This window comes from Enterococcus pingfangensis (assembly GCF_005405205.1).
GTDB lineage: Bacteria > Bacillota > Bacilli > Lactobacillales > Enterococcaceae > Enterococcus_A > Enterococcus_A pingfangensis.
This window is the reverse complement of the sequence record NZ_BJDP01000008.1, coordinates 1-57671: the sequence shown is the minus strand read 5'-3', so window position 1 is coordinate 57671 and position 57671 is coordinate 1. Positions and strand designations below refer to the sequence as shown.

Here is a 57671-nt window from a genome sequence, read left to right as displayed (position 1 = left end):
ATGGTGTCCTTTTTTTTACAGGCATGGTGTGGTCTCATTTCCCTTCACGTTCACAGGATAAAAAGCATTTTCATTCTAACACATTCCTGTAAAAAAGATAACTTTCGCTGGACACTTCAATCTTTTCTCATTTATAGCTGATCATTCGTTAAAAAGCTATATTTAGTTGTTTTCTAAAATTTTTTCTGACCGTTATGACATTTAACACGAATTATCTATCTGTTAAACAAAAAAACATCTGCTTTAGCTAAACAAAAAAGAGGAAAGTTTTAAAATTTTCTTATGAAAACTTCATGTACGTTTTCAACTATTTCTTTTTTTCAATAGTTGACGGATCATCCGCAAATCACGCGCGTCGATGGTCGAACGAATTTGCAGCGATTCGCCATAATGCGTGGGAAGATTCGATAAAGTTAAATCTGCGGCTTCTTCTGAGTGGACGAACTCGATCTGATAATCATTGCCTAAACCAGCGATCAATAAATCTTTTTGCATCGCTTCGAATGCTTTCCCCAAATCCGACAAGATAAATACTTTGATGGTTGGGCGATAAGACAAATAAGACACGATCGTATTAGCCATCAATAACGAACAAAGTTCTGTCACTTTCGGGTTATGCGTGCCGATCTCAGCAAATAATTTTTTACTAAAAGCTGAAAAATTTTCCATATAACCAGGCGCACTTTTTTTCAAGCGCTCTTCATCCACGATTGGAAAAAGTCCGGTCAATGTATAGACTTCATTCAAATAATGATTGAACAAAAATAATTGGTTGAGCTGATCGCTGATACTTTTTTTATCCTCGATCGAAACGTTGAAAGTTTCTTCAAACAATTCAAGCCATACTGTACTTTGTTTCGCCAAAATATTTTGGATATTTTCCGGAAGGATCACTAAAGACCTCTCCTTCCCCAAATCAAAAAAGAGCGGCAACAGCTGCAAGAAGAACAGCAACATCCCCCAATCATCTTTCTGCCAATGACTGAATAAAGACGGTGCTTCAAAAGCTGGTTTCAGACTGCCTTCATAACTCGGTTCGATCTTGGTCCGACATTGAAAAACAAACAACAGCACTCCTAATTGGCTTCGTTGAACATTCGTAAATTCAAAATCAAAAAGTGTACTCAACTGTTCAATTGGATAAAACATTTGTCTTTCGATTTCCCATGGCAGCTCTTTGACTCCCCGATAGATCGTCCAAAGATATTGATAAAAAAGGTACCGAATTTGATGTTCCGGTCCAATCACTCGAATTATGGTTCCTTTTGTTAAATATAAACCCAAAGGCGCCAGTTTTTTTTCTAACTTACGGATATTTCGGCGCAAAGTCGATGTACTGACAAAATGCTCATCACAAAAAGTTCGGATATCGATCTCTCCTTGAAGCAGCAGCTCTTCGAAAAAAGAGGTGAGAATACTTTGGCAGATCACCTCACTGAATAAACGTTGCATAGGAAAATCTGCTTTTCGATTAAAGCGCGCGCCATAATTTCGATGTTTTTCTAAAGATACATCTGAAAAGTCTTTAATCAGCTCCTGCAAATGATCCAAATATTTTTGAACAGTATTTACATTCAATCCGCTAGCCCGCGCTAATTCTATTCCGCTGCACCAATCGTCTTTTTGCTCCAACAACATTAGAAGTTGCAGCTGTCCATATATTTCTTTAGTAAGCACCAAAACCCTCCATTGCTTTTAATTATTAGTTTAACCTGACTGAAAAAGTGACAGGCTCTTTTCTTTTTCCGCGTTATACTCCTACGTAGCTTATTTAGGAGGAGAAAAAATGAAAAAAATCTTTTATTGTCTAGCAGCTCTTTTGTTTCTTTTTCCGCTAACGACGCTTGCTGCTGCAAACAAATCCGTATCACCATCAATCAATATCAATAATATTAATGTCTCATTGGACGGCGAAAACGTCAACTCAGGGGTCGTTAAGGTCACACCTGGTCAGCAACTACAAATGCACATCGCCTTTACTTATTCGGATGGAGAAATTACAAATTACCTGGCGACAAAACTTAAACTGATTGATGAATCTGGCGGTAATAATATTCAAGCACCTGCCAATCATTTTCAAAAAGTTACGAATACTCAAGCTGCCGAAGATGTGACTGTCTCCGTTGCACCGACAGTCAAAATCGGAGCCGTTATCCCAGTGAAATTTACGATTATCGGACCGGAAATCAATAGTGTCAGCAGCCAAACTGTTACTTTTATCATCAATGAACCTGCAACGAGCACGACTGACACAAGTTCGTCAACTGATTCTAGTTCGTCAAACGAGTCTAGTTCATCAAACGAGTCTAGTTCATCAAACGAGTCTAGTTCATCAAACGAGTCTAGTTCATCAAACGAGTCTAGTTCATCGACCAATAAAAGTTCTGCAACGAAGGAAAGTTCCACAACTGACTCGAGCTTATTGCCAAAATCAAACTCTACTGGCTCTAACCTACCCGCTCGGTCGGCAAACTCTGGTGCTAAAACAACTCGATCTTTAAAACAAGCCTTTAAACTTTTGCCAAAAACAGGAATGAAAAGCTCCTCACTTGCTTGGCTAGGGCTTGGTATAACAAATGTCGTTGTTGCGGTTTATCTATTGCGTAAAAAATAATCGTGAAACTATTTATCTGTTTTCTGAAAAATATGGTAAAATAGTCAGCGAAAAGAGTTGATTTACAGATGAATAATAGTTTTCATGAAAATCGTTCTGTTGGTCTGTTGCTGACTTTTATCGGCGGAATGATTGATAGCTTCACATATATTCGTTACGAAGCCTTTGCTTCTGCTCAGACTGGGAATTTGATTTTAGCGATCATTCAGGCTTACGAACGTGAATGGAACATGGTTGGAAAAAAATTGCTTTCCACCCTATTCTTTTTCATTGGGATCCTTTTAGCAAAATTTATGATTGATTACTTCAAAAGAAAAGAGCTGCATTTTTGGCGCTTGTTCCTGCTTTACTTTGAAGCAGCGATCTTTTTTATCATCAGTTTACAATTTTTGCAGCCGCATCCTGCCATCATCACGATCATGATCGCTTTTACCGCCGCGATCCAGTGGGTGTCCTTTGACAAAATCAATGGACTGGCTTACACGAATCTATTTACGACTGGAAATCTAAAAGGGGTTGCGACCAATCTCTATGATTATTTGAGTACGAAAGATCGGGCGGCCAAAACTCGCTTTATCCATTTTCTATTAGTCGTGATTGCTTTTATCGCCGGCGCGATCGTCTCAGTTTTTGCTTATCGGCTGTTAGGAAGCAATGCGGTTTTACTTATCGCAGGTCTATTTCTCTATTTAGCACTTTCCGAAACCTTTTTAGTTTGGCAGTTTCAACGCAATACGAATATTTTACAAAAAAAATAACTCTTCAGCAGCTGCTGAAGAGTTTTTTGCTGGTCAATGATACGAGAAACGCAACAAGGAGAGCATACTTAAAAAGAAAATACCGATTATCAGACCGATGACGATCAAACTTCTATCCAATTTTGTTTCCGGAACCAATAAGGATAGTCCTTGATAAACACCAATTCCTAAGATTCCGCCAACCGAATTCATTAAAAGATCAGTCACATCCGTCACCCCGATCCCCAAAATAAATTGCAGGAGCTCAATCACCAAGGAAAACGAGAAGATAAAAGCAACCTTCTTTATCAGCGAAAAATTTTTAGCTGAGATTCCCAGCAGAACGCCCAACGGTACAAAAATGAGTCCGTTCAAAATGATTTCATTAAGCACGAGCCTGCCGTTCACGACTTTTGACCCTTGAAACGGCAGCAGATTGACGGAGCGGACAGCTTGGTCTAACCGTACAGCGATATCGGAAAAAGAGAGTGAAAATTTGAATAATAAAATCCAGATCAATAGTAATAGGTAGCTGATCAGCAGCGCGCTGCTTAGTTTTTTATTGATCATTCCGCCACCTCCTCTAAAAAAATTTCAATTACTGAATAAATGTGACTGCAATGTCTCCATTACTTGTTTTGACCGTTAATTCTTTTGCCCCACTAGTTTGATTTGTTAAACTATTTGATGCGTTGCTTGTTTTAGCCTGCGTTGAAAAATCGGCTTGATCCCCAACTATCGTGCCAGTTACTTTGGCATTGCTTGTTGCCAGTAAAACAGATTCAGCAGGTTTTACATTCGTCAAGTTGATCTTGCCATTAGATGTTTGAAAGTCCCCTTCAACAAAGTCTAAGTCTTCTAAATTTATTTTTCCATTGCTCGTTTCAAAGTCGCCTTCGTTGAACGCTAGTTTCGCAAGGTCGATTTCGCCGTTGCTTGTTTCGGCGTCGACCGTCTCTGCATCGACATTAGTGATACGCAGTTTGCTGTTGTTCGTTTCTAAATCTAACTGATCCAAAGCAAGATCTTCAACCAAAATTCTGCTATTAGATGTTTCGACTTGAAGCTCGCTTAATTCAGCTTTTGGTACCTCGACAGTCACTTTGGATTCACGTCTGCCAAAATCAAAAAAGTTAAAGTTGAAACCAAATACTTTTTTTCGTTCCATGTCTAATGTATTCCCTGTTTGTTTGATTTTATATTTAATATCTCGACTTTTATTGTATTTTATCCGGGTCTGATCGCCAGACACACCAATGATCTCAATCGGCATATCCCGATCTTCTACGATCAACTGTTTTACAGACTTTTCTGTAGTGAATATTTTATTGCTTACACGCTGCGAAGACAAACTGATCATCCCCACTAACGCTGCACCAATCAAAACCAAACCAGCAACTATTTTTTTCATTTTTCACCTCAACTGTTTTTTTCTTAATTATAAAGAAATTTTCCACTGTTTCTATCAGACAAAAGACTGATTTTTCTTACTTGTTTCGATGGAAACCGGCTTTGATCTCAATAAACTCTTGAAATAATCGAAAAAGTTGAAAAAGCATGGCGCGTTCTTCAAACGCTTGACGATCTTCTGGTAATTTTTTTTGCTGGTAGCGCTGATCAAGCGCAGCGATTTTAGTCAAGATCGCTGAACCATCGTTATCTTCGGCTAACGTTTGGGCAGTAAACTCAAACAGTTCTTGCAATTCTTTCACATCATCTGGCGACGCATTTAATTGATTCAAGATTTGCAGCATATTTGCTATAACATTCAGCTGCAAACGGCGCATCGCGAAGTATTCAAAATAATAACTATTTCCTGAAAAGAATCGATTCTCCTCAAATTCTTGCGCGCGAACTTGCGCTGTTTTTATGAACTCTCGCAAAGCCAAACACTCGCTGACCAGCTGCTTTTCTTTATCCAATTGATTCAAATTATTAGACATCGCACCCAACATTTTCCGTAAAGAAACTTCAACGACTGCCTGATCTTCTTGAATTTTTTTCTCCGTGTTGGGCATGTAAAGATTGACTGCCAGTGCACAGCCGACACCGATGATCATCAATAAATATTCATTGATAATCAAACGCACAGACATTTCGCCTGCCACCAGATAATGTGTGATCAGGACTGAGCTGACCGCGATTCCTTCTGCTAAATCAAAACGAATGGAAAGCGGGATAAATAATAATAAATACAAGCCAAAAACTAATGGATGAAACCCTAACAGAGAAAAACAAATAGCCGCGATACTCGTCGCCAGTGTCAGCGAAAAAAAACGGTTGATCGCAGTCTTAGCAGTCGATCGTTTCGTATTTGTTACGGTCAATAGAGCAATGATCGCCGCTGAAGCAGCCGATTCTAGATTAAAACTGCTGGCGATCAGTAAAGCGATTGGTGCGGCGGCGGCTGTTTTAATTGTGCGTAATCCGATCTTCATTGGTTTCCTCCTTCATTGTTCTAAAAATAAAGTGCTGTTTCTCCCGTAAGTTAAGTGAAGTCTTTTCTTATAAGAATCGTTTCTACTTTAGCAAAATAAACCCAGCAAATCTATTTAGAAGCTTGCATTACCGCTTTGGAAAATAGTCGCAACTTCTTGGATTATCTTGTATAGTAATTACGATGTAAGAAAAGGAGTGAAAAGATGGAAAGTTGGCTTTTCTTAGGGATCATTTTATTGATTGCATTGCTCGCGAAAAATCAAAGTCTCTTGATCGCAACGGCCGCGATTTTGCTTTTGAAATTGATTCCTTATTCAGATAAATTTTTATCGGTCTTAAATAAACAAGGGATCAATTGGGGGGTTACTTTGATCTCAGCAACGATCTTAGTTCCGATCGCAACAGGTGATATCGTTTTGAAAGATCTCTTAAACACGTTGAAATCTCCCCTCGGCTGGGTAGCGACGATCTGCGGCGTACTAGTTGCCATCTTATCTGCCAAAGGTGTCGGTTTGATCAATCAATCGCCGGAAGTTACGGTAGCATTAGTTTTTGGTACGATCATGGGCGTGGTCTTTTTAAAAGGCGTGGCTGCCGGACCCGTGATTGCCGCTGGTATCACTTATTCTATCATGCAAGTCATCCAACTCGTGACTGCCAAATAAAACAAACCTCTAATTCTTTTTGATCAAAGAGCATTAGAGGTTTGTTTGTATCTTATAAAAATCTTTTGTAAGATAGAAATGAGCCGAGAATTCTTGGTTATCTTTGGCACGGATTTAGCTTACCTTAGGAGGTGGAATCAATGCGTGAACAATCTAAAGCCGCTCGTTTGCGGCAAATCGTAAAAATCCTCAACCACTACCATGTTGTAAAAAATATTACGCAGCAAAAAGATCCTGTAGCAGTCCGAAAAGCGTTTGAAGAATTGGGACCAACCTTTATCAAAGTAGGACAAATGATGTCGGTTCGGACGGATATTTTCACGTTGGCTTTTACAAAAGAGCTGCGAAACTTGCAAGACGATGTAAAAACGGATTCTTTTGAATCGGTCAAAGCACTCGTTGAAAAAGAGCTGGAACTACCGTTGACCGAAATTTTTGAATCTTTCGAAGAACAGCCCTTCGCTTCTGCCTCGATCGCCCAGGCACATCACGCACGATTAAAGAATGGGCAACCCGTCGTCGCTAAGGTCCAGCATCCGGGAATCGCGGCTGAGATTGATTTGGATCTTTCTCTATTTGAAAAAGCGTTACCGATCGCTAACTGGGTACCCGAAAGCAAAGTGATCGACCTGAAAAATATTTTGAAAGAGATCCGCGAGTCTTTACAAAACGAATTGGATTTTCAAAAAGAATTACTATTAGCGGAAGAATTTTATCGTTTGAACAACGGTTGGAAAGAAATTCGCGTACCTAAAATGGAAGCTGCCTACTCTACAAAAAAAGTCATTATCATGGAGCTGATGCCGGGAACGAACTTGAAAGAATTGATCAGCGCACCAGATGATACGATTGCCCAAGGGAAGACGACTTATAAAGAACTGAAAAAAACAGTCAGTGAGTTGCTGATTGAACACTTCATGAAAGAAGTCTTCGAAGATGGCTTTTTCCATGCCGATCCTCATCCGGGCAATATTTTATTGCACTTGCTGTCAGAAAATGAGCAGCAAGCGCCGCAAATAAAGACCCGCGAACATCAAGGACAGTTTGGCGAGATTCCATATAAGATCACCTATGCTAAAACTGAAACGCTGCGCCCTTTTCGCTTGAATTTTATTGATTTTGGCATGATGGGCACGCTCAATCGCGAGATGCAAGTCAAAATGAGTAATGTGATTATTGCGATCTACAGCAAGGACAATCAACGCATCACCAATGCCGTTCATGCGATCTGCAAACAGGTCGGTCCTTTTGATGAAGAAAAATTTACTGATGAACTGGATGATTTTTTAAATCGCTATTTGAATCTGCCGGTAAAAGAAATCGATTTGCAAAAAGTTTTTTCGCAAGTTATCCTCATCTGTCACGATAATAATTTACAGATCGATGACTCTGCCACGATGCTGATCAAAGCTTTCGGTACATTAGAAGGCGTCATCGAAGATCTGAACCCAGATCTGTCTTTATTCGAAGTTATTGCACCTTTTGCGCAAAAATATTTTATTCAACAATTGAATCTAAATGAAGAATTGCGAGAAACTGGTTTAGATTATTTATCTACTTTAAAGGCGCTGCCAAAAATCCCTAGTCATGCGCTGAATGTTTTGGATACTTTTGCTAAAGGAAAAGGCAAACTGAATCTTGAATTAAAAAATCAGCGAAATCTTTTAGAGCGAGCAGAAGCAATGGTCAATCGTTTAGTGATCGGCTTGATTCTTTCCGCTTTAGTCATCGGCTCATCGATTTTGGTCCAGACCTCGCCAGAAGGGGATACTTTGATTTCTGACTTAGGAATCTTCGGTTATTCGATTGCTGCGCTTTCGATTCTCTTCTTGATCATCGAAAGCCTCTACCGCCGTTACCGCAAATGGAAAGATCGTTGATAAAGGCTGTGGCAGATTGCTGTCACTGCCTTTTTACTATAAATAATCAGTTTTAGGCGACGGGAAATACGATCGAGTGAGCAGATTCATTTACATCAGCCAAAGAATATTTTATCATTTTTATGAAAAGTATTTTATTTTTTTGGAAAAAGGAGGCGGGGAAATGAATAGATTCCTCAAAATCATCTTAGTCATTTTTTCCCTTGTTCTGCTCTCCATTTTTCTATCTGTCGCAGCCATTTATTATTTCATCGCCGAAAATCCGGTGAATATCAGCTCATCGCAACATGTCTTAACGAATAATTATGTTCAACTGTATTTATTTTGGGTAAGCGTAATTTTAGCTGCGTTAACGGTGATCACTATCTTTATGCTTTTATTTTATCCAAAACGGATCATCAAATTTACCTTAAAAGAAGAACGCGGACAAGCAACGTTAGACAAGCAGGCAAAAATAACTGGCAAGTTTGCGGCAAATCCAACGAGTCGCACAAAAAATACTTTAGCTGAGCAAAACAAACGCAGTGACGACTCAGAAACCGAACAACGAATCCAATAAGTCTTCCCCACTGACTAGTCTTTTGCTAGTCGGTTTTCTAAAGAAACAGCCAAGAGCGCTCTTGGCTGTTTCTTTGTCTTACAACGAATCTTCTGAATGGTTTAAACCCAATAGTCTATTTTAAAGCAGCGGCTTCACAGCATTTTTCTTGTCTATTTTTGCCAAAATGGTACAATCAAATTCCCAAAATATAGAAACAAGCAGAACCTGTTTCAAAAAAATCTCAACTCAAGGAGAACTAAATGACTTTCAAAATTTCAGCAACGCTCCCTACAGTTCCAGCAAAAGACTTTGCAGCAACGGTTCAGTTTTTCAAAAATCTTGGTTTCGTCAATCAGTATAAAGATCAAGAGCGCTCCGGCGGGTATGCAGTCATGCAATACCATGAATTAGTGTTCCATTTATTTGCCTATAAAAAATTAGAGATCCCTACACCAACAAATATCGTATTAGTGATTGTAGAAAATGTTGACGACTTATACGCGACTTTGCAAAAAAATTTCCAAGAAAGTACGGGAAAAAAATTAAGCCGCTCTGGTTTGCCGAAAATGAGCTTACCGCGTGATCTTAATTCAGATCGTCGTTTCACTCTGACAGATCCCAACGGCAATTATTTTATTTTTGCGCAAAGCCATGAGAAAAAGATAGCGGCTGAAATGACCCGGCTGGAAAAATTATATAAAGAAAGCAATACGTTGGCTTATTCTCACGAAAGTCCCCGCGAAGCGATCCAGATGATGACGCGAGCATTAGCCAAAAGTGACCTGGCTAAAGAAAGCGACTGGGTCATTTTCCAAGCGTATGTTCTGCTTGCCGATATGTACGCTTTAGCAGAAGACGAGCCGCAATTCCGCGACTACTTACAACAAGCGACAAAACAATTAGAAAAACTGCCGGCTGTTGATCAAACCAGCGATAGTTACCAGTATTATCAAAAACTGCTAAATAAAAAAGAATCCTAAGTTTGTTAAATTAAAAAAATTAACACTTACACAATTCTCTATTCTGCTATTTGGAATCAGCCGTTTTTCTGCAAGCTGTTCCTAGCTCTTTTAGTACAAACAGCGCTAAAAAGCCGACAGCGTTAGACTTAAAATCTAACGCTGTCGGCTTTTTATTTTTTAAACGTCTTGATAGGCTAAATAATCCCCATGAGTTTCAGCTGCCTTTGTCCCTTTAAGAATAGCTTGCCGAACGGCTTCAACGGCTAAAATCGATACTGCCTCAAAGCTCGTTTCAATTTGATTAGCGCCTAAAACAAATAAAGTATCGCCATCATACGTTGTGTGAGCTGGACGAATGGCTCGCGCGATCCCATTGTGACTGAGGTCTGCCAATTTATTCATCTTGGCTTTAGAAAACGTCGCATTCGTCATGACACAGCCGATTACCGTATTGCCGTCAAACAATGCTTGCTCATTTTGATAATGTTCTAGAAAAAGTGCTTCAGAAAAACCAATTTTCTGCTCGCCAGGTTTACGAGCGCCAGCAATGATCTTACCTAGCTCTTCATCATAGACATCCCCCACCGCATTGACTGCGACTACCGCAGTGACCCACAGTTTTCCATGACGCATCGTATGCAGACCAATCCCACCTTTCATAGCATTCTTTTCACCATTAATCGTGCCAACACTGCAACCGGTTCCTGCACCGTAATTTCCTAATTGAAATGTTTGATTGTTAAAAGCTTGCTCACAAGCTTTGCGTCCTGCTTGAAAATCTGGTCGAACATCAAAACGACCGATCCGAAGATCAAAAAGACTCGCACCGACAACGTTTGGGATAAAGGTGATTCCCATATCTCGCCCAATTTTATGCTCTTCTAAAAAATCTACGACGCCTACATTGGCTGCTAAGCCAAACGCACTGCCGCCAGATAAAGTCACTCCGTGGACAAATTTTCGATTGTTTTCTGATTTTAGAGCATCGGTATCTCGTGTATTCGGTGAGCCGCCTCGAACCGAGACACCGCCAGTTACACCATCTTCACATAAAATCACGGTACAGCCGGTCATCGCTTCCGCATCAGTATATTGTCCGATCCGAAAAAATTCTTGGTATTCTTCCATATTATTTCCTCCGACTATTTTTCGTTACTCATTTGCTTTAAATTAGTTTAACTTTTTAGACTCTTTTTTTAAATAGAAAAGTCGGCTTTTTTTATCTTATACAGCAAATGATTGATCAGCGAATCGTTCCATTTCAGCCTAAAAAAGAATTGTAGCCTAATTCTGTCTCAAAACTTGGCTACAATTCTTTTTATAAACGATTAATCACTTCATCGACGTTTTTGATCGTTACAGAGATCGTTCCATCCGGATTATTGATAAATTCGATCAGTTCAGGATTGCGATAAACATCAAGCGGTACGATCAATTCGATTCCGTTAGATAACTTCAATTTTTGTTTGCCGTATTTTTTCTCAGTGATCTCGCGAACTTCCCGTAAAAGCGGTGCTTGATCGACGTACCCTTTTTCCACGACTTCTTCTTGAAAAGCGATTTGAGCCGATACATTATCTTTGAAAACTTTTTGGGCCACGATTTTGGCATCAATCTGACCGCTTTCTTCCACCACATCATAAACGGCCTCTTTCACATCAGCGATCACATCATGTTTTGGACTTTCAAATTTTGCGCCGATTTTTTCCGCTACTTTCTTGATGACCCGCACATTTTCTTCCAATGAAGGAGCTGGGCGGCTTTCAATCACTTGCGTTGAAAAATACAAACGTTTCTCACCAGAAAAAGGATATTTTTTTTCAATCAATTCATAACTTAGGTTACCTAAATTAACGACGATCCCTTCGTCGGCTTTTTGTGTTTTGTTTGAAAGCAGTGCACGATGAAGGATCAATTCATTTTTTAAGCCCGCTTCATCAGAATCAACGATATGGGTGTAGCCTTCATGATAATTGACTTTCAAAAAAGCTAGATAGAGTTGCGTATCTTCTTCGTACAACACGACAAACGCATCCGCACTAGGCGCCTCTTCACTTTCTTTATACGCTTCATACCAGCGGGCCACGATTTTCTCACTAGCTGGTAAAAAATCATGTTCTGCTTGTCGGCTTAATAAAGCAAAATGTGAATCTTCCGCTAATGTTCCCGTCTTTGTTTGGGCTGAAGATAATTTTTGAACTTTTTTCGTTACATAGTCGCGAATGTATTCTTTCGTCAAATCTAGTTCACTTTGACTATAGATTGGATCGCCGGACTCCCGATCAACGATGTGAAGGGCGGCTTTTTTTAAATAGATATCCATCTGTTCCCTGCTTTCTATTAATTCATTGGATCTTTAAACATTGCGCCCGCTAAACTTAGCTTTAGTCAGACAGTCTCATCTTATCCTAACTGCTTCTCGCTTGAATAAAATCAGCAGCCTAACTATCATACACAGGAAACAGGAAATTTAGCAACTATTGTTTTAACAACAGTTCGCCATCTTTCATTTGATAAATATGATCGCTCCACTGCGTCATCCGTTCATCGTGAGTGACCATGACGATCGCTTTCTTGCGCTCATGAGCTTCTTTAGCCAAAAGTTTTACTACATCATACGCATGATCAGAATCAAGGCTGGCTGTCGGTTCATCTGCCAAAATCAATTGCGGATCGTTGAACAGCGAACGCGCGATGGCGACTCGCTGTCTTTCACCGCCGGATAAGGCTTTGGGATATTGTTCTCGCAACTCCCAAATGTCTAACGATTTCAGTAATTCTTCGATCTTTTCCGGATTTTTTTCTCCCTCAATTTTTTCTACTAATTGAAATTGTTCCTGAACTTTTAGAAACGGAATTAAATTGGAACTTTGTAAAATAAAACCGATCTCTTTGAACCGCGCCTTTGAGCGTTCTTTCTCATTCATCTGGCTGAAATCTGATCCATTGATGACGATTTTCCCTTCAGTCGGCGTTTGCAAACCGCCGGCGATCGTTAAAAACGTACTCTTACCTGAACCTGAAGGCCCGATCACACTTACAAATTCGCCTTTTTCAACAGTAAAATCAATCTTTTTTAATGCCGTGACTTCTGTATGTCCTTGACCAAATTTTTTTACGATTTTTTCCATCAGCAAGACATTACTCATCTTATTCTCCTCCAATCGCCGTTACTGGATCTACTTTTGTGACAGTCCGCATCGAGAATAACCCGCCGATCATCGCGACAACTACTAAAATCACACTATAAAGTGCCCAGTCAGTTGCATGGACCGCAAAAGGCATCGCGCTTGGCAAAACTAAACTAGTGAGTACACTTAATCCAACAGCGACGGCAACCCCGATTATTCCTACGAGAAATGCCTGCGCCAAGACTGAGCGCACTAAATAACTAGTCGCTACTCCTTGCGCTTTCATCACACCGAAAATTGACGTTTTTTGCAGCGTGATCACATGCATAAAAATTCCAATGATCGCGGTCACAACAACAAACAAGAAATAGATCATTGTATTTAATGTCAATTTTTCTGGAGTGTATCCGGGAATATTTTCAATAAACGTTTCTGGAGTTATTTTCTCTAACTTTGTCTGACCCTGCTCAATTTTTGTTTGGCCTTTTGTTACGATCATATTGATGGGATCATTTCCGCCAGCGTGCGACCCGTATTTCAACGTATTGAATACAGTCGGATCTAAATAAATCACCGGCGCAATCATGTATGTCGTTTCTTTGATCACTCCGACGATCTTCAATGTTTGGTCATTGACTTTTATCGACTGATTCAAGCGATAGCCTTCTGCTAATAAATTTTCAGATACGATCGTTTCATCTTTGTTTTGATACAAGCGGCCTTTGATGATTTTTGGAACGATAAAAGCATCATTAGCAGTACCAAAAATCGACACATTGGTTTTTTCACCGCCGCTTTTTTTCTCAATGGCAGTCGCATAGACTCCCACTCCGGCTTTTTCTTTGGCCGTTACACGACTCGTATCGCTTTGTTGTAACTGCGAAGCATTGACTACTTTGTTGCTATCTTCTGACAAAATAATTGCAGTCGCGTTCCAATCATCGATTGCCTTGCGATTGCCGTCAGCCAACCCGCTGGCTAGCCCTGACAACATAAAAACTACATACGCAACTAGGATCATGATCCCTACGATCAACCCATATCTCAATTTCGCATAGCGAATTTCTTTCCAAGCTAAAAACATCTACTCACCCTTTCTGAAACTAGCGTACACTTATAGTGACAAAATGTCACCGGTTATGCTCATGTGTTATAATAGAAAAAAAGTCCTGATTCGAGGTACCCGATGCCTAAAAAAACTTTTCAAAATTTACCAGAAACACGCCAAGCTGAGATTCGTGATTTATTGCTGAAGATTTTTTATGAAAAACCTGTCAGTCAAGTAAAAGTCAGCGAGATCGTAGACGCCTTACAGATGTCGCGGGGAATTTTTTATAAATATTTTGAAGATTTAAATGACGCTTATGATTATTTGATCCACTTTTATGCTGGACAGATTCATGGGGAAATCATCAAGTACATGACTAAGCAAGATGGTGATTTCTTTCAAGGAATCGAAGCCTTCTTATTGCTTTATGTCGATTTGGATCAAGAGGCTCCGCGCTACCGGCAATTAGTATTATTATCGCAAAATAGTCATCTTTTTTCCTATCGTTCAGCAACTGAACACGGCATCGCTGCTTGGACAAAAATTTTGGCAAAAAATCAGTTTATTATGCCTACCTTGGATGAACAAATCAGTTTTTTATATTTCTCCATGAAATTAGTCATCGATTCGTTAACAGACATGTTAGCGAATCATTGGGGCGAAGCAGAGTTGTTGCAAGATTTCCATTTCAAGACACACTGGCTGCTTGCAGGCATCAGAAAAGGGTTGTGACCAGACGTCACAACCCTTTTTCCGAATAACCGGTGAGCAATAGCTTCGTCGAAAATAAGCCGAAACCTCGCAAAAATTTGAGAAGCAATTTTCGGAAATTCCGGCTTATTTTTTGAAACGACCTGCTTTTGCCACAATCTTCTTCCACGATCAGTAGTACTGATGATTTTTTTCTTGTGCTTGTTGCTTCAACAGCTCCATAAACTCCGCTTTTGACATTTGTTTGACAGTGTCGCTGCCGTGTTTGCGAACAGCAAAGCTTCCATCTGCCAACTCTTTGTCGCCGATTACTAAAATATACGGGATTTTCCGCAATTCTGCTTCGCGAATCTTTTTGCCTAATTTTTCATTGCGCAAATCTTTTTCGACCCGAATCCCAGCGGCGTGGAATTCTTGGAACAATTTTTCTACGCCATTTTCATGTGTTTGGGCAACACTGAGCAGTGCCACTTGTTTTGGTGCCAGCCAAAATGGAAAAGCTCCCGCATAATGCTCGATTAAAATACCTAGGAAACGATCCAATGAACCAAAAACTGCCCGATGGATCATTACTGGCTGCGCCTCCTGATTCTTCTCATCAATATACGTTAAATCAAATTTCCCCGGCATTTGAAAATCTAATTGAACAGTCGCACATTGATGGCTGCGATTCAGCGCGTCCTTAATATAAATATCGATTTTTGGTCCATAAAACGTGCCGTCGCCTTCATTGATATTGTATTTATAACCAAGATCCGTCAATACTTTTCCTAATGACGCTTCGGCTTCGTCCCACAACTCGATCTCACCCATAAAATCATCCGGCCGAGTCGACAGCTCGACGGCATATTCAAAACCAAAAATCTTATAAACTTCATCAATAATTTTTAAAGCTAACGCGATTTCTTGTTCGATTTGGTCTCTTCGCACAAAGATATGTGCATCATCTTGACAAAATGTCCGAACTCTAAGCAAGCCATTCAATGCTCCGCTGAATTCGTGGCGATGGACTTGACCAAACTCAGCCATTCGCATGGGTAGGTCCCGATACGACCGCTTGCGGTCTTTGAAGATCAAACAATGTCCCGGACAGTTCATCGGTTTTAATGCGTAGTCTTCATCTGCGACTTTTGTGAAGTACATATTATTTTTATAATGATCCCAGTGACCAGAACGTTCCCATAAACGCTGATTCAAAATCAATGGTGTTTTAACTTCTTTATAATCATATTTTGCTTGCAGTTCCCGTAAAAATTTTTGCAATTCATTGCGAATGATCAGTCCGTTTTCCAAGTAAAAAGGCATTCCCGGTGCTTCTTCAGAAAACATAAATAGATCCAGTTCTTTGCCAAGCTTCTGATGACTGCGTTTTTCTGATTCCTCTAAATAATCCAAATGATCCAAGAGCTGCGCTTTTTCCGCAAAAACGACCCCGGTCACCCGTTGCAACATTTCATTATCCGGATTTCCCTGCCAGTAAGCGCCGGAAACTTTCAATAATGAAAAATATTTAGCAGTTGCTAATTCCAAGGCGGCTGGTTCAAGGAAAAATTCCGTCACATCACCGAAAGAGTAAACGAAAACGAGTCGGTTTTCTTCTAATTCCGATAAGGCAAAGAGTTTCAACTCATTGTCTTTAAAGATCTCTTTTGCTTCTGACACAGTCAGCGTCAAACTTTCGATCTTCGCGTCGGCTTTGATCTTTTTCTTGATATGGTGTTCCAGATCTTTCAAAACTAGCGCACTCAATGGTTGGTTTACGCGCAAGTCGACCCAAATGGTTTGATCTTCACGCTGCGGTTTGGCGAACAACGCTTCTGGATGTTGCGCTTTGATCGCTTCTTCCAGCAGCAGACTGACCAATTGACAGATTGCTGTCGCCCCTTCAGGAGAAGCACAATCATAAAAAGCGATCTCTGAATTTTTTTTGACTGGAGTTGATAAGTCAACAAGCTCGCCATCAATACTGCCGACAACTGCATCTTCTTGCAATTGATTTTTTATTTCAAACAAGGTGGTATTTTCGCTCACCTTTTGTTTGCTTCCATCTGGTAAAACAATTTCGATTTCTTTTGACATTCAACTCAACTCCGATCCGCTTTCTCACTAAAAAATTTATTGTTGCGTACCTTTTATTAATTTTAACAAAAGGTCTGGAGGGTTTCCAATAAAAAAAAGTCCCTATAAAATAGGGACGTGAATAAACGTGTTACCACCCAAGTTCCCAAAAAGCTTTATCCTTTTTGGCTCATAAGATACATAACGAGTATCGACCGGACCGTTTACGGCCGCTCAAAGGGAGTAATCTATTTTTCTCAATCAGAAGCTTCCAGCCAAGGCTTCTTTCTCTTGTGATGGCGAATAAAATCAGATTGTATCCTTCTCATTGCATTCAACTATTGATTAAAGCATAGACTGGCCTAAAATGTTTGTCAACGCTTTTTTGACGCTTATTCATTTGATTTTAAGGCATCGATCATATTGATGTGGCGCAAGCGGAAATGAGTTGCGACCATTACGATTCCTGAGAACAAAATCGTCAGCCCGCCTGAAAGCAGATAGGCACCCGGTCGAATAACTAATGGGAAAGTGATTGTTTCCATCGAAGCCTGATCCAAAATAAATTTCGTCAAAATGATTCCTAAGCCATACCCGAACAAAATACCCAACAGTGTAAAGACAAAATTCTCACGGAAAATATAGGCAGTGACCTCTCGATCATAAAAGCCTAGAACTTTGATCGTAGACAACTCGCGCAGTCTTTCGGAGACATTGATATTCGTTAAATTATACAGCACGATGAATGCCAACAGTCCCGACAAGACCACAAAGATCCACACGATCCCGTCAAGATTCTCCATTGAATGTTCTTGTGTTTTGATTTGGGTAGACATAAACGACGTATTCAGTACTTGATTGCTGCTTAACAGTTTTTGGGATAGTCTCTGCTCTTCGTTCTTCGTCATTTTTTTGCTTTTTAGTAAATAACTATTCATTACGAACTCTTTCCCGCGAGTTTGTTGATAGTAATCTTTTGACAAGTAAAGAAAATTTCCTAAATAGTTATCAGTGATTTTAGCGATTTTGACTTTAAAGGTTTGCTGGTCTTCATCATAGACCGTTAAGCTGTCCCCTTCGGTCAAATCAAATAATTCGGCCATTTTTTGCGTAATTACCGCTCCATTATTCGGCAGTTCAAATGATTTTTCTGCTTGTTTTAAATGCAGATAGTTGCCAAATTTTTGCCGATTTTCCGGCACCATCATCGTCAGCTTTTGATTAGCTTGACCTTTTTGTTTTAACTCGACCGTTTGATTCAGTGCGGCTAATTGGCTGGTGATTTTTTTATTCTGCGAAAAGAGCGACTCTACTTTTTTCTGATCCGGTTGATCTTTTAAAGTGACCGTTGCGTCGTAATCAATGATCGGTCCAAATTGCTTGTCGCCGACAGAACCGATCGAATCTTTCAAACCAACACCTGCTACCATCAAAGCCGCGCAACCGGCGATCCCGATCACCGCCATGATCATGCGCGACTTATAACGAAATAGATTTCGATAGCTGACCTTTGAATTAAAACTCATCCGCGACCAGATCGGCGTGATTCGTTCTAAAAAGATTCGTTTCCCAGGTTTTGGTGCTTTAGGCTGCAGCAATACTGCTGGCTTTTCATGCAGTTCCCGCAATAAAACAAGTAATGCCGCACCTAAACTAGCAAATAAAAAGGCGATTGCCGCTTGGATAATCGGCCGTATTAAGTAAAACGCCTCGACTCCCGGTAAATTATATCGATCGCTGGAAAGTTCAAAGATCAAGCGCGGCAATGTATGCGTCCCAATCAAACTTCCTAAAACGATTCCGATCGTCGCGGCCGATAAAGCGTAAATGATATATTTGATTGAAATTTCAAAGCGTGAATAGCCTAATGCTTTCAATGTCCCAATCTCCCGCCGATTTTCTTCAACCATCCGCGTCATCGTCGTAAATGTGATGAGTGCCGCGATAAAAAAGAAAAAGACTGGAAAGACATTGGCAATCGCCGCAATTCGCTCAGAAAGATCGCCGTATTCCTGAAAACCAGAATTATCTGCTCGCTGATTATATGAATAGCTTGGCGTTTTCAATTCACTGAATTCTTTTTCACTTGCGTTGAGCTTTTCTTGCGCAGCCAGCAGCTGTTCACGATTACTCGTAAGTTCTTTTTGCTGTGCTTCTAATTCTGCTTGAGCTTGCGTCAATTGAGGATTTCCCGCTGGAACCGCACTCGCTTGCTGTTTCAGTTGCGTGTTTGCTTGATCCAATTCTTTTTGAGCTGCCGTTAATTTTGCCAAATCATCTGTCACTTCAGCTTTTTTTGGTAACAATTCTTTTTCCGCATCGGCTTTGATTTCTGCTAGCCGTTCTTTCGGCCGATCCGCAAATAATTTTTCGGTCTGCTCGATATTTTTATCCATCGCTGTTTCATATGCTTTGCCATAGGTCTCTTTGTTTTTAACATTTGCAAAGCGAACATAGATCACCGATTTTACTTCATTGGAAAAATTGCTTTCTGGCAAATAAGCAAAAAAATCAACACTGCCATTTCCAATAGTCGAAAGTCCGCGTTCTTCCGTGTTGATATACAGCGGAGATTGAACAAAGCCTACGATCTTAAAATTTTGGCGCTCCAATTGATCTGGCTGCTTGATTTTGAATGTCTGATTCAATCGATAGCCTTCACTCAGCGCCTTTTCATCCAGAACAATCTCATTTTCTTTTTTAGGTAGGCGGCCTTTTTTGACGATCAATTGATTTTGCTGATTCTTTTCAGCATATGAATACAGTTTGATGACTTGATTTTTTTCATCGTCGGCATAAAAAAATTGATAGCCGCTCTCAACTTGTGCATCGGGGATTTTCGCTGCTGCCACTTCATCTTCTGCCGTCAGACCGCCAGTCGAAATGATCTGCAAATTAGACAGCTCCTGTTTATCCACGTATCGACTCGCTGAATGGTTCAAGATCGGACCAGTAGCTTTGATCCCAACATACAGTAAAGTTCCCAATAAAATAATTAGAACGATCGCAATAAACCGTCCCTTTGAATAAAAAATTTCGCGTAAACTCGCCTTTAAATACGTCTTATTTTTCATTTGTCCGCTCCTGTTTTTTTGTCCATTTCATTCTAACACAAAATTTTTTGATAGCTGGCTTGAATATTTCTGACTAAATAAAAAAATGGTGCAAAAGAAAAATCTTCGCCCCATTTTTTTAATGATCTAACCAGCCCGCTTAGTGATTAAACGGACAAACTCGACGCTTTCAACTAGCTTAATTTTTAAAGGAATGAATTGGTGCCGGGATTCGTCCGCCGCGAGCGACAAAATCTGCAGAACCCGCTGAATTGACCGCCATGACCGGTGCCCTTCCTAATAAGCCACCAAATTCAACCATCTCGCCAATTTTTTTATCTTTGGCAGGAATAATTCGGACAGCCGTTGTTTTGTGATTGATCACCCCGATAGCCGCTTCATCAGCGATCATCGCAGCGATACTGCTTGCCGGTGTTGCACCAGGAATCGCGATCATGTCTAGTCCTACTGAACAGATTGCAGTCATCGCTTCTAGTTTTTCGATCGTCAACGAACCATTGTTGACTGCATCGATCATCCCCGCATCTTCTGAGACCGGAATAAAAGCACCGGATAGTCCGCCTACATGATTGCAGGCCATCACGCCGCCTTTTTTGACTGCATCATTTAGCAATGCCAAAGCTGCCGTCGTACCATGAGTTCCGACACTTTCCAGACCCATTTCTTCCAAAACGTGCGCCACTGAATCCCCCACTGCCGGTGTCGGCGCTAACGATAAATCGACGATACCAAACGGCACATCTAAACGTTCCGATGCGATTTTACCGACCATTTGACCCATTCGTGTGATTTTAAAAGCTGTTTTTTTCACTACTTCGGCTACTACGTCAAAAGGTTCACCTTTCACTTTTTCCAATGCACGTTTCACTACACCCGGTCCACTGACACCGACGTTGATGACACAATCTGCTTCACCTACACCATGAAAAGCCCCCGCCATGAATGGGTTGTCTTCGACTGCATTTGCGAAAACGACTAGTTTAGCACAACCTAAATCAGAAGCTTCGGCGGTTTTCTTTACGATTTCCCCCATATGAGCGACGGCATCCATATTGATTCCTGCTCTTGTTGAACCGATATTCACCGAGGCACAGACAAAATCTGTCTCCGCCAAAGCTTGCGGAATCGAGTCGATCAAAATTTTATCGCCGTGTTGATAGCCTTTTTCGACTAAAGCCGAGAATCCGCCCAAAAAATTTACTCCGACGGCTTTGGCCGCTCTGTCTAACGTTTTAGCAAATTTCACATAATCAGTATCTGGAGTTGCCGCAGCAATGATACCGATCGGTGTGACAGAAATTCGCTTATTAATAATTGGGATCCCATATTCCGCTTCGATCGCCTCGCCTACTTTGACAAGATCGCGAGCTTTAGTCGTAATTTTTTGATAGATTCTTTCACATGCGCGATCGCTGTCGCTGTCGATACAATCTAACAAAGAGATCCCCATCGTAATCGTTCGAATATCCAAATTTTCCTCTTCGATCATTCGAATCGTTTCCAGTATTTGATTCGTTTCCACAAGCAGACCTCCCTATAATTTATGCATCGCGTCAAAAATTTCTTGGTTTTGAATGCTGATCTTGACACCCAACGTTTTTCCTAATTCATGAAACTGTGCTTTTGCCGCTTCAAAGTCAACTGTCGCAGCAGACAAGTCGACTGACATCATCATCGTAAAGTATTCACCCATGATCGTTTGCGAAACATCAAGAATATTGATGTTTTGTTCCGCTAGATTTTGACTGACACCGGCGACAATCCCGACCTTATCTTTTCCAATAACCGTTACTACTCCCCGCATTTGCATATCTCCCTTCAGATAATGTTTTTTATTATAACACAACGATTACAGAATGATTAAAATTTTATTAATAAAAACAATGTTTTATCAGCGAATGTTCGTGTTTTCCTTTTGCTCGTTTGATTGCTCATTGGACTGAATCATTTATTGAGGCAGCCGCAAATGATTATTCTAAAGAAACAATTCCTCTTTACTTCTAGATTCGTCAGCATTATGCTGATAAAAAAAGGAGGCTTTTTGATGGAACTTTTTGAAACAATGCTCCAACACACATCCGTCCGCTCATTCACCTCGCAAACATTGACCCAAGAACTAAAAAGGAAATTGATCTTAGCTGCTCAAAGTGCCAGCAGTTCGAATTTTTTACAAGCCTTCTCAGTCGTTGAGATCACCGACAGGAAAAAAAGAGAAACGATCGAGCAGCTCGCAAACTTTCCCGTTGCTAACGGAAACAACGGCGAATTTTATATTTTTGTGGCTGATTTGAACAAACACGCGCAAGTCTTAGCCCTGCATGAAGATGCGACCGATCACTTACGAACGCTTGAGTCATTGGTCACGGCCGTTATCGATACAGCATTAGCTGCCCAGTCAATGGCGGTCTTTGCTGAATCAGAAAAACTAGGCGTCTGTTACGTTGGCGGTATTCGCAATGATTTATTCAAAATGAAGGAATTACTCGAGCTACCTGAATTAACTTACCCAGTATTTGGGATGTTCGTCGGCTATCCTGTTGAAAAAAATGAAGTCAAACCGCGCTTGCCCTTCGATGCAGTGCTTGGAAGCAATACTTACCGCTCATTAACACCTGCATTGATCGAGGACTACGACAAAAAAACTGCAGCGTATTATCAACAGCGCAGTGCAAACAATCAGCAAACTAACTGGTCAGAAAAAGTTCGCCAACATTTTAGCTATCCACGCCGGAAAAATACTAGTGAATTTCTAAAAGAACAAGGTTTTATTTTTTAAACGGACTCGCTCGTTTATTGAGCAAACTAACTCTGATTTGGATCATTTCACTCAGATTGACCGCTCATAAAAAAAGCAACTCTTGCCGCATTCATTTTTACTTGAATACAACAAGAGCTGCTTTTTTTATTTAATTATTGGATTAAAGCAAAAATCGATTCCGTTTTTATTCATTGATTAAAACGATTTTGCCTTTGGCATGATGGGTTTCGCTCAACTCATGAGCGGCTTTTACACCAGCTGCTGTGAGCGGATAAGTATGCCCCACGATACTTTTTACTTTTCCCTCAGTCATCAGATCTGCGATTTCTTGCAATTGCTTCCCGTCCGGTTGCAGCCAAATACTTTCCGCTACGGCAACCTTTTTAGCCAATTCTTCGTCCGGCTTGCCGACGATCGAGATTAAGCGGCCATTTTCAGGCAAAACTTTGAAACTATTTGCTTGAACCTCGCCGCCCATGGTATCAAAAACTAAATCAATGTCTGATAATACTTCTGAAAAATCTGTCGTATGATAATCGATCACTTGATCGGCGCCTAATTCTTTTAGCAACGCATGATTTTCTTCACTGGCTGTCGTAATAACTGTTGCGCCAGCATTTTTTGCTAATTGGATAGCATAGATTCCAACGCCGCCAGCACCTGCATGGATCAGTACTTTTTCTCCAGCTGTTAATTTTCCATGAGTAAATAGCGCTTGGTAGGCGGTTAAGCCTGCCAAAGGAACAGCCGCTGCCTCTGCAAACGAAACAACAGCCGGCTTAGTTGCTAATAAATGGTCGTCAACAATCGCAAAATCTGCGTAAGTTCCAAAACGAGTCGTTTCAGGTCGGGCAAAAACGGCTTGACCGACTTGCCAGTCAGATACTGCCGAGCCCACTTCTGCGATTTCGCCAGCGACATCCCAACCTAAAATAATTGGAAAATCCCATGGCATCATTTGCGCCAAGTAGCCCTCCCGCAACTTCCAATCAATTGGATTGACAGACGTTGCTTTTACTTTGACTAAAACTTGATGTTCGCCTAATTCAGGCAACTCAACTTTACTTTCTTTTAATTGGTCTGCATGACCATACTGTTCGATGACAACTGCGCGTGTTTCCATTCATACGTCCCCTCTCGTGTACTTGTCATTATAGAAGTCTAACCCAAAAATCGGAAATGATTTGCTTTTAGGTACTCCATACAAAGATTTATATAGCCGAAGCAGACGGCAAAAAAACTGCAGACATCAACCGTCAAGATGTTGTCTGCAGTCTGAACGTCGCACTTTCTTTGCGACTTATAAATCAGCAATAGTTGTTCCTTCACCAAAGATCGTTTCCCAATCACCGGTAAAATCGGTCACTGCTTGAGCAATCGACGGCATCGACAAAGCTTGCTGGATGATGTCGACTCCCATGGTTGCCGCTTGGCTGCCGTTTTCCAATGCGGCATTGACTTGACCGACATTTTTGAAACTGGCTGCCAAAATTTTTGTCTTGCTCTTTGTCCGCTCGATTTCTTCCGCCATTTCAAAAATCGCTTCCCGCGGATCAATGTTCAAGTTTTCCATCCGATTGAAGTAAGGTGCGATATAATCAGCTCCCGCTGCGATCGCTAAGTACGCTTGAAACTTCGTATAAATAGCGGTCGCTGTCACATTGACACCCCGGCGTTTTAATTCTTTGATCGCTTTTAATCCAGGTTCATTGACTGGGATCTTGATGAAAACTTTTTGGTCGATTTTCGCTAAAATCGTTTCTGCATCTCGAATGATTCCTTCATAATCAGTTGCTACGACTTGGACATGCAATGAGCGCTGTTCGCCAATAATTTCGCGAATTTCTTTCATGTGCTGAAAGAAATCAATCTTCCCTTCTCTTTTTACAATTGAAGGATTCGAGGTAACACCAGCGATTGGTAAACTAGCAGCAAATTTTTTAATGTCGGCAAGGTTGGCTGTATCTAACATAAATTCCATTTAAAAAAATCCCCTTTACATTTTTTCTATAGCTCAAGCATAGCATCCGAACAAAAAAATTTCTGTCTTTCCTCGCTAAAAAAGCGAAAAGCCCTATAACAAGCCTTTCGCAAATAAATTTTATTCGATGATCGCACAAATGTGCATTTTTTATAAAAAAACTACTTTCGTTGGTTTAATCGTAAAATTTCTTGCGCGGTTTCTTGATCGGTGATCAATGTTTTCAAATAACCTTTTTTCAATAACGGTACGATTGAACGGGCCTTAAAAATCCCACGTGCGATCCCGACTGACTGCGGAACTTTCGCCAATTCTTCTAAAGACAACCCGAGCGTGCGTCGACTCAACTCGCCAGTCAACTCTTTTCCATAACTGTCATAAAATCGGCAGCAACAATCACCGGCTGCTTCGCGTAATTTCAATTCGGCATAATCTGCCGACGATAATAAATCACGCCATTGGCTTTTATGATAGCTCAATGGACCGCCAATCCCGACGATTGCTAGATCCAGCTGCCGCCAAGCTTCTTTTAAATCATAGAAATACTTTGAATTGAAGATCCCTTCAGCCAATTCTTTAGTTTCTTGGATCACCGTAGCATTCACGAATAAACTATTGCCGTTTAGTTTGCGTGCGAGTTCATAGACTAATGTGTTTACATGATAGCGCGAATTGATATGGCTCGGTCCGCCGACTACCGGCACAACTGTACTATCCGATAACTGCTTTGACTCAATTTTATTGACCGCCTCGCCAACACTGGCACCCCAAGACAAGCCTATAGTCATTCCATCCGTCAACTGACGGCGGATCCATGCGCCTGCGGCTACTGCCAGTCGATCTTCTTTTACTTCTTCGCTAGTATTGCTTTCTGTCGGTACTAATTCAACAGCAGTCAAATCAAAAGTCCGTTTCAACTGTTCTTCTAACTCAAACAGACTCGCATCAAAATGATTGATCTTGATTTCCACGAGGCCGCTTGCTTTGGCTTGGCTCAACATTCGGCTGACTGTCGTACGATAGATTGCTAGTTCTTTGGCGATCTGCGCTTGCGTCAACTCTTGTTCATAATACATGTATGCAACTTTGGCTAATAGTTTCTTCTTGTCTTCTTTCATCGTGGAGTTCTCCTATCAGAATCTCTTTTTCTATTTTAACAAACGACCATTTACTGTGTTTAGCAAAGCGTGTATGATTGTTAATTAATCCAAATGAGATAAACTTTCAGATTTTAATAAACTAATCTGCAGCAGAAAAACTATTTCTCTGCTGAAAAGATAGTCGGATAAATAAGGAGGAAATTGTATGTCTGCTGAAGCTGTAAAATCATTTTTTTCACAATATGGTCTGGCCGAACGTATCCAAGAATTTTCCATTTCTAGTGCCACTGTAGAACTAGCGGCGCAAGCGCTGCATTGTGCACCCGAACGTATCGCTAAAACACTGTCTTTTAAACAAAAGAAAGCCCATAAAAATATTTTGATCGTTACTGCCGGTGATGCCAAGATCGATAACGCCAAATACAAAGCGGCTTTTGGCGAACGAGCTTTGATGCTGAAAGCGGATGAAGTAGAACCGATCATCGGACATCCAGTCGGCGGTGTTTGCCCATTTGCCGTCAATCCCGGCGTCGAAGTGTATCTAGATGCGTCTTTGAAACGCTTTGAAAGTGTCTATCCCGCCTGCGGCAATCCAAATAACGCGATTGAATTGACGCTTCCGGAATTGGAAAAATATGCCCCCTTTGAACGCTGGGTCGATGTTTGTAAAAATTGGGAATAGACGAGGCTGAAAGTTTGCCTCGTTTTTTTAAATGATGCCTTGTTCCACGACTCGGCAATCAGATAAATAGTTTTCTAAACTAGTTTTTACTTCAGTTTGTTCAATGGCTGAGTCGCTTGCAAATTGATAGCCAATCAATAAGGCTCTTGTCGTCTGTTCAGTGATCATTCCTCTAGTTGAATCTGAAGTTGGGCTACCGAATGCGCCCGCTTTATCCGTCAAAACTAACAGATTTTCGAGGTTGAGCGATTTATTTCCGATCCCCGCATAATGTTCTGCTTGTCCGACAGTCAATTGGATCGGCTCTGTTATCTTTGCAAGGTCATAGACCCCAAAAGGCAATTTCCATTTTAAAGAAAAGTAATTATTTAAATCGACAAGTGCATTGATCTGATACAGACCCTTTTGCTGAACGATTCGCCGCCATAGACTCTCAGACGACGGTCTAAAACGCGCCGGATCTTTTCCAAAAGTTCGATACACTTTTTTGGTCGCAATAATTTGCGGCTCCTCTCTGATCCGTTCGATCGTGTCTTCCGTTTCAATTTGCTTAAGTAATGGATCTAACAGTTCCTGCCAAACCTTTTCATTATACGCTTCGTTGGTAAATTCAATGACGCTATAAGCCAAGGTCACGCCTTGTTCAGCTATTTTTGGATCAATCGTCAGCTGCATTTTCTCGCCTCCGCATTTTTCTTTCTAGTTTAACCGATTTCACTTTAAAAGCAAAAGCTTACTTATTATTGGCGGCTTTCGTTATAATAAAAGTGAGGAGGGCGTCTTATGAAAATCACTTATCATGGTCATTCAGTTTTATCGATCGTTATGAAAGATGGACAAAAATTACTATTCGATCCATTTATCACAGGAAATTCTTTGACCGACCTGATCGCAGATGAAGTCAAGACAGATTGGATCTTAGTTACCCACGGACATAGCGACCACATCGGCGATATGATCCCAATTGCCAAACGCAACGATGCTACAGTCATCAGTATCGTCGAAATTTGCAACTTCGCGGAAAAAAACGGGGTGCAAAAAACACATGGCATGAATATCGGCGGAAAATTTGATTTTCCTTTTGGTCAAGTCAAAATGGTCCAAGCCTATCACAGTTCAGGTTACGAAGTGGACGGACAAATGCTTTACATGGGCGAGCCAGCTGGTTTTATTTTGCAAGCTGAAGGAAAAACCATCTATCATGCCGGGGACACCGCCTACTTTGGCGATATGGCATTTTTAGGCGAGACCTTTGACATTGATCTTGCTTTCTTACCGATTGGAGACAATTTCACGATGGGACCTTCCGATGCCGCTATTGCCGCTAAAAAATTAAAAGCAAAACACGTCGTACCAATCCATTACAATACCTTTCCTGTCATCCAACAAGATCCTAATGCCTTTGTTCAACTGCTGCCAGAAAATGTCGGCACCATCCTGGCTGTTGGCGAAACGATCGAACTTTAGAAGAGATTTTGACAGACATAGACAATTTCAAGAATATGCAGGAATTTTCAAAGAAGTGAAATCTGAACACTGTTTATTCGAAAAAAGGAGTGCGACAAAATTTTTGTCCCACTCCTTTTTCTAGTTTTGTATTTGGTCTTCTGTTAAAATCTGTACATTCATTTTTGAAAAAAGCGAGCTTTATTTGATCGCCGTATCCGATTCAACGATTTTTCCGACGATGCCGTAATCCTTCGCTTCTTCAGCTGACAGCCAGAAATTGCGATCGGTATCTTTTTCGATTTGTTCGAGTGTTTGCCCCGTCGCTTTAGCGATCAATTGGTTCACACGTTTGCGCATTCGCAAAATTTCTTTGGCCTCGATCTGGATTTCGGTAGACTGCCCTTGTACGCCGCCTGCTGGCTGATGGATCATGTATCGAGTATTCGGCAGGCTGTAACGATCTTTTTTATCAGCAGCTAAATAGATCGTGATCCCCGCACTTGCCACCCAGCCAGTCCCAATCATTTTCACTTTTGGCTTAATAAATCGGATGACATCATGGATCGTATCGCCTGATTCCACGTGACCGCCTTGGCTGTTGATAAACATCGTGATGGGATCATCATTGATGGCTGATAAATAAAGTAATTGCTCCGTCACTGTCTTGGCTAATTCTTGATTGATCTCACCATAGATCAAAATCGTGCGCTGTTTCAATAATTTTAACATCAGCGGATTTTTTTCTTCCGCTTTTTCTATTTCCTCTTCCTCGGCAAAAAATTCATTCATATAAATTCCCTCCCTTTCTGCTAAATCCAGTATAGCTAAAAAAATCACGCCTGAAAAGAAAGAGCTTTCATAAAATTAACCTCTCCTTTTCTAAAATCAGTGCTAACCAAATAGCAAAAAATCCGGCGTTTTTGCTATTCAAAAAAAAATTTACTCGTGTTAAGATGGTATCTATGCAATATTTAATTAATTTTTAATCAAATACATAGAAACCGGGTGTGCTTTATGTTGTTAGGATCAATCGTCAATTGCCTTGCGATCATCGTGGGGAGCTTTTCCGGAGTCATTTTGCGAAATATTACGGAGCAAACAAAAGATACGGTCACAAAAGGGATCGCTTTAGGCGTGATTTCCTTAGCACTCCAAATGTCGCTACAAGCGAGTTCGTTTATCGTGATCATTATCAGTATCTGCCTCGGCGGAATGATCGGCGAGTTTTTAAAAATCGAGGACTCAATGACTCGGTTAGGTTTATTTTTAGAAAAACGTTTTGCCCGCGGCAACAGTAATTTTGCTGAAGGCTTTGTCACCGCCACTTTGATCTATCTGATCGGATCGATGGGGATTATTGGGGCGATCGAAAGCGGCGTTACCGGCAGCCACCAAACATTATTCACTAAAGCTGTGATGGATGGATTCATGTCAATCATGTTGACTGCTTCATTAGGGATCGGTGTTCTTTTCTCGGCTTTTCCTGTCTTAATCTATCAAGGTGCAATCACGATTTTTGCGAGTATCATCGTCCGCTATTTGCCAAAAGAATTACTGGACAGTCTCATGAATGAGATTAGCGCGATTGGCGGTTTGATGATCTTAGCGATTGGGTTAAATGTCATGAAGCTGACTAAGATCCGTGTCTCTAATTATTTGCCGGGGATCTTAGTTTTGATCGCTATCATGGTCGTACAATATTACTATTTCTAAAAATATAAAACTAATAGTTTACTATTCTTCTAGCTTTGAGCAGGTTGATTGCGGCTAAGCCCAAGCTGGGATAAGGACTTTGATCAAAGGAGCTTGACCCCCTTCTTTTTTGATTTTTATTACTCATTTAGAAATCAACCACTTATCACAAAACGTCAGTTATAAGTGATTATTTTATCCCTTAAGATAAAAATAAATATAAAATTAGATTTAAAAGAAAAATAAATGAAAAATCTGCCAAGTAGACTCTTTTTCACCTCTTCTTCTCTATACTTAAAACAAATATGTAAGCGCTTTATTTTAGAATTTTTAGAGAGAAGGGAAGAAGTACAAATGACTGATAAGAAGATTCGTTGGTTCACCGTTTCAATGATTGCCTTTAGTATGGTCTGGGGATTCGGTAATGTCGTTAACAATTACGCTCAACAAGGCATCTCGGTAGTTGTTTCTTGGATACTGATCATGCTGCTTTATTTTGTTCCATATGCACTGATCGTTGGGCAGCTGGGTTCCACTTTTAAAAGTAGTTCAGGCGGTGTTAGTTCTTGGGTCAAAGAAACGACCGGCAAAAGAAAAATCGCCTACTATGCAGCATGGACTTATTGGGTCGTTCATATCACTTATCTTGCGCAAAAACCGCAATCTGTTTTGATCGCTCTTGGTTGGGTCTTTCAAGGTAACGGTCAAGTCGCTACCGATATGAGCGTTCGGACTGTCGCGATCATTTCATTAGCAATTTTCTTGATTTTTTTAGTTCTATCTACTAAAGGTCTGACTACCTTGAAAGTCATCGGAAGTGTCGCAGGTTCCGGCATGTTGATCATGTCGATCTTATTCATTATTCTAGCAGTAACGGTTCCTTTTATTGATCCTTCTTTCAAAATGGCTACACCTGATATGGGAAATGTCAAAACTTACATTCCTGATTTCAACCTTAGTTATTTCGCCACGATTTCTATGTTAGTCTTCGCGGTCGGCGGCGCGGAAAAAATCTCCCCTTATGTAAATTCGATCGATCGCCCGACTAAAAACTTTCCAAAAGCTATGATCTTTATGGCAACGATGATTGGATTAAGTGCCGTACTTGGTTCTGTCGCTATGGGTATGCTATTTGACAGCAACAATATTCCAGACGACTTGATGGCCAACGGTGCCTACAGCGCCTTTCAAATTTTAGGCAATCACTTAGGTGTCGGAAATCTTTTGATGATCATCTACGGCTTAGCTCAAACTGCCGTACAATCTTCTGCTTTAGCCTTTTCTATCGATGCACCATTAAAAATTTTACTATCAGATGCCGATCCGGAATACGTTCCTCAATGGTTACGTAAAAGAAATCATAAAGGCACTCTGATCAATGGGTATTTATTGACGGGGATTCTTGTAAGTATCATTATCATTTTGCCGATTTTCGGGATCAAGAGTATGAGTATCTTAGTCCAATGGTTGACCAATCTGAATTCGATCGTGATGCCGATGCGTTATATTTGGGTGTTCTTCGCCTACATGATGTTGAATGCGCAGTACAAAAAATTCAATTCAGAATACAAATTTATCAAAAATCCTAAACTAGGCTTTCTAGTTGGTTCTTGGTGTTTTGTTTTCACGATTTTAGCTTGTGTGCTGGGAATGCTGCCGAAAGTTGATTATGCAGCCGACCCTAGTTCGTGGATGTTCCAATTGATATTAAATATTTTGACGCCGATCGTCTTGCTTTCATTAGGGATGATCTTACCGATGATCGCCAAACGCGAACAGAAAAACTTATTGAAATAAAGAAGTCCAGCGAAAAGCCTTTGATGATTTTTCCATAAAATTTACCAAAGGCTTTTTATTTTATTGTAGCTGCTTAAAAAATTCAGCAATCTTCAAATTCCTTCGTTGGAAGTGTATACTAAATCCTAGCGATACGCAGAAAGAAGGTCTTTGATGTCTGATTATTTGAGTGAACTAGAATCATTTTGGGATGAATTTGCCGAAGACTATGAAGCGATCCAACAAGAATCTACCTTGCCGATTGCACAAGATCTCCGTGATTTTTTATTCGCGCAGAAGTTGCTTCCTTGTCACACATTTTTAGATCTTGCCGGCGGGACAGGCCGCTATATTCCTGCCCTGCAAACTGCAGTAAAAGAATATGAACTTGTAGATATTTCCGCGAAAATGTTACAAATAGCTGCTGCAAAATCAGCGGAACATGTGCGGTTGATCAAGCAAACGCAAGAAACCTTTTTGGCTCAAAATAAACATCGCTACGATCTTGTTTTCTCAGCGATGAACCCTGCCCTGCAGTCTCAATCAGATCTGCTGGCTTTTTATCATGCGAGTCGTAATTGGTGCTTGCTGCTGCGAGTTATAAAAGACGAAGATCAGCTGTTCTCGCCCTACGAGGAAGCGAATCCCGATCTAGCATTAAATGCGCGGTACAAGTCTTTTTTAACGGAATTACACATTCCTTTTCACAAAAAAAAATTCAGCTACACTAGCCACGAAACGATCAGTCGTGAGTTTTTTCAAGCATATTTTGCTGATACATTCGCGCCTGCAGAACTAGCAAAAATTACCGAAAAAACTTTTGGCGATACACAAGAAAAAATCAACCAGTCGGTGATCGACTTTGAATTGATTTATTTTCAAGTTGCAAAATAAAATAAGATTTTGACTTTCAAGGAGTGGACAAAGGATGGAAGAAAAAACATTTCAACGAATCAAAGAATTAACCGAGTTGCAAGGAACGAGCGGTTTTGAAGAAGACATTCGCAGCTACATGCGAACCGCACTTACTCCTCTAGTCGATGAGGTACAACAAGATGGTTTGGGTGGTATTTTCGGTCTGCGCCAGGCAGACACTAATAAACCACGCGTGATGGTCGCAGCCCATATGGATGAAGTCGGATTTTTATTGACCGAGATCACTCCGCGCGGCTTGTTCAAGGTCGTCCCTTTAGGCGGTTGGAACCCTTATGTCGTTTCGGCACAACGCTTTACTCTGAAGACTGGCAAAGGCAATTATCCGTGTGTCTCCTCTTCAGTCCCACCACATTTATTACGAGGAACAAGCGGACAAGGTCAAGTGAAAGTCGAAGATATTTTATTTGACGCGGGCTTTGAATCAAAAGATGAAGCGTTGGCTTACGGCGTGTTGCCTGGAGATACGATCGTTCCACAAACTGAGACGGTCAAAACCGCCAACGGCAAAAATATTATTAGTAAAGCTTGGGACAATCGGTATGGTTGTACCGTTGTGTTGGAAGCCTTAGACGCTTTGCAAAAGGAAACATTCGATTATACCTTGATTGCCGGAGCAAACGTCCAAGAAGAAGTCGGCTTGCGCGGCGCCAAACCCGCTGTCACAAAATTCCAGCCGGATTTATTTTTCGCGGTCGATTGTTCAGCCGCAGATGATTTAGTCACAACTAACGGAACTTTCGGACATCTAGGCGAAGGAACACTTTTGCGAATTCAAGATCCCGGTATGATTTTACTTCCCCGTTTGCGGGAATATTTATTAGATACGGCGGAGACTCACAACATCCCTTACCAATACTTTGTCTCAAAAGGCGGTACGGACGCTGGAGCCGCGCATACTTCTAATACCGGCATTCCAAGTACAGTGATCGGCGTTTGCGGACGCTACATCCATACGCATCAAACGATGTTCAATATCGCTGACTTTGATGCCGCAAAAGAAATGCTGATCCAAGTTTTAAAGGGCTTAGATGAAAGTACGATCAAGACGATTATTGCGGGGAAATAGTTTCTTAATAAAAATTAAATAACCTTTTAAAACAGACCCAACAAGGCGCAGTCAAAATTATTTTATGAATTTACTCTGTTAATTCAACATATTTCTTGTAATCATAAATAGTTTACGTTAGAGTATAAATATATTAATAACTCCTTAGGGGAGTAACCGACAACGTTGTTGTTATGATATCAACAGTAAGTAAACCAGTGATGGTTTTCTGGTATCGTATGAAATGGTGAGACCTAAGACAAGTATAACTACTTGCCTTGGGTCTCTTTTTGTTAGTTCTGCTTGCTGAAATAAAATCGGCAGCTGACGATAACTGCAAAAAACCAAGTTAAGTAAAAAAATCATTGGGGGATATAAATTGACAAAACATGTGTATCAAAAAGAAACGGATCTGTTGATGAAAGATTTGAATACGACTGCCGCTGGTTTGAGCTCAGAAAAAGCACAACAACTGCTGCAAGAAAAGGGCCCTAACCAACTGCGGGAAGCTAAGAAAAAATCAGCATTGACCTTATTTATCGAAACATTCAAAGATGCGATGGTGATCGTCTTATTAATCGTAGCGATCGTTCAGATGGTCATGGGCGCCCATGTAGAATCACTCGTCATCTTTGCCGTACTGTTGTTGAATTCTGTGGTCAGTGTAATCCAAACAAAAAAAGCAGAAGGCTCGCTTGATGCGTTGAAAAAACTTTCGGCACCCGATGCTAGCGTCCTTCGTAGTGGACAGGCACAAACGATTCCGGCAAAAGAAATCGTACCTGGTGACATCGTTATTTTAGAAGCGGGTGACTATGTTCCCGCAGATGGCCGCTTACTTGAAGTCGGCTCGTTAAAAGTTGACGAAGGTATGCTGACCGGCGAATCAACACCTGCAGAAAAGAAAATTACCGTACTTTCTGCGGAAGCCCCTGTCGGCGATCGCGTCAATATGGTATTCAGCGGAACGATTGTCACATACGGCCGCGGAAAATTTTTAGTAACTGCGACAGGCAGCGATACTGAAATCGGTCAAGTCGCTGGTTTATTAGAATCAACCACTGAACAAAAAACACCCTTGCAGCGAGGCTTAGATCTTTTCAGTAAAAAATTAAGTTTTGCGATCTTGCTTTTATCATTGGTGATCTTAGGCGTTCAGCTGCTGCGGGTCTTCTTAGATGGTTCAGCGGATGTGACTCAAGATATCATGAATGCCTTTATGTTCGCCGTAGCGGTCGCTGTGGCTGCCATCCCTGAAGCTTTGCAATCGATCGTGACGATCGTTCTTTCATTAGGAACAAAGAAAATGGCGAAACACCATGCGATTATCCGGAAACTGCCCGCCGTCGAAACTTTAGGTTCGACTAGTATCATCTGTACCGATAAAACCGGCACACTGACGCAAAATAAAATGACTGTCGTTGATCATTACTTAGCCAACGGGCAAAGCGGTAAATTTTCTAACGATCCGCAACAATGGCAAACAGATGAGCAACGTTTGATCGACATTAGTGTTTTAGCTAACGATGCGACGATCAGTGAAGATGGAACGAAATTGGGCGATCCAACTGAAATCACACTGATCGACTTCAGTGAAAAACAAAATCAGTCTTATCGTGAACTGCGAGAAAAATATCCTCGTGAAGCGGAACTACCGTTTGATTCTGATCGCAAGTTGATGTCTACTCTTCATACAATCGCTCAGCAAAAGCTCATGGTGACTAAAGGCGGACCAGATATCATCTTTGAGCGTAGTACAAAAGTTTTATTAAATGGCCAAGTCGTGGAGCTGACGGCTGAATTAAAAGCACATTTTCAAAAACAAAACGAACAGTTTTCTGAACGCGCCTTGCGTGTTTTAGCTTTTGCTTATAAAGAAGTTTCAACAAATGAGCTGACATTAGCTGACGAAGAAGAGCTTGTCTTAGTCGGATTGTTGGCAATGATTGATCCACCGCGGGAAGAAGTTTTCCAAGCAGTCGCGGATGCTAATTCAGCCGGCATCAAAACAGTAATGATCACCGGCGACCACAAGACGACTGCTGTTGCTATCGCTAAAGAGATCGGGATCTTCCAATCCGGCGATCAAGCTTTGACTGGTGCTGAATTGGATCGATTAACTGAGGCTGAATTGGCTGAATGTTTAGAACAAGTGACCGTTTATGCCCGTGTCTCACCAGAAAATAAAATTCGGATTGTTCGCGCTTGGCAAGAAAAAGGTAAAATCTCAGCCATGACCGGCGACGGGGTCAATGATGCTCCCGCCTTGAAACAAGCAGATATCGGAATCGCGATGGGAACTGGAACTGATGTTGCCAAAGATGCCGCTGCAATGGTCCTAACAGATGATAACTTCGCTTCTATTATCAAAGCGGTTGAAGTTGGCCGAAATGTTTTTGACAATATCAAAAAAGCGGTCGCTTACCTCTTTGCTGGAAACTTAGGAGCGATCATCGCGATTGTTTTTGCTTTAGCGATTGGCTGGGCAAATCCATTCACCGCATTGCAGCTGCTTTTTATCAACTTAGTCAATGACTCATTGCCAGCGATCGCGTTGGGCATGGAAAAAGCTGAACCGACCATTATGAAACGTCAGCCTCGTGATCCAAACAGCGGGATCTTTACCGGTAAAACTTTAGTTTCTGTAACTTATCGTGGAATTTTAATCGCTTTAGCAGTGATCACCGCTCAATGGTTAGGAAATCAACAATCACCAGAAACTGGTGTAGCAATGGCGTTTACTACATTGATCTTGAGTCGGACATTACAAACTTTCGCGGCTCGCTCAAATACACAAACCTCGCTGCAAGTCGGCTTGTTTTCTAACAAAATGGTTTTACTAGCGATTCTAGTTTGTTCTGGATTGTTCAGCTTGACCTTGCTGCCCGGACTGCGTGAAGTCTTTGCTATTCCAAGCACCTTTGCGTTGACCGAAATCGGCTTGGCATTGTCATTAGCCGTCTCGGCTGTCTTATTGATGGAGATCACTAAATTAATCCTAGTTAAAATCCAAGAACCAAAACCTGAGATACAACTTACTAAGTCTTAAAAAAATTGTGGCAGAAGTGGGCAGCCGCAAGAAATAAAACAGGAATTTCTCGAAGCTGCTTTTTATCATTTATTCGAAAAAAGAGGAGATGACAATTTTTTGTCATCTCCTCTTTCTTTTATAAAAATTGTTGCAAGTATCGTTGGATCCGTGGATTATCACTTTCAAAAAAGGCTGAGCTGCTGCCGTCAAAAGTCACTTGTCCGTCTTCAAGAAAAACGATTCGATCAGCAACTTTGCGGGCAAATTCTAAATGATGGGTCACAACGATCTGCCCATTACCCGCCTCTGCCAAATCTTTGATTACTTGCAAAACTTCTTGTGCGAGTTCCGGATCAAGCGCGCTGGTGGGTTCATCATAAAGCATGAATTCTGGTTCCATCGCTAGAGCTCGTGCGATTGCTACTCGCTGCATTTGTCCGCCAGATAATTGTTTCGGACGTTCCAAGGCTTTATCTAATAGTCCAACTTTTTTCAGCAGTTCTTCTGCTTGCTCGTGGGCTTGTGTTTTCGAAACTTTCTTCACCTGTGTCGGACCTTCCATGACGTTTTGAATGACCGTCAAATGGGGAAAAAGATTGTATGCTTGAAAAACAATACTAAAATGACCACGATATTCTTTTAATTGGCGAAACGATAAATTTTGCGGAAATGTAAGTTTGTCTTGATCAATCTTGATCGTACCGCTGTCCGGTGTTTCTAATAGATCGATTGAGCGTAGTAACGTACTTTTTCCTGATCCCGACGGTCCTAAAATGACTGTCGTTTCTCCGGGTTGAAAGACTAGATCGATCTCTTTTAAAACTTGCGTTCCGTTAAAACTTTTGTTTAATTTTTCAATTGTCAACATAGCTAGCTCCCCCTTCCTAATAAATCATCCGTTTTTCAAGTACGGATTGCAGATAATTTAAGAAGGTACAAAAGATCAGATAATAGATCGCCACCATGCTATAAAGCAGCAGCGGCTCATAGGTCCGAGCGGCGATTCTTTGTGCGGTCATAAAAATCTCAACAATCGTGATGCTCGCTGCCAGTGACGTATCTTTGACTAAACTGACAAAACTGTTAGACAACGGCGGCAAAGCAATCTTGAACGCTTGCGGCGCGATGATGCGATGCAAAATCTGCCAGCGGCTCATCCCCAATGAAGCTGCTGATTCGTATTGACCTTTTGGGATCGCCAGCAAAGCGGAACGAATATTTTCAGAAGCATACGCGCCGGTATTTAGTGAAAAAGTCAAAATCGCTGCTGTCCAAGCGTCCATTTGGATTCCCACCGAAGGAAGTCCAAAAAAGACAATGAATAATTGGACCAATAACGGAGTTCCGCGGAAAATCCAGACATATAAAAAGAAAATTCCGTTTAAAACACGATTCTTTGAGATCCGTGCTAAGGCGGTGACCAACGCTAAGATCATACCTAATGCAAATGAGATCAACGTCAAAGGAATCGTCATTTTTAACAGTGCCCAAAATAACGGCAGCGCTGAGCTTTGAATAATATCAATCGTTCGTTCCATTTTACTTACTCCTCGTTTTAACGAATTAATTTGCTGCTTGGATTGCTAGTTTAATCAACAAGATCGAACCAACTTTCTTATTTAGAGATATCTCTCTTGAAATATTTTTCTGATAGTTTTGTTAAAGTCCCGTCATCTTGTAATTCTTTGATGGCTTTATCGACTTTTTTGACTAACTCTTCGTCACCTTGATGAAACATTGCAGCGACTTCAGTCGACTCGTCTGATGTTTTAACGATTTTGATCGGTGCATCAGGTTTTTGATTCAAGTAGTCATAGTAAGTCACGTCATCATTCAATGTTGCGTCTGCACGGTTATTGCCGACCAATTCGACCGCTTTACTAAAACCATCAACACTAGAGATTTCCGCGCCAAGGTCTTCTGCCATTTGTGCGTAGTTGCTCGTTAATGATTGCGCCGAAGTTTTTCCTTCTAAATCAGCAAAATCTTTGATTTCATCATTGTCTTTATTGACGATCAGCGCCGGATGCGAGATAGAATACGGTGTGCTGAATAAATATTTTTCTTTCCGTTCGTCAGTGATCGCTACTTGGTTGAAGATTACATCGGATTTATTTGCATCAAAAGCGGCTAACATTGAATCCCATGGCGCTTCGACAAATTCAACTTTGTAGTCGATTTTTTTAGCGACCGCTTTTGCAACATCTACATCATAACCAGTTAGTTTATCGTTATCATCACGGAAAGAAAAGGGTGAATACGTTCCTTCTGTTCCCACCCGCAAAGTTTTTTCTGAACTTGCACTATCATCCGCTTTGTCATTTGACTGGCATCCTGCCAAGAATAGAACCCCCACGACTAATAAACTAGCAATGGCAATCATTGATTTTTTCATTTTATTTTTCCCCCAGCGATCGTTTAACTCATGAATCTTCCTGATAAACGATCGTTTTTTAGTAATTTTTTTTTGTTATTTGTTTTTTACAAGCAATGCCTGCTCTAGGTCATTTTGTAAATCTTCGACAGCTTCGATCCCCACTGATAAACGGATCAATCCATCTTTGATCCCCGCAGCTTCACGTTTTTCTTTTGGAATCGAGGCATGGGTCATGACTGCTGGGACTTCGATCAGACTTTCAACACCACCTAGGCTTTCAGCCAAAGTAATGATTTTCAATGCTTCGACAAATTCGGCGACGCGGCTTTCATCTACTAATTCAAAAGCGATCATTCCGCCGAAACCGCGCATTTGTTTAGCAGCAATTTCATGTCCCGGATGGTCAGCCAGACCTGGATAATACACTTTATCAACTGCTGGATGATCCGTTAAAAAGGCCGCAATCGTTTCTGCATTTTTTTGATGTGCTTCCATTCGCACCGCCAATGTTTTGATCCCACGTTGCAATAACCAGCTGTCTTGCGGTCCTAAAACACCGCCGATCGAATTTTGATTGAAGCCGATTTTTTCAGCGAGTTCTGCTTTATCCGTCGTCGCTAGTCCTGCAACTAGATCACTGTGGCCGCCTAGATATTTCGTTCCGCTGTGGAGGACGATATCAGCGCCTAAGGCCAACGGTTGTTGCAAATAAGGTGTCGCAAACGTATTGTCCACGATCGTTAATAAGCCGTTTTCTTTTGCCCATGCGGCACTTTTTTCTAGATCAATGATTTTTAACAGCGGATTGCTGGGACTTTCTAAGTAAAGCGCCTTCGTATGAGCTGTCAGCGCCGCTTCAAGTTGTGCTAAATCTTGGCTGTCCACCATCGTATAACTCAAGCCTAATGGTTTAAAAACTTTTTCTAACAAACGGAAAGTTCCGCCGTAAACGTCGTCGCCTAAAATCAAATGATCCCCCGGCTGGAACAATGATAACACTGCATGAATAGCAGCCAAACCTGATCCAAAAGCAAAACCTTTCACGCCGCCTTCAAGTTCCGCAATCAGCTCTTCTAAAGCATTTCGCGTTGGATTGCCTGAACGCGAATACTCAAAGTCTCCCGGTTGGCCTAATTTTTTTTGGCGGTAAGTCGATGTTTGATAGATCGGTACACTGACCGCTCCAGTCAATGGGTCTTCGCTGATTCCCCCGTGAATCAATTTCGTTGATAAATCCATGAATTCTTCCTCCTAGTTTGTTTTATCTACGTTCAGCTATGCAGTGACAACACATGGTTGTTCCTCCTCTTTTGGATGAAAATCCTAATCTTATCGACAAAAAAAGAGGTGCAGACTATTAAAGCTGCACCTCTTGCAATCGTCAAAAATTAGAAGTTTCCTTCTTTTTAAACGAGTCCAGAACAGTTAATAGACATGACAAAACGGTATGCTGCTTTTGGCACCATACAACAACATGCTGATTCAACTGATTGAAGCTCCATGCATTTCGTCGTACTACTTGTCATGAGTTCTGACCTCCTTAAATGATTACATTGAATTTAGCATTTACAAAATGAGAAGTCAATAAATAAGTCATTAAAAAATGTTAAATAACAAAAATCGCAACAGAAAATTTTCTGCTGCGATCAAACGTCTTATTTGAAAACAAATTGATTTCGATAAAGTTCCGCGTAAAATCCATTTTCTTTTAATAACTCGTGGTGATTTCCTTCCTCGATTACTTGACCCTCGCGTAAAACAACGATCCGATCCGCATTCAAAATCGTTTTTAAGCGGTGAGCGATCACAAAACTTGTTCGTCCTTTGATCGCTTCATCCATCGCTTTTTGGATCTTCGCTTCAGTCACTGTATCCACGTTGCTAGTTGCTTCGTCCAAAATCAACAGCGCGGGATTAGTGATGATCGTCCGAGCGATACTGATCAATTGTTTTTGGCCGGTACTGAACAAATTATTTTCTTCGCTGATAACAGTCTCATAACCTTCATCCAAACTTACAATGAAGTCATGGATGTTTGCCTGTTTAGCCGCCGCGATAATTTCTTCATCTGCTGCTTCTGGTTTACCAAAGGCAATATTTTCTTTAATCGTGCCTGAAAATAAAACAGATTCCTGCAAAACGATCCCAACGTGCTGCCGTAAACTATCTAGATCGACCTCTCTGATATCTTGACCATCAAACGAAATAGATCCGCTATTTACATCATAAAAGCGATTCAACAAATTCATGATTGTCGTCTTTCCAGAACCAGTCGGTCCAACTAACGCTACCATCTCGCCTTTGTTTACTTTGATCGAGACATCTTTCAAGATCAGCCGATCATCCTCATAGCCAAAATCTACATGATTCAAACGAACCGCATCTTTTACATCCGTAAGTTCCACACCATTTTCCGGTTTCACTTCATCGGGTTCGTCAAACATTTCATTCAACCGTCGTGCGCCGGTCACGGCTAATTGGATCATGCTGTAACCAGAAGAAATCTGCATCAATGGCTGATAATATTGTTGCGAATATTGAACGAATGTCACTACTAAACCAAGAGCCACCGTCCGTTCCAAATCACCGTGCAAGGCTAGATAGCCGCCAAAGAAAATCACGATGGCTGTATTGACTAAAGCCATCCCTTGCATCATTGGAAACAACATTCCAGAATAAACTTGACCTTTATAAGTCGCGTCACGCACCGTTTGATTGTGTTCTAAGAAACCATCGATTGTTTCTTCTTGCAGACCATTTGTAATGATGATTCGCTGACCGCTGATTTTTTCATCCATATAGCCGTTCAATTTGCCGACTTCGTCTTGCTGGATATCGACATACTTCCGAGCTTTGCGAATAATCACTACGGCGATAAGGATCGCAATCGGTGTCGAAGCGATCGTTGCCCAAGCCAGTTCAACACTTTGCCGGAACATCACGATCAAGATTCCGATTAATAGAACCGCATTCGTTAAAAATTGCAGCAATGCTTGGTTCAAACTATTTTGGATGTTGTCTAAATCACTAGTAAAGCGGCTCAAGATCTCGCCGTCTTGATGTGAATCAAAGAAACGGATTGTTAATTTTTCTAATTTGTTGAATAGACCGATCCGCATCCGATTGGTTGCTTTCCCAACGACTTGAGTAAATAGAATACTGTAAATAAAGCTTGCGGCACTTGAAAGTACATAGAACCACAACAGCTTCCAAATGATATCGATGAATTTGCTTTTATCATCGACGCCATTCATCAAATTTTCTAAATATCTGGCTAATTCTTGAAATGCCTGACCGATATATTGCGGTGCTTTGACCTGTAAGTAGGTCGCTGCGATGATCGATACGAGAATAAAAAAGAAGGAGCTCTTATAGCGTTTCAAATAATGGAAAAAGAATTTGCTTGCTTTGATTAAATCCGTCATCCTTACTCCTCCGTTCCTTTTTGAGTTTCAAATATTTCTTGATAGATCGCATTGGTTGCGGCTAATTCGGCATGGGTCCCTTCACCGACCAGCTGACCATTGTCTAAAACTAAGATTCGATCAGCATTCACAACGGAAGCAATTTTTTGTGCGATCACGATTGTTGTGGTCGCTTTTAATTCATTGTTCAAAGCTTCCCGCACTAATTGTTCAGATTTTGCATCCAACGCACTAGTACTGTCATCTAAAATCAAGATCTTCGGCGTCCCGATAACTCCGCGAGAGATCGACAGCCGTTGTTTTTGCCCGCCAGAAAAATTATTCGACCGCTCAGCTACAGGTGCTTCATAACGTTCGGTCAATTTCTCAATAAACTCTTTTGCTTGCGCGATTTGAGCTGCTTGATCCATCTCGCCTACCGTAGCATCTTTTTTCCCTTGGCGTAGATTTTGTGAGATCGTCCCAGAAAAGAGAATCGCTTTTTGCAATACAAAAGAAACCGTTTTGCGTAGACTTGTTTCATTGACTTCTTTTAGATCGACACCGCCGATTGCTACAGAACCTTCTGTTGGATCAAATAAGCGAGGGATCAATTGTGCCAAAGTCGATTTCCCTGAACCAGTCGCACCAACGATCCCGATCATTTCACCTGATTGAATCGCAAAACTAATGTCTTTCAGCGTATCTTTTTCATCTCCTGGATAACGGAAAGATACATGATCGAACCGAACACTGCCGGATAGATTTTGTTCGGGAACATCTGGATAAGTCAAATCCGGTTCCGTTTCTAAAATTTCATTGATCCGTTTTAATGAGACCGCCGCACGCGAAGTCATCATCATCATCATTCCACCGATAATGATTGCCATCATGATCTGCATTAAATAGTTCATAAACGAGGCGATTCCGCCGATCGCTGACGGATCATCTTTCACTAGATTGCTGACAAAGAAGATCGCTCCAACGACCGCTAGGTTGGCCGCCAACATAAATGAAGGAATCATAACAGAGAACAGTGTCCCGACAATGATATTGTGTTTCGTCAATTCTTCACTCGTTTGACTAAAACGCGTCAATTGATTTTTTTCTTGAACGAAAGATTTTACTACGCGAATCCCTAACAGATTCTCTTTTGCTCGTTCATTGACTTTGTCAATCAATGTTTGAATAATCATAAAGTGTTTACCCATTTGCGTGAATGATAAGCCTGTAATGATCACTACGACCACGATCAACGCAACGATTACCCACCATAATTGCGGCAGTGTGATCATTGCTAAAATGAGACTGCCGATAAAAAGAAAAGGAATTCTAATCAATGATTGCAAAGCGATCATTACTAAATTTTGAATTTGAGTGATATCATTCGTTAAACGAACGACTAAGTTTCCTGCAGAAAACTGTTCGATATTTCCAAAAGAAAAGGTTTGGATTTTACGAAAGGCTTCCTCGCGAATATCCGCACTGACACCTTGAGCTACTTTGGCGGAAAAAATCGTGTTAAAAACACCCGCAATTAAGCCTAATAAAGCAATACTGATCAAGTAAATACCTAATTCAGATATTTTGCCTCGGTCATCTCTAACGATTGCTTCTAAAACTTTTTCTAATAATTTGGGTTGCCACAAAGAAGCAGCTACCATGATACTTACGGAGAGTAAAGACACTACAGCAGCCGGGGTGTAGTTTTTTACGTGTCGCAAAATCAACTTCATTTTATCGCCTTCTTTCCAAAAATTGACGACTCTTATTTAACACTGTAAAATAAGAGCGAAGGATAATTTACCACGATACAAAAAGAATTGCAAGAGGAATGATTGACATTTCAAAAAAGGAAAACAAGAAAGGAGCAGCATAGTGGCCGAAAATAAACTCACCCGCGAAAAAATCGTTCAGGAGGCGTTTGATTTATTAGCAGAAAGTCACACGATCGAAGCGCTGTCGATGCGAAAACTCGCGACTCGTTTACATGTACAAGCACCCGCACTTTATTGGTATTTCAATAATAAACAAGCTTTGCTGCAAAAAATGATAGAGACGATGGAAGAGGAATTGGTCATCCCCGATCGAAATCTTGTTTGGCACGAGCAACTTTTTCAATTTATGGAAAGCTATTATGATCTCTACACAAAATTTCCGTGCGGCGCTGAGATCGAAATCCATACTATCCCGGCTTATCCTAGTCGCTTGGAGCATTTAGAAACAATGGCACAATTATTGATTTCAATCGGTTTGTCCCCCGTCGAAAGTCACAACGCCTTACTTTCAATGCATCATCTGCTGATTGGACAATTGATTGATCAGCATCATGAAGAGATTTTGCGAAAAGATTCCTTAAATAAGCAAAGTGATCTGATGAGCTACGTCACTAAAATGCGCGACTATGCCCATGAACAGCAATTAACTTCCTTGCTAGAAAATTTTGTCCATCGGCGGCAACAAGACCCAAAAGCAAACTTTTTGAACAGTATCCGAATTTATTTAGCCGGCATAAAAGAGCGGTTGTGACAACCGGGCGCGGCTTCAAGAATAAGAAGGAATTTCCGAAAATTCCTTCTTAATTTTTTTTGTGAAATTTCGGCTGATTTTAGAAGAAACTACTTTTCACCATTTATTCAGAAAAAAAGAGAGTGACAAGATTTTTGTCACTCCCTTTTCATCATTTGTTTAAAATATCAGCAACACCATAATATCCTGGCGGCTGTTTCGCTAAAAAGACTGCACAGTCACAAGCTCCCTTGGCAAAGCCGCGCCAATCGGTCGAATGATGAGTGATTTCCAGCCGTTCTCCAAGGCCACCAAATAAAACCGTATGACTGCTTGGCGTGTCTCCCATTCGAACAGAGTGAAATCCAATGGTTCCCGGTTCTCGTTCACCGACTCCTTCACGACCATAAGTTGCTACGGTTGAAAGTGTTGTATCTAATTCAGCGGCGATCAACTCGCCCATCTCTTTCGCAGTGCCGCTTGGCGCATCTTTTTTCCAGCGATCATGCATTTCCACGATTTCAATATCCGTTTCTTTGCCGATTGCAGCTGTGGCTGTTTGCAATAATTGCTTCATTACATTTACTAATTTAGACGTATTTGCCGCGTACAGGATCGGAATCACCGCACCAGCATTGCGAAACAAGTCCTTTTCTGCTGAAGTAAATCCTGTCGTCCCGCAGACTAATGCTTTTTTGTATTTTTTTGCCAGTTGTAAAACGTCTAATCCCATTTCCTTAGTAGAAAAATCAATGATGACGTCACACATTTCAATTACTTCTGCTAAGTCATCTACAACGGGCACACCCAAATCGTGTCCCAGTAATACTGTTTGACCCAAATCCTGTCCAATGTAGTCGCGCCCTTTCGGACCAACACCTGCAACTAACATCAATTCCTCACTAGCAGCAGCAATTTGCGTGATCAGGCGCCCCATTTTTCCGCGCGGTCCTATCACAATCGTTTTGATCATTTTTTCTCCTCCTTCTTTTAAAAAAATTATAATGTGCTCTTTGATCCCAATTTCCTCTGCCAAAGCAAAAAATTCTTTTAATTCCATTAAATAAATCGTTTTCAAAACTATAGCATGAAACTGCTCGAAAAAAAATCACCTGAGAAATTTTCTCTCAAGTGATTAGAACAGCATCCGCAGAAATGACCAAACATAACGTAGCAAACGATACAAAATGAATAAAAGAAACAGATTGCCTAAAATAAAACTCATGGCATTGCCCGCACTCGCTTTTAAATTCCGCAATGTAAAGCGTCGCAAAACACGCGGCACTTTAGTATAGCCGTTACGTTTCAACCGAAAATTTTCTTCATAAGTAAGATCAAGCATATCGTAATAAACGATTTGCAGCGGTTCCCGTGAAAAGAACGCCTTAGAAAAACCGACCATCATCGTGTATTGCTTATTATTAGACGGCAGATTACGAACACCCTTTTTGTTGATACGCGTTTTCCCATCCGCTAACACATTGTAACTGTACTCTTCTTCTTGAATTTTTCGAATCTGTACTTCCGGCTGATTTTCTGCCAAAAAAGCATGATAGACTTCTGAAAATTTTTGCTTTTCTAAAAACAGATAGCCGCCGGCACCGGCAATCGCGACCATCAGCAAGAGATTCAAAAATAAATTATCTTGAAAAATCCCGCTGTAAATCATGATGATGACTAATGCAATCCCGCAGATCACGATTCGTTTCCAATAATAATTTTGATACATGATCTTGATTGTACGCTCATAATACTCAAAATCTGATGCAACAAAGTCCATCGTTGCTCCTCCTAAAAATTTTATTTTTATTTAGTATAACGGAGTGACCAATGAATGTCAGGATAAATAGATCATCTAGCAAAAACAATGCCTCTCTTTAAATTTATCTTTAAAAATAAAAGCATTCTCTACCTCCTATTCTTTGTTTTCAGCGAGTATAATGGCAATAGAAAATTAATTACTTGCAATTAATGAAGGAGTATATTTATGAAGCTTGCCATCATTCTTTCAATCGTGTTGTTCATACTAGTTAATCTTTATCTTTTTTTAGTTTATTTCAAAGAGAAAAAAATCGAAGATACGTCTGAAAGATTGGCTGTCCTATTTGGAGTCAATATGAGTGTCTTATTTGTGGATAGCTTGATTCTTTTCTTCGGTGCGCTAGCAGAAAAAGGTTCTTTCTTACTGATTATTTTTATGGCTTGCTGACCCGGTTGATTTCCATTCGTCGAATCATTTCAATTTTTCGCAATTTGTTCTTCAGAATAATAAGTAAAAGGATCCGGCTGAGTCTGCCGGATCCTTTTGATTTATTTTAATTTCTTTATTCCGATTTGTGCTGCACCGATTGCTCCAGCATACTGAGAAAGTTCATCGCTTTTGACCGGGGCTGCCACATATTGTTCTAAGACTTTTACAAAAGTTTCACTCTTTGATAGACCGCCAGTAAACAATACTTCTTCGCCTCTAACCGGTCTCAGTTTTGAATACTGCCCACTGATCCGCTGTGCGATAGAATGCAAGACTCCTAGTGCAATATCTTCTCGCGCTTCACCTTTTGAGATCAAGCTGATAACTTCTGATTCTGCAAATACCGTACACATACTGTTGATCGTGACCGGCTCAGCCGCTTGAACAAAATGATCCAAATCAGAAATATCTTCGCCCAAAGTCCGCATCATCACTTCAACGAAACGACCAGTTCCAGCCGCACACCGATCATTCATATTGAACTCCACAACACTGCCTTTGCCATTTAGCTGAATCGTCTTGCAGTCTTGCCCGCCAATATCGATTACTTGTTTCACTCCAGGGTGCAAATATTCCGCGCCTTTACTGTGACAGGTGATTTCAGTCACCACTAAGTCAGCCGGCAATAACTTGCGACCGTACCCAGTCGTCACAAGCTTTGAATTTTTTATTACATGATTTTGTTTGAAATACTCGACAACTTCTGACATCGCACCTTTGGGGTTGCCGGCGGTCGGGATCAGATATTTATCCAATAACTCGCCATTAGAAAAAAGGACGCCTTTTGTCGTCGTCGAACCTGAATCTAAACCGATTGTGTACATACAGCATCTTCCTCTAACATTTCGATAAATGCAGTGACGCGCGTATTGATCTGTTCAATATCTGACGTCGAATAATCCGTTTCTAAATACATATAGGGGATGTGTTTTTCTTCGTTCAAGAAACGTTTGATCTTTAATGATTCTACCGAAAATGGGATGCAATTTTGCAAGACCATATCGATCACGCCATCAACTTGATACTCATCGACCATTTGACTCAACAATTCTTTTCGCGGCTGGTTATTCGTCATACAGGCACAACCGATATTGATATATTTATCGGTCAAAGCTTGATAGACATCGGCTTCTGTTTCATCAACTAACCGTTCCACCGCTTTGGCGACTGTACAGTTTTCATAAGCAACAACTATTCCACCGTTTTCTTCGATCGCGCGAATGACTTTTTCAGTCACTCCGCCCATTGGTGATCCTGTTATTAAGATACGCGGTTTCTGCTCCAACCGTTCACCAGCATCATATTTTTCTTTGACTTTAGCCGTCGTTTCAGCCAGCATTTGAATCACTTCTTCTTTATCAAACTTATATTGCGAACCATACATCACTTTGAAGATCTCTTGACCTGTAAGTGCCGGTGGATTCAATTGACCTAACCGATAAAAGTCTTGCTTTGCTTGACGCTCACGATTTTTCAAAACAATTGCTTCTCGAATTTTTTCATCAGTGATTTCGACTCCAAGAAAATCTTCCAGTTTTTCTTTAAACCGAACCAATTCGCTGTACCACATTTTTTTACTTTCTTCCGTATCACGCATATGCGGCAATTGCATCAAATACGTATCTTTGAAATCTTCCATGTATTCATACATTTTCTTCTTGCCATCACACGTCGTTTCGCCAACAACTAAGTCAGAAAAATAAAAATACGGACACTTATCCGTCTTTCCAAAACCATAACTTGATTTGATCAACGGACACAAATTACGCGGCAAATCTTCTTCGGCATCAGGGATCGTTTCATCTGAAGTCGAACACAAACTAATTTGAATCGCTCCGCCAGCCAATACTAATTCTTCCGGCATAAAGGTGCAGTACACTCCTACAATCGGTTTGCCCGCCTCTTTTATTTCCTTGACTGTCAAAAATCCTTGTCTTCTTGCTTCGCCAAATTCATCAAAAATCTCCGGCAGGCTTGTTTTTACTTCCACATTATCCATTCCTTTCTCATTTTGAGGCATTTGTTTTTGAATCGCTGCATTGAAAACTTTGCCGTATACGCACCATTCATTATTTTTCCTCAACAGAAAAAAGCACGCCTAAAAAAGACCCGCTCCTGGATAATCGCTACTTCAACTGATCCGAGGAGGAAAAATAGTTAGTTGCTGCACTTAGAACCTCTAAGCTTTGCGGCACTCAAAGTCATCGGCTAACCATTTTTCCACCCCCTGATGTATTCAAAAGTTATGAATGTCTTGAAACAATACTCATAACTTTGTGTAAGTGTTTACAATCACTTCCTCCAGTATAACGAAGGGATTTTTCTCCCGCAAGCCTCCTAAAAGAGAATCGTTCTCATTATTAAATGACTAAGTAGTAATTTTTTTGATTAGAAATTATTTTTGACTAAATTTTATTTAAAATGAACAATCGATCGTGTGGTTACTTCTCTAGCTTATTGAAGTTTTCACGTAAACCCAGTTGATCCAAACAAAAAGCCCCACACTCAGCAATTAAGTGTAGGACTTTCTATTCATTACTTTATTTGTGTTGCAGCTAATGAAAAATCCCCAATGGCGTTTCGTATGCCCGCCACACTGGTCATATTTTTAGTTAATACGACGAGCGCGAATGGATTGTCTTCGGTCAAAACCAAACCGATATCATTCTCTGCATTGTCGAGTTCGCCAGTTTTATTAGCCACTGTGATTTCTCCAGTTAATTTGCTGGGGATCTTGGTGCGAACAGTCTGCCCCTTCATGATCTCAAGCATGGTTGATTGCGGATACGCTCCTTGTTGCTGATAGAGCTTCTTCAAAAAAGCCATGCAGTCATTTAATGACGTATAATTTTCTTTGCCCTGACTGCGTGCGGCATTGTCTAACATTTTACGTTCCAGTCGGGTATCTTGATACCCTTGCGCTTGGAAAAACTGATTCAATGTGTCCATACCAAAGTAGTCGATCAACACATTGGTCGCACTATTATCACTTTGCTGGATCATTGGAACGACCCAATCATTGAGGGTTCTTCCTTGTACGACTTCCGCTGGATTAGCTTTAGTAAACGCATATTCCATAATAAAAACTTTGATCACACTGGCAGAAACAGTTGGAGCAGAATTGTTGCTGGACAGCTCTTGATTGTTTTTAAAATAATAAACACCATAATATACTTGGCCTGCATTCGCCAACAGTTCAGCAGGATCTAACTGCGGCTTTTGTGTGTTTTCTGTACTCTGCGTACTGCTGGTACTTGTACTGATAGTTGAACTAGTAGTCGCTGTACTTATTTTCTCACTCGTCTCAGTTTCTGGCTGTGTACTTGATTCAGTTTGACTGCTTTGTTCAATAGTTTGCGGCTTGCTTTGTTGCGCGAAAAATTTATTTGCGGCTAAATATGTCGAACCGGCTACTAGCAGAAATAAAATCCCTATCCAAATATATTTAATAGTGCCAGATCTGTCTGAGCCTGAATGTCTTCCCAAAAGGTTTCATCTTCTTTCCTATATACTTTTTATGAGATCCAGACTTCATTAACTCCGCCATTTTTCGCCACGCCATCAGTCAATGCCAAACGTGAAGAATAAGAAAGATAGCCATAATAAATCTGAGTGCCGCCGCCGTTATCCCACGTCACAGTGATTTTTACATTTGGATTGACTGATTTCGTATCTGGCATCTCAGAAGGATATTGTTCATTTGTTTCATAACTTAAAACATCACCGCTGGCACTAGTGATCGTAGCTTCACCAAAATATTGGGTGCCGTTCACATTTTTTTGAGTTACACTGCCATTGGCTCCAATGGTCAATGCGCTTTGTTTTTGACTTGATTGTGAATAATAGAAATAGTACGTGTTCGCCCACTTAGCATAATCTCCGCTGAAAGCACTCGAACTTCCTGAAGTTGTTACTGCCGGTTTATTAGCTTCTTGGGCTTTTTGTGCGGCTTCTTTATCTTCTTCTTGCTGCAAGCCTTCTTCATTTTTTTCAGTCAATTCATCTACTTCATCAGCGATTGCTGAAAATTCACTCTTGCCTAAGTCGCTGGCAGAAATACGGCTTAACTTTAGATTTGATTTCTTATACTCGCCATTGATCGTCATTTCTTTGGCTTCGGCGATAATATCATCATATTTACTTGTATCTGCTGAGCTGGATGAAGACGTTGCACTTGGTTGAACAACCTGATCCTCTCCGCGACTTGCCATAGCAAAACCAACACCCACAACAACTGCCAATAACGCTACCCCTGCGATAATGAATGGCCATTTAGGAACTGATTTTTTATTTGGTGTATACTTTGGTGTGTAATTTGCTGAATCCATTGTTTCTTGCAAATTCGTGCCTTGATTTCTTTTTGGTGATTCCTCTGTTGATGCTTCCGTATTAGCAAATTCAAACCCGCAGTGTTCACAAAATAATGACTGATCACTGTTTTCTTCCCCACATTTTGGACAAATTTTCATTTTAATCCCGCTCCTTTTTCTTAAGTTAGACCAACTAAAAGTAATATTCTCATTTTTATGTTTATTTTATCATATTACCGCTGCTAAAAATCACAAATATTTTTATAATAGCTATCTCTTTTACAAAAAAAGAACCTACCGTTAGGGTAAGTTCTGCTCACTCATTTAAACTAGCCGCCGCTAAACTAAAATCAGCGATTGCGTTTCTTGTTTTGACGATATCTGAAACTTCTTGGGTCAGCACGACAATGGCAAACGGCTCGTCTTTTGTCAGCACAAGTCCGATGTCATTCTCAATTTTCTGCTGTTCACCCGTGATATTCGCTACCGTAACATCTTTTGGTATTTTTTTAGGGAGCTTAGTACGAAGTGTTTGTCCTGTTAAAATCTCCAGCATCAGCTTTTGCGGTGCTTTTTCATGTCCATCATAAATTTTTTTCAATAATTTCATGCAATCATCTAACGAGGTGTAATTATCAGCGGCTTCAAATGGAACGTTGATATCGATCATCCGATGTTCAATCCGCGTATCTGAATATCCTTGGGCTGAAAAATAGGCATTCAAATTACTCATACCATAATGATCGATCAAAACATTGGTTGCAGTGAGATCATTTTGCTGAATCATCGGTGTCAACCATTCCGTCAACTGCTTATCTTGGATCACTTGATCACTGCCGCCTTCTTGCGCAAGCGCATAGTCCATAATGAATAATTCAATAACATTTGCGGCGATTGTCGGTTCAGAATTTTCACTGGAGATTGTTTGTTCATTTTTAAAATAATAAACGCCATAATACACTTCGCCTGCGCTTTTAGTTAAGTTATCTGCTGCTTTGACCACTGCTTTTTTAGTTTGTGCTGCGGCTGTTTTAGCTGGCTTTTTTTCACTAGTCTTTGTCGATTTTTCAGAAGAAACCGTCGACTCAGCTTGTGTGTCACGTTGGTCAGTTGCTTGTTTCGAGTCGGTAGTCTTTTTTTCTAGCGTCGTTTGGCGCGCATTTGCGGCGGCTTTCTCTGATTCTTCAGTCGAATTATTTAATCGTGTCACACCAAAATATACACCGCCGATCAACAAAAAAGCGATCAAACCTATTGCGAGATATTTTCCTAGTTTTGTTTCTTTTGGCGCGGTATGTCTGCCCACGATTTCCACCTTCTCCCATTTAACTAACTATAACTTCATTAATAAGTTTATCATATTTGATCATTAAAATAATATATTTTGAAAAAAATATAGCTATCTGTTAATAAAATCGATGAACTTTGCGGACAAAAAAAGCCTCCAACGATTTCTGAAAAAATCATTGAGACTCTTCGCTAAAAAGTTTATTAGGCATTACATCAATTGATCAAACCGGCTTTCAATGACTCCTAAGTGCAACTGGTCAAAATCCCTGAAAGAGGGACAAGTCAGCGTTTCTTGACTGCAATCTTCGGCAAGATAAATCGGCCTGAAACCTAAGTTTTTAGCTTCGCACAAATTATCCAGTGAATCTGAAATGAAATTGACTTTTTGCTGTGCTAAATCTACTTGCAAAAAATCGACCAATCCTTGAGGGATCTGTTCGGCTTTTTTACCTAGTATCGAAAAATCTAAATAATCGACCAGATGGTGTTCCAACAAAAGTTGATTCATCCTCGCTTGATCATAAAAAACCATTCCGATTTGCTGCTTGCGACTTTTTAAATAGTCCAACAATTGCCGGATCTTCGTTTGATCTTCATTCAAAAAAACACGTTCGCTAGAAAACACAAAAGTTTCGATCATTTCAATTCCTCCTATTATTTGTTCGACATTTCACTATCATCGCTAAAAAAATATTCATTTTTCTGGTTCCATCTAAACTACAACAATTAATTACTTATCTTTAAACCTACAATACTTTTTTAACGCTGTCAACTTTTTGTTAAAATATTCACTAACTCCCCTGGCCTAAATAATCGTATTTACTCTACTAAAAAAAGCATGATCTCATCGACCATGCTCTCTTTTGCTGTTTTATAATAATTCTTTTACTTTATTGAATAGTGTTTTAACATCTTCTGGGCGAGTATCGCCAGTTTCTGCATCAATAATTGAGCTGTATACATGCGGAATGACTTTCTTCACGCCAGCATCCAACGCGATTTTAACGATTTCTTGGAAGTTTTCCAAATCGATTCCGCCAGTTGGTTCCAAATAGAAATCATGTTCCGCACAAGCCTTTGCTACTGCTTCGTATTCTTCTTTGTGTGCTAAACCTTTCATTGGGAAATATTTAACTGAGCTGCCTCCCATATCTTTCAACAAAGCAATCGCTGTTTCGATCGGTACGATAGCTTCTGGTGATTGAGAGCTCAATGGACCCGTCGCTATATTGACATAGCCAACTTTGCCGCAAGGAGAAACTAAGCCGTTGATGATCGTGTCACTTTGTCCCAACAATGCTCGAGATGCGCCGACACCAGTGAAAACTTGGTTCACATGTTGTGGTTGCAATTCGCCAGAAATTCGTGAAACCATTTGGCTTTGGTTTGGATCACCCGCGCCAAGTCCAACTGAAAGGGCGTTGTTCGTTGCTGCTTGATATTTTTTCATGTCTTCGATAGCAGCCGCATCGCTATCATAATTTTTTGATAAAACACCTAAAACTACGTGTCCATCTGCTGCGTTGTAGCAATCACGCACATTTTCAACTGAATTGGCTAAAACGTTTAAACTTACTCGATCTTTATAATAATTTGGGGTTAATGACATAGTTATTTGCTCCTTACTTCTATTTAAAGTTTTTTCTTTAGAAAAATAAATCAGACCCACTTGTCAAAATGAACCGGCAAGTGTTCAACCTTACATGATCGCTTTTAAGCGTGTAACGATCTTGTTCATTTCTTCTTCATTTACGGCACGAACATCAAATTCAATGATGCCGTTGTTAGCTTGATATTCTCGCGTGTAAATTGCTGGATCTTCTGCTTTTAATTCAGCAATGACTTCCTTAGCTGAACGTTCTAAGACTTTGACACTTGCCCGATAAATATCGCGGCCAGCACCGTCTTGCACTACGGTTGCTTTCAATCCATCGATTTGGTTAATTGCTTCAATAAATGGTGCCAAGCGTTTTTTCATAGAGTCGCCAGTTTCGCTGCCATTTGCTAAACGATCTTCTAATGCTTGTGTCAAACCAAGAATATTATCTTTACCGATCTTCATCGCGCGGCCGATCCCTTTACCTTGCAGACGAATCCATTCGATATATTTTCCTTTACCGATTACAAGTCCGCTGCTAGGACCTTCAATGGCTTTTGCACCTGAGTAGATCACTAAGTCAGCACCTGCTTTGCTGTATTTATAAAGATCTTCTTCTGCGGCTGCATCTACGATTAACGGCAATTGATGTTTTTGAGCAACAGCTACTGCTTCAGCTACTGTCAGCATACTTTTTTGAACAGTGTGATGACTCTTGATATAAAGCAATGCCGCAGTGTTTTCAGTGATCATCATTTCTAATTGTTCAGGAGAACAACCGTTAGCATAACCGGCTTCCACAACTTTTCCGCCGCCTTGACCCACCATGACTTCAACTGGTGTCCCGTAGTCGACATTGTGTCCTTTGGGCAAAACGATTTCTCGTTTAGTTATCCGCTCTGTGTAAGGATGGTATGCGTGATAAACACTTCCTTCACCAATCACCGCCGCCACAGATTGGGCAATCCCAGCTGAGGCTGAAGAAACGACCTGAGCATCTTCAACTTCCAAAAGTTTTGCTAAGTAAGCGCCTGTTTGAACTTGCAGCTCGCTCATTTCAAAAAAGTGTTCGCCGCCGAAACGTTGTGCCGCTAGAACATTTTCTGATACTTTCGATACACCTAAAATCGTCATCTTACCTGAAGCGTTGATCACTTCTTTTAGCCCAAATTTTTCATAACTAGTTGTCATAAACGGTGCCTCCAATAATTGTTTTAACTGGTTTAATCAATTCTTTTGCTGTTCGTGTAAATCCATTTGAATCGGTCAATGTTTTTTCGCCATTTTCCAAATCAAAAATCGTCAGATCTGCATCAAAGCCAGCCGTTAATTGCCCTTTTTTCGCTAAGTGGAAAGACTGTGCCGGCACTGCCGTCACTTTGTCTAAAATTTCTTCCCATGAATAGCCCACTACTCTTAATTTTTCCATTGTAGTTGCTAAATCATAAACAGGTCCGCTCTCGCGATTGCGGTGATAAATATCTGTACTGATCGACGTTGCTTTCATTCCTTCTTTTAATGCAACTTCAGCAACGTGAAAGTTAAAGCTGTCTGTTCCGTGACCAATATCAAAAACGATTCCTTTATCATAAGCTGCTCTAGCAAAATCTTTGATCTCATCTGTGTCTTTGTCCAAAATACCGTTTGGTTTGCCATTGAAGCAGTGGGTCAAAACATCCCCCGCATCTAATAATGTCAAAACTTCTTGTAATTCTGGCGGCGCTGAACCGATATGGATCATTAATGGCACGTCATTTTCATGTTGGATCTTTTTAGCTAGCTCTAAGGGTGTGATTCCATTTTCACCCACGACTGTTTTACTCATCCGTGCTTTGATCCCAACGATAAATTGCGGTAATTCCGCTAAGCGATCGTGGACAAGTTCTGCTTGGACCTTCGTTAGATCAGCTAATTCATCTTGCTCAACGATCCCCCATTTTGAAATGTTGACTAAAGCATAGACGTTGGTCTTCACTTTTTTAGTCAGCTCATAAAAATCACCGATATTTTCTGCGCCGGTAGTTCCTGCATCAATCACCGTTGTAACGCCTTTGGTTACACCGATTTTATCTGGATAATCATAATAAAGCGTCATTTTTTCATAACAGTGTACGTGATCATCGATCCAGCCTGCTGATACATAATGTTCGCCAGCTAAGTCGATCACTTCTTTAGCCGTTGATTCAATGACAGTATCAACATTTAAAATCGCACCATCTTTTATGGCTATGTCAACTTTTTTTCCAGTGATAAGTTTTCCGTTTTTGATTAATAGATCAAACATCTTTTATCCTTCTTTCTACTTGAGTGCTACTGGGAAGAGTGCGCCCAAGATCATCGCACCAAGGATTGCTCCGCCTGCGATTGGTTTTTTCCAAATATAGAAAACTAATGCCCCCAGTGTTGCTCCAATACCGATTGGAATTGATGCAGCCGTAGCGCTCAAAATAATCAATGGTCCTAAGAAACGACCTGAAGAATTCCCAGCACCCATCATGACATCTGCACCAAAGGTTGAGTTCGCTTGATTGATCGTAAATTTACGGATCAAAATGATGACGCCACCGACTAATAAGCCTAAGACAGTCCCGGTCAATAATGAAGCAGCAAAGTTATCGATTGGCGCATGGATTCCCATACTTAAGAAAATCGCTGGAATCCCAATACCGATACCCGTTAAGATCGAACCGCCTAAGTCAAGAATTCCGACGAGTGAACCTTCTAAAATCCGAGCGAATAAGAAACTTGCACCAAACGCAGCCGCAGCTCCGTAAGAACCGCCGTCTAATCCTGCTTTTAACATCGCAACGATTGAAACTTCATTAAAAGCGCCGACTCCGTAAGTAACATACATATGTGTCCCGGCAAAAACTGCCGCTGACATGATCCCTACAATAATTGGAAATGACCAATCAGCATACCAGAAACTTTTGGCTTTCTTCTCTTCCAAAAGGGCCGCCTGATCTTTCAACTCTTCTGTGTTATCCATTTATTTCCCTCCTATTTCAAATAAAGGTCTTCTTTTATATTTTCATTTGAATATTTACTATTATTAGTTCAATGTGATAGCGTTATGCATATTTTCAAGCCAGTTTGGCGCTTGCAAATTGAAGCTCTTCAACATTTCCAAATCAAATCCACGGAAGAAGCCGCTTAGAACAAATAGAATGATGATAGCTGCCATCATGATCTTCGTTACTCTTCTCCAGCCGATTTCATCGACGCCTTTACCGATCAAGATTCCTAATACGACACCAGGAACAGCATTGCCCATGATCAATTGTGCGATTCCGCCAAATAATGTACCCCAAAAACCTGTCCGTTTACCAGCATCTAATGCTGCCAACCAGAAAATGATCGGCATTACGATGTTGATCAATGTTGTTGCCGCTGGAACCAATACGGCTACGGCAGTCACTTGCAACGCTGCTGGAATAGCTGCTGCAGTTGAGTTTAGAAAAGCTACGACAATTGCTCCAATAATTGCTCCAACAAAACCCATTTTTTTAGGGTCGTGCATTGTTTCTGAAATATTTTTATTTTTAATTACGCCGATTGTAAAATTAAGCTAGACAACTAAAAAAGCCATTTGTGCTACACTCAAAATAGTTCTGACCAAAGAAT

The 57671-nt window shown here is 40.7% G+C and carries 53 protein-coding genes and 1 pseudogene (1 of these 54 running past the window's edge); 17 read left to right on the top strand and 37 right to left on the bottom strand.

The window, feature by feature from the left end; translation table 11 throughout:
- A protein-coding gene (locus FFM63_RS06375) for an AzlC family ABC transporter permease (protein WP_137609485.1) crosses the window boundary here: on the bottom strand, positions 1-25 show its beginning. Its footprint begins 731 nt before the window's first position; only the first 25 of its 756 coding nucleotides appear in the window; its start codon is at positions 23-25; its stop codon lies off the left edge, out of view.
- Positions 26-303: 278 nt separating this feature from the next.
- Complete coding sequence (locus FFM63_RS06370; RefSeq protein WP_137609484.1) at positions 304-1677, bottom strand: AcpB/EbpR/MafR family transcriptional regulator; 1374 nt, start codon at positions 1675-1677, stop codon at positions 304-306.
- 109 nt (positions 1678-1786) lie between these two features.
- Here FFM63_RS06370 and FFM63_RS06365 point away from each other — a divergent pair, with 109 nt between their 5' ends.
- Both FFM63_RS06365 and FFM63_RS06360 read left to right on the top strand, forming a co-directional pair.
- Complete coding sequence (locus FFM63_RS06365; RefSeq protein WP_137609483.1) at positions 1787-2614, top strand: hypothetical protein; 828 nt, start codon at positions 1787-1789, stop codon at positions 2612-2614.
- 68 nt (positions 2615-2682) lie between these two features.
- A complete protein-coding gene (locus FFM63_RS06360) occupies positions 2683-3372 on the top strand; it encodes a YoaK family protein (protein ID WP_137609482.1) in 690 nt (229 codons plus the stop codon).
- A 33-nt stretch (positions 3373-3405) separates the two neighbouring features.
- Here FFM63_RS06360 and FFM63_RS06355 read toward each other — a convergent pair whose 3' ends face one another.
- The 3 genes from FFM63_RS06355 to FFM63_RS06345 all read right to left on the bottom strand — a co-directional run bounded on the left by FFM63_RS06355 (position 3406) and on the right by FFM63_RS06345 (position 5789).
- Complete coding sequence (locus FFM63_RS06355; RefSeq protein ID WP_137609481.1) at positions 3406-3921, bottom strand: VanZ family protein; 516 nt, start codon at positions 3919-3921, stop codon at positions 3406-3408.
- 28 nt (positions 3922-3949) lie between these two features.
- Positions 3950-4762 carry a DUF4097 family beta strand repeat-containing protein gene (locus FFM63_RS06350; RefSeq protein WP_137609480.1) on the bottom strand — a complete coding sequence of 271 codons (813 nt, stop codon included), beginning with the start codon at positions 4760-4762 and terminating at the stop codon, positions 3950-3952.
- A 76-nt stretch (positions 4763-4838) separates the two neighbouring features.
- On the bottom strand, positions 4839-5789 hold the full coding sequence (locus FFM63_RS06345; RefSeq protein WP_137609479.1) for an aromatic acid exporter family protein: 951 nt from the start codon (positions 5787-5789) through the stop codon (positions 4839-4841).
- 204 nt (positions 5790-5993) lie between these two features.
- Here FFM63_RS06345 and FFM63_RS06340 point away from each other — a divergent pair, with 204 nt between their 5' ends.
- The 4 genes from FFM63_RS06340 to FFM63_RS06325 all read left to right on the top strand — a co-directional run bounded on the left by FFM63_RS06340 (position 5994) and on the right by FFM63_RS06325 (position 9856).
- Positions 5994-6455 (top strand): DUF441 domain-containing protein, encoded by a 462-nt coding sequence (locus FFM63_RS06340; protein ID WP_137609478.1) that lies wholly within the window; start codon positions 5994-5996, stop codon positions 6453-6455.
- A 140-nt stretch (positions 6456-6595) separates the two neighbouring features.
- Complete coding sequence (locus tag FFM63_RS06335; RefSeq protein WP_137609477.1) at positions 6596-8335, top strand: ABC1 kinase family protein; 1740 nt, start codon at positions 6596-6598, stop codon at positions 8333-8335.
- 163 nt (positions 8336-8498) lie between these two features.
- Positions 8499-8894 carry an alkaline shock response membrane anchor protein AmaP gene (gene amaP, locus FFM63_RS06330; protein ID WP_137609476.1) on the top strand — a complete coding sequence of 132 codons (396 nt, stop codon included), beginning with the start codon at positions 8499-8501 and terminating at the stop codon, positions 8892-8894.
- A 242-nt stretch (positions 8895-9136) separates the two neighbouring features.
- Complete coding sequence (locus FFM63_RS06325; RefSeq protein WP_212741172.1) at positions 9137-9856, top strand: DUF8817 family protein; 720 nt, start codon at positions 9137-9139, stop codon at positions 9854-9856.
- 159 nt (positions 9857-10015) lie between these two features.
- Here FFM63_RS06325 and FFM63_RS06320 read toward each other — a convergent pair whose 3' ends face one another.
- The 4 genes from FFM63_RS06320 to FFM63_RS06305 form a co-directional block, all read right to left on the bottom strand.
- The gene (locus FFM63_RS06320) at positions 10016-10966 is read right to left on the bottom strand and encodes a P1 family peptidase (RefSeq protein WP_137609475.1); all 951 of its coding nucleotides are present in this window, start codon (positions 10964-10966) and stop codon (positions 10016-10018) included.
- Positions 10967-11156: 190 nt separating this feature from the next.
- The gene (locus FFM63_RS06315) at positions 11157-12161 is read right to left on the bottom strand and encodes a nucleoid-associated protein (RefSeq protein ID WP_137609474.1); all 1005 of its coding nucleotides are present in this window, start codon (positions 12159-12161) and stop codon (positions 11157-11159) included.
- Between the two features lie 154 nt (positions 12162-12315).
- Complete coding sequence (locus tag FFM63_RS06310) at positions 12316-12987, bottom strand: ABC transporter ATP-binding protein (protein ID WP_137609473.1); 672 nt, start codon at positions 12985-12987, stop codon at positions 12316-12318.
- 1 nt (position 12988) lies between these two features.
- Positions 12989-14053, bottom strand: a complete 1065-nt coding sequence (locus FFM63_RS06305) for an ABC transporter permease (protein WP_137609472.1) — start codon at positions 14051-14053, stop codon at positions 12989-12991.
- A gap of 102 nt (positions 14054-14155) precedes the next feature.
- On the opposite strand from FFM63_RS06305, the gene FFM63_RS06300 reads away from it, so the two are divergent.
- The gene (locus FFM63_RS06300; RefSeq protein WP_137609471.1) at positions 14156-14749 is read left to right on the top strand and encodes a TetR/AcrR family transcriptional regulator; all 594 of its coding nucleotides are present in this window, start codon (positions 14156-14158) and stop codon (positions 14747-14749) included.
- 150 nt (positions 14750-14899) lie between these two features.
- Here FFM63_RS06300 and thrS read toward each other — a convergent pair whose 3' ends face one another.
- From thrS to FFM63_RS06280, 4 genes are all read right to left on the bottom strand, one after another.
- Positions 14900-16807, bottom strand: a complete 1908-nt coding sequence (gene thrS, locus FFM63_RS06295) for a threonine--tRNA ligase (RefSeq protein ID WP_137609470.1) — start codon at positions 16805-16807, stop codon at positions 14900-14902.
- 371 nt (positions 16808-17178) lie between these two features.
- Positions 17179-19860, bottom strand: coding sequence for an FtsX-like permease family protein (locus tag FFM63_RS06290; protein WP_137609469.1), 2682 nt, complete (start codon positions 19858-19860; stop codon positions 17179-17181).
- 178 nt (positions 19861-20038) lie between these two features.
- Complete coding sequence (locus FFM63_RS06285) at positions 20039-21382, bottom strand: PFL family protein (protein WP_137609468.1); 1344 nt, start codon at positions 21380-21382, stop codon at positions 20039-20041.
- A 12-nt stretch (positions 21383-21394) separates the two neighbouring features.
- The gene (locus FFM63_RS06280) at positions 21395-21664 is read right to left on the bottom strand and encodes an ACT domain-containing protein (protein WP_137609467.1); all 270 of its coding nucleotides are present in this window, start codon (positions 21662-21664) and stop codon (positions 21395-21397) included.
- Positions 21665-21904: 240 nt separating this feature from the next.
- Here FFM63_RS06280 and FFM63_RS06275 point away from each other — a divergent pair, with 240 nt between their 5' ends.
- On the top strand, positions 21905-22636 hold the full coding sequence (locus tag FFM63_RS06275; RefSeq protein WP_137609466.1) for an NADPH-dependent oxidoreductase: 732 nt from the start codon (positions 21905-21907) through the stop codon (positions 22634-22636).
- A 166-nt stretch (positions 22637-22802) separates the two neighbouring features.
- On the opposite strand, the gene FFM63_RS06270 is transcribed toward FFM63_RS06275, so the two are convergent.
- The 3 genes from FFM63_RS06270 to FFM63_RS06260 form a co-directional block, all read right to left on the bottom strand.
- Positions 22803-23741 (bottom strand): NADP-dependent oxidoreductase, encoded by a 939-nt coding sequence (locus FFM63_RS06270; protein WP_137609465.1) that lies wholly within the window; start codon positions 23739-23741, stop codon positions 22803-22805.
- Between the two features lie 177 nt (positions 23742-23918).
- Positions 23919-24599, bottom strand: coding sequence for a fructose-6-phosphate aldolase (locus FFM63_RS06265; RefSeq protein WP_137609464.1), 681 nt, complete (start codon positions 24597-24599; stop codon positions 23919-23921).
- Positions 24600-24760: 161 nt separating this feature from the next.
- Positions 24761-25717 (bottom strand): sugar-binding transcriptional regulator, encoded by a 957-nt coding sequence (locus FFM63_RS06260; RefSeq protein ID WP_137609463.1) that lies wholly within the window; start codon positions 25715-25717, stop codon positions 24761-24763.
- A gap of 187 nt (positions 25718-25904) precedes the next feature.
- On the opposite strand from FFM63_RS06260, the gene FFM63_RS06255 reads away from it, so the two are divergent.
- Positions 25905-26381 (top strand): YbaK/EbsC family protein, encoded by a 477-nt coding sequence (locus FFM63_RS06255; RefSeq protein ID WP_137609462.1) that lies wholly within the window; start codon positions 25905-25907, stop codon positions 26379-26381.
- Between the two features lie 27 nt (positions 26382-26408).
- Here the strand turns inward: FFM63_RS06255 and FFM63_RS06250 are convergent, their stop codons facing one another.
- The gene (locus FFM63_RS06250; RefSeq protein ID WP_137609461.1) at positions 26409-27056 is read right to left on the bottom strand and encodes a B3/B4 domain-containing protein; all 648 of its coding nucleotides are present in this window, start codon (positions 27054-27056) and stop codon (positions 26409-26411) included.
- 108 nt (positions 27057-27164) lie between these two features.
- Between FFM63_RS06250 and FFM63_RS06245 the strand changes: the two genes are divergently transcribed.
- Positions 27165-27848 (top strand): metal-dependent hydrolase, encoded by a 684-nt coding sequence (locus FFM63_RS06245; RefSeq protein ID WP_137609460.1) that lies wholly within the window; start codon positions 27165-27167, stop codon positions 27846-27848.
- 180 nt (positions 27849-28028) lie between these two features.
- Here FFM63_RS06245 and FFM63_RS06240 read toward each other — a convergent pair whose 3' ends face one another.
- Positions 28029-28619: an ATP-dependent Clp protease proteolytic subunit gene (locus FFM63_RS06240; RefSeq protein ID WP_137609459.1), complete on the bottom strand. Its 591-nt coding sequence runs from the start codon at positions 28617-28619 to the stop codon at positions 28029-28031.
- 225 nt (positions 28620-28844) lie between these two features.
- Between FFM63_RS06240 and FFM63_RS06235 the strand changes: the two genes are divergently transcribed.
- The 5 genes from FFM63_RS06235 to FFM63_RS06215 all read left to right on the top strand — a co-directional run bounded on the left by FFM63_RS06235 (position 28845) and on the right by FFM63_RS06215 (position 36328).
- On the top strand, positions 28845-29543 hold the full coding sequence (locus tag FFM63_RS06235) for a DUF554 domain-containing protein (RefSeq protein WP_137609458.1): 699 nt from the start codon (positions 28845-28847) through the stop codon (positions 29541-29543).
- 333 nt (positions 29544-29876) lie between these two features.
- Positions 29877-31319, top strand: coding sequence for an amino acid permease (locus FFM63_RS06230; protein WP_137609457.1), 1443 nt, complete (start codon positions 29877-29879; stop codon positions 31317-31319).
- A 153-nt stretch (positions 31320-31472) separates the two neighbouring features.
- Entirely contained in the window at positions 31473-32192 is a 720-nt protein-coding gene (locus FFM63_RS06225) for a methyltransferase domain-containing protein (RefSeq protein WP_137609456.1), read from the top strand.
- A gap of 34 nt (positions 32193-32226) precedes the next feature.
- The gene (pepA, locus tag FFM63_RS06220) at positions 32227-33300 is read left to right on the top strand and encodes a glutamyl aminopeptidase (protein WP_137609455.1); all 1074 of its coding nucleotides are present in this window, start codon (positions 32227-32229) and stop codon (positions 33298-33300) included.
- A gap of 358 nt (positions 33301-33658) precedes the next feature.
- On the top strand, positions 33659-36328 hold the full coding sequence (locus tag FFM63_RS06215) for a cation-translocating P-type ATPase (protein WP_137609454.1): 2670 nt from the start codon (positions 33659-33661) through the stop codon (positions 36326-36328).
- 118 nt (positions 36329-36446) lie between these two features.
- On the opposite strand, the gene FFM63_RS06210 is transcribed toward FFM63_RS06215, so the two are convergent.
- The 6 genes from FFM63_RS06210 to FFM63_RS06185 all read right to left on the bottom strand — a co-directional run bounded on the left by FFM63_RS06210 (position 36447) and on the right by FFM63_RS06185 (position 43827).
- A complete protein-coding gene (locus FFM63_RS06210) occupies positions 36447-37178 on the bottom strand; it encodes an amino acid ABC transporter ATP-binding protein (RefSeq protein WP_137609453.1) in 732 nt (243 codons plus the stop codon).
- Positions 37179-37194: 16 nt separating this feature from the next.
- Complete coding sequence (locus FFM63_RS06205) at positions 37195-37848, bottom strand: amino acid ABC transporter permease (protein WP_137609452.1); 654 nt, start codon at positions 37846-37848, stop codon at positions 37195-37197.
- 77 nt (positions 37849-37925) lie between these two features.
- On the bottom strand, positions 37926-38705 hold the full coding sequence (locus tag FFM63_RS06200; RefSeq protein WP_137609451.1) for an amino acid ABC transporter substrate-binding protein: 780 nt from the start codon (positions 38703-38705) through the stop codon (positions 37926-37928).
- Positions 38706-38780: 75 nt separating this feature from the next.
- Positions 38781-39926: a cystathionine gamma-synthase gene (locus tag FFM63_RS06195; RefSeq protein ID WP_137609450.1), complete on the bottom strand. Its 1146-nt coding sequence runs from the start codon at positions 39924-39926 to the stop codon at positions 38781-38783.
- 416 nt (positions 39927-40342) lie between these two features.
- Positions 40343-42112: an ABC transporter ATP-binding protein gene (locus FFM63_RS06190; protein ID WP_137609449.1), complete on the bottom strand. Its 1770-nt coding sequence runs from the start codon at positions 42110-42112 to the stop codon at positions 40343-40345.
- Between the two features lie 2 nt (positions 42113-42114).
- Positions 42115-43827, bottom strand: a complete 1713-nt coding sequence (locus FFM63_RS06185) for an ABC transporter ATP-binding protein (protein WP_137609448.1) — start codon at positions 43825-43827, stop codon at positions 42115-42117.
- A gap of 142 nt (positions 43828-43969) precedes the next feature.
- On the opposite strand from FFM63_RS06185, the gene FFM63_RS06180 reads away from it, so the two are divergent.
- Complete coding sequence (locus FFM63_RS06180; RefSeq protein ID WP_246033296.1) at positions 43970-44620, top strand: TetR family transcriptional regulator; 651 nt, start codon at positions 43970-43972, stop codon at positions 44618-44620.
- Between the two features lie 151 nt (positions 44621-44771).
- Here the strand turns inward: FFM63_RS06180 and dapB are convergent, their stop codons facing one another.
- Positions 44772-45572: a 4-hydroxy-tetrahydrodipicolinate reductase gene (gene dapB / locus FFM63_RS06175; protein WP_137609447.1), complete on the bottom strand. Its 801-nt coding sequence runs from the start codon at positions 45570-45572 to the stop codon at positions 44772-44774.
- 162 nt (positions 45573-45734) lie between these two features.
- Positions 45735-46379 carry a hypothetical protein gene (locus tag FFM63_RS06170; protein ID WP_137609446.1) on the bottom strand — a complete coding sequence of 215 codons (645 nt, stop codon included), beginning with the start codon at positions 46377-46379 and terminating at the stop codon, positions 45735-45737.
- A gap of 207 nt (positions 46380-46586) precedes the next feature.
- Here FFM63_RS06170 and FFM63_RS06165 point away from each other — a divergent pair, with 207 nt between their 5' ends.
- Positions 46587-46808, top strand: a complete 222-nt coding sequence (locus tag FFM63_RS06165) for a hypothetical protein (RefSeq protein WP_137609445.1) — start codon at positions 46587-46589, stop codon at positions 46806-46808.
- A 101-nt stretch (positions 46809-46909) separates the two neighbouring features.
- On the opposite strand, the gene FFM63_RS06160 is transcribed toward FFM63_RS06165, so the two are convergent.
- From FFM63_RS06160 to FFM63_RS06110, 11 genes and pseudogenes are all read right to left on the bottom strand, one after another.
- Positions 46910-47674, bottom strand: a complete 765-nt coding sequence (locus FFM63_RS06160; RefSeq protein ID WP_137609444.1) for an acyl-CoA dehydratase activase — start codon at positions 47672-47674, stop codon at positions 46910-46912.
- Entirely contained in the window at positions 47656-48840 is a 1185-nt protein-coding gene (locus FFM63_RS06155; RefSeq protein WP_137609537.1) for a double-cubane-cluster-containing anaerobic reductase, read from the bottom strand. The genes FFM63_RS06160 and FFM63_RS06155 overlap by 19 nt, the downstream gene beginning before the upstream one ends.
- Positions 48841-49385: 545 nt before the next feature.
- A complete protein-coding gene (locus FFM63_RS06150) occupies positions 49386-50336 on the bottom strand; it encodes a serine hydrolase (RefSeq protein WP_137609443.1) in 951 nt (316 codons plus the stop codon).
- Between the two features lie 29 nt (positions 50337-50365).
- On the bottom strand, positions 50366-51319 hold the full coding sequence (locus tag FFM63_RS06145) for a zinc ribbon domain-containing protein (protein WP_137609442.1): 954 nt from the start codon (positions 51317-51319) through the stop codon (positions 50366-50368).
- Between the two features lie 157 nt (positions 51320-51476).
- A complete protein-coding gene (locus FFM63_RS06140) occupies positions 51477-52466 on the bottom strand; it encodes a serine hydrolase (RefSeq protein WP_137609441.1) in 990 nt (329 codons plus the stop codon).
- A gap of 192 nt (positions 52467-52658) precedes the next feature.
- A complete protein-coding gene (locus FFM63_RS06135) occupies positions 52659-53090 on the bottom strand; it encodes a hypothetical protein (protein ID WP_137609440.1) in 432 nt (143 codons plus the stop codon).
- Positions 53091-53321: 231 nt separating this feature from the next.
- A complete protein-coding gene (gene dagF, locus FFM63_RS06130) occupies positions 53322-54059 on the bottom strand; it encodes a 2-dehydro-3-deoxy-phosphogluconate aldolase (protein WP_137609439.1) in 738 nt (245 codons plus the stop codon).
- 90 nt (positions 54060-54149) lie between these two features.
- Positions 54150-55238: a DgaE family pyridoxal phosphate-dependent ammonia lyase gene (locus tag FFM63_RS06125; RefSeq protein ID WP_137609438.1), complete on the bottom strand. Its 1089-nt coding sequence runs from the start codon at positions 55236-55238 to the stop codon at positions 54150-54152.
- The gene (locus FFM63_RS06120; RefSeq protein WP_137609437.1) at positions 55228-56331 is read right to left on the bottom strand and encodes an amidohydrolase/deacetylase family metallohydrolase; all 1104 of its coding nucleotides are present in this window, start codon (positions 56329-56331) and stop codon (positions 55228-55230) included. Before FFM63_RS06120 ends, FFM63_RS06125 begins: the two co-directional genes overlap by 11 nt.
- A gap of 15 nt (positions 56332-56346) precedes the next feature.
- Positions 56347-57036 carry a DUF4310 family protein gene (locus FFM63_RS06115; protein ID WP_137609436.1) on the bottom strand — a complete coding sequence of 230 codons (690 nt, stop codon included), beginning with the start codon at positions 57034-57036 and terminating at the stop codon, positions 56347-56349.
- Positions 57037-57099: 63 nt separating this feature from the next.
- Positions 57100-57591 (bottom strand): annotated as a pseudogene (locus FFM63_RS06110) (DUF4311 domain-containing protein); the annotation flags it as partial.
- Positions 57592-57671 lie beyond the last annotated feature (80 nt).

What these genes read in the sequence shown, in the direction of transcription:
- FFM63_RS06365 (WP_137609483.1), top strand. Translation starts at nt 1,787, where the DNA reads ATGAAAAAAATCTTTTATTGTCTAGCAGCTCTTTTGTTTCTTTTTCCG.
- FFM63_RS06360 (WP_137609482.1), top strand. Translation starts at nt 2,683, where the DNA reads ATGAATAATAGTTTTCATGAAAATCGTTCTGTTGGTCTGTTGCTGACT.
- FFM63_RS06355 (WP_137609481.1), bottom strand. Translation starts at nt 3,921, where the DNA reads ATGATCAATAAAAAACTAAGCAGCGCGCTGCTGATCAGCTACCTATTA.
- FFM63_RS06350 (WP_137609480.1), bottom strand. Translation starts at nt 4,762, where the DNA reads ATGAAAAAAATAGTTGCTGGTTTGGTTTTGATTGGTGCAGCGTTAGTG.
- FFM63_RS06345 (WP_137609479.1), bottom strand. Translation starts at nt 5,789, where the DNA reads ATGAAGATCGGATTACGCACAATTAAAACAGCCGCCGCCGCACCAATC.
- FFM63_RS06340 (WP_137609478.1), top strand. Translation starts at nt 5,994, where the DNA reads ATGGAAAGTTGGCTTTTCTTAGGGATCATTTTATTGATTGCATTGCTC.
- FFM63_RS06335 (WP_137609477.1), top strand. Translation starts at nt 6,596, where the DNA reads ATGCGTGAACAATCTAAAGCCGCTCGTTTGCGGCAAATCGTAAAAATC.
- amaP (WP_137609476.1), top strand. Translation starts at nt 8,499, where the DNA reads ATGAATAGATTCCTCAAAATCATCTTAGTCATTTTTTCCCTTGTTCTG.
- FFM63_RS06325 (WP_212741172.1), top strand. Translation starts at nt 9,137, where the DNA reads ATGACTTTCAAAATTTCAGCAACGCTCCCTACAGTTCCAGCAAAAGAC.
- FFM63_RS06320 (WP_137609475.1), bottom strand. Translation starts at nt 10,966, where the DNA reads ATGGAAGAATACCAAGAATTTTTTCGGATCGGACAATATACTGATGCG.
- FFM63_RS06315 (WP_137609474.1), bottom strand. Translation starts at nt 12,161, where the DNA reads ATGGATATCTATTTAAAAAAAGCCGCCCTTCACATCGTTGATCGGGAG.
- FFM63_RS06310 (WP_137609473.1), bottom strand. Translation starts at nt 12,987, where the DNA reads ATGAGTAATGTCTTGCTGATGGAAAAAATCGTAAAAAAATTTGGTCAA.
- FFM63_RS06305 (WP_137609472.1), bottom strand. Translation starts at nt 14,053, where the DNA reads ATGTTTTTAGCTTGGAAAGAAATTCGCTATGCGAAATTGAGATATGGG.
- FFM63_RS06300 (WP_137609471.1), top strand. Translation starts at nt 14,156, where the DNA reads ATGCCTAAAAAAACTTTTCAAAATTTACCAGAAACACGCCAAGCTGAG.
- thrS (WP_137609470.1), bottom strand. Translation starts at nt 16,807, where the DNA reads ATGTCAAAAGAAATCGAAATTGTTTTACCAGATGGAAGCAAACAAAAG.
- FFM63_RS06290 (WP_137609469.1), bottom strand. Translation starts at nt 19,860, where the DNA reads ATGAAAAATAAGACGTATTTAAAGGCGAGTTTACGCGAAATTTTTTAT.
- FFM63_RS06280 (WP_137609467.1), bottom strand. Translation starts at nt 21,664, where the DNA reads ATGCGGGGAGTAGTAACGGTTATTGGAAAAGATAAGGTCGGGATTGTC.
- FFM63_RS06275 (WP_137609466.1), top strand. Translation starts at nt 21,905, where the DNA reads ATGGAACTTTTTGAAACAATGCTCCAACACACATCCGTCCGCTCATTC.
- FFM63_RS06270 (WP_137609465.1), bottom strand. Translation starts at nt 23,741, where the DNA reads ATGGAAACACGCGCAGTTGTCATCGAACAGTATGGTCATGCAGACCAA.
- FFM63_RS06265 (WP_137609464.1), bottom strand. Translation starts at nt 24,599, where the DNA reads ATGGAATTTATGTTAGATACAGCCAACCTTGCCGACATTAAAAAATTT.
- FFM63_RS06260 (WP_137609463.1), bottom strand. Translation starts at nt 25,717, where the DNA reads ATGAAAGAAGACAAGAAGAAACTATTAGCCAAAGTTGCATACATGTAT.
- FFM63_RS06255 (WP_137609462.1), top strand. Translation starts at nt 25,905, where the DNA reads ATGTCTGCTGAAGCTGTAAAATCATTTTTTTCACAATATGGTCTGGCC.
- FFM63_RS06250 (WP_137609461.1), bottom strand. Translation starts at nt 27,056, where the DNA reads ATGCAGCTGACGATTGATCCAAAAATAGCTGAACAAGGCGTGACCTTG.
- FFM63_RS06245 (WP_137609460.1), top strand. Translation starts at nt 27,165, where the DNA reads ATGAAAATCACTTATCATGGTCATTCAGTTTTATCGATCGTTATGAAA.
- FFM63_RS06240 (WP_137609459.1), bottom strand. Translation starts at nt 28,619, where the DNA reads ATGAATGAATTTTTTGCCGAGGAAGAGGAAATAGAAAAAGCGGAAGAA.
- FFM63_RS06235 (WP_137609458.1), top strand. Translation starts at nt 28,845, where the DNA reads ATGTTGTTAGGATCAATCGTCAATTGCCTTGCGATCATCGTGGGGAGC.
- FFM63_RS06230 (WP_137609457.1), top strand. Translation starts at nt 29,877, where the DNA reads ATGACTGATAAGAAGATTCGTTGGTTCACCGTTTCAATGATTGCCTTT.
- FFM63_RS06225 (WP_137609456.1), top strand. Translation starts at nt 31,473, where the DNA reads ATGTCTGATTATTTGAGTGAACTAGAATCATTTTGGGATGAATTTGCC.
- pepA (WP_137609455.1), top strand. Translation starts at nt 32,227, where the DNA reads ATGGAAGAAAAAACATTTCAACGAATCAAAGAATTAACCGAGTTGCAA.
- FFM63_RS06210 (WP_137609453.1), bottom strand. Translation starts at nt 37,178, where the DNA reads ATGTTGACAATTGAAAAATTAAACAAAAGTTTTAACGGAACGCAAGTT.
- FFM63_RS06205 (WP_137609452.1), bottom strand. Translation starts at nt 37,848, where the DNA reads ATGGAACGAACGATTGATATTATTCAAAGCTCAGCGCTGCCGTTATTT.
- FFM63_RS06200 (WP_137609451.1), bottom strand. Translation starts at nt 38,705, where the DNA reads ATGAAAAAATCAATGATTGCCATTGCTAGTTTATTAGTCGTGGGGGTT.
- FFM63_RS06195 (WP_137609450.1), bottom strand. Translation starts at nt 39,926, where the DNA reads ATGGATTTATCAACGAAATTGATTCACGGGGGAATCAGCGAAGACCCA.
- FFM63_RS06190 (WP_137609449.1), bottom strand. Translation starts at nt 42,112, where the DNA reads ATGACGGATTTAATCAAAGCAAGCAAATTCTTTTTCCATTATTTGAAA.
- FFM63_RS06185 (WP_137609448.1), bottom strand. Translation starts at nt 43,827, where the DNA reads ATGAAGTTGATTTTGCGACACGTAAAAAACTACACCCCGGCTGCTGTA.
- dapB (WP_137609447.1), bottom strand. Translation starts at nt 45,572, where the DNA reads ATGATCAAAACGATTGTGATAGGACCGCGCGGAAAAATGGGGCGCCTG.
- FFM63_RS06170 (WP_137609446.1), bottom strand. Translation starts at nt 46,379, where the DNA reads ATGGACTTTGTTGCATCAGATTTTGAGTATTATGAGCGTACAATCAAG.
- FFM63_RS06165 (WP_137609445.1), top strand. Translation starts at nt 46,587, where the DNA reads ATGAAGCTTGCCATCATTCTTTCAATCGTGTTGTTCATACTAGTTAAT.
- FFM63_RS06160 (WP_137609444.1), bottom strand. Translation starts at nt 47,674, where the DNA reads ATGTACACAATCGGTTTAGATTCAGGTTCGACGACGACAAAAGGCGTC.
- FFM63_RS06145 (WP_137609442.1), bottom strand. Translation starts at nt 51,319, where the DNA reads ATGAAAATTTGTCCAAAATGTGGGGAAGAAAACAGTGATCAGTCATTA.
- FFM63_RS06135 (WP_137609440.1), bottom strand. Translation starts at nt 53,090, where the DNA reads ATGATCGAAACTTTTGTGTTTTCTAGCGAACGTGTTTTTTTGAATGAA.
- dagF (WP_137609439.1), bottom strand. Translation starts at nt 54,059, where the DNA reads ATGTCATTAACCCCAAATTATTATAAAGATCGAGTAAGTTTAAACGTT.
- FFM63_RS06125 (WP_137609438.1), bottom strand. Translation starts at nt 55,238, where the DNA reads ATGACAACTAGTTATGAAAAATTTGGGCTAAAAGAAGTGATCAACGCT.
- FFM63_RS06120 (WP_137609437.1), bottom strand. Translation starts at nt 56,331, where the DNA reads ATGTTTGATCTATTAATCAAAAACGGAAAACTTATCACTGGAAAAAAA.
- FFM63_RS06115 (WP_137609436.1), bottom strand. Translation starts at nt 57,036, where the DNA reads ATGGATAACACAGAAGAGTTGAAAGATCAGGCGGCCCTTTTGGAAGAG.